Here is a 57,671-nt window from a genome sequence, read left to right as displayed (position 1 = left end):
GCGGCGGGCGCGGAGGCCGAGCGCTTCCGGTCGCTGGAGGGGCAGGTGCGGATGTCCCGCTACGGCGCCGATTGCTACGCCTACTGCATGCTGGCCGCCGGCCAGATCGACCTCGTCGTCGAGGCCGGGCTGAAGCCCTACGACATCGTCGCCCTCATCCCGATCGTCGAGGGGGCCGGGGGGCGTGTCACGGCCTGGGACGGCGGTCCCGCCGCGGGCGGCGGGCGCGTGATCGCGGCGGGCGACCCGCGGCTGCACGAGGCGGCGCTCAAGGTGCTGAACCCGTGAGGCGGCGGCGGCGCACGGCCATGTCTTTGAGCGGGGAAACGGACGGGCGCGCCGCGGTCGGAGGCACGCGCTCTCCCGCGCCCCTGTGCAGGGGGCGGGAGCGCGTGGGGACTCCGATCCGCCGACAGGATCCATCCGCGTGCTGCTGAACGCGCTGATCCTGTTGACGACCCTGGTCCCCCGAGCCGAGGCCGGCGCGGCAGGCCTCGCGCACGCCCTGCCGCCCCTCGCCGCGGCCTCCGCCCCGGCTGAAAGCCCGCCCCCGCGCTTCGATCCCGCCACCCGCTCGGTCTCAAACTGGCACGCCCAGACCGGCGCGCAGCTGATGCCGCGGGCGCTGGCGGTCACGGCCTCGCTGGCGGAGGATCCGCCCTACGTCGCCCGCTGCGTGCGGCTCAACAACGGCTGGTGCATCAAGTCCGCCCGCTGGTCCGGCGAGATCGGCGCCGACGGGGAGGGCCACACCGCCTTCGCCACCCTCGAGGACGGCGCCGATGCCGCCGCGAGCCTGCTGCGGCGCTACTACCGCGATTACGGCCGGCGTACGGCGCTGGCCATCGTGCGCCGCTGGGCGCCGGCGGAGTGCCGCGTCGCGTCCGCACCCGCGCGGCCGGGGCGCTCGGCCGTGACCCCCGCTGTCTCGGCGGCCCTCGCGCCGCGGGGCCTCGGGCGGACCCTCCGGGCCCGCTATCTCGCCGCGCACCGCCCCGGCGGGGCGCCACGGGGCCGAGCGGCCCTGCGGGTGCAGCCCTGGTCACCCCTCGCCCGGATGGCCGGCCGTCCCGCCCGCCGCCCAGCTGCCGTGCCGCGCGTGGCGATGCTTCAGCCGGTGCCCGACATCGCGGCCGGGATCGCCTCGTCGGCCGAGCCGGCGCGGCCGGCCCGGAGCGTCGCCGATCCGACGGCGCTCCTCGAGCGGAAGACGGCGAGCCGGGTTCCGAGTGCCGAGCGGATGGTGGCCGAATCCGCGCTGCTGCCGGCGATCGCCGCCGGCCTGCCAGTCCTCGACCTGCGCCTGCCGGCCCCGCTCTGCACCGGCGACGAGGTCCGGATCCAGGCCTATGCCGGTCGGATCAGCGCCAGCGTCGGCCTGAAGCCCGGCGACGACCTCGACCTGTTCGGGCCGGACGGCACGCCGCGCGCCAATCTGGCCCCGGTGATGCAGGTGATGTCGGCGGTGGAACTCGGCACGCTCCGGGCCGGCCCGGACCTCGTCGCCGGAGCGATCGCACGGCTGAGGCCGCTCACGCCCGCCGCCATCGGTGCAACGCCTTAGCGTCAAGCCTTGCGGTTCGGCCCCCGCCGCGCCACCTCTGCCCGGCCTGTTCCCCTCACGACGAGCCCGCCCGTGCCCCTGATCGACCTTGCCGCGCGCGCCGGCTCGGCCGTCAAAGCCTTCGCCGAAGCCTCGCACGACCTGCTGGTCCAGCCGACCCTGCGGCTGGGCGTGACCGGGCTCGCGCGCTCGGGCAAGACCGTCTTCACCACGGCCCTGATCCACCACCTCGTGGAGACGCACGCGCTGCCGGCCTTCGCCCCCGCGCAGGAGGGCCGCCTGCGCCGCGCCAAGCTGGTGCCCCAACCCGACGACGACGTGCCGCGCTTCCCCTTCGAGGAGCATTTCGCCACGCTCACCGAGGCGCGGTGCTGGCCGCGCTCCACCGACCGGATCAGCCAGTTCCGCCTGGAGATCGCCTACGAGCGTGCCGCCGGCTGGCGCACCGGCCCGGCCACCCTGATGCTCGACGTGGTCGATTACCCGGGCGAATGGCTCCTCGACCTCGCCCTGATCGAGACCAGCTACACGGCGTGGTCCCGGGCCACGATCGGCGGCACCCGCCGCCCCGGCCGCGCCGCCGTGGCGGCGCCCTGGCTCGCGGCGCTGAAGGGCTTCGATCCGAACGGCCCCCTCGACGAGGTCGCGGCCGAGCGGGCGAGCGACGCCTTCAAGACCTACCTCGCGGGCCTGCGCGCCGGCCCGGAAGCGGTGGCGACGACGCCGCCCGGCCGCTTCCTGATGCCCGGCGACCTCGCGGGCTCCCCGGCGCTGACCTTCGCGCCCCTCGACCGGCTCCCCGAGGCGATCGCGCCCGACAGCCTCGCGGGGCTGATGGAGCGGCGCTTCGAGGCCTACAAGACCAAGGTCGTGACGCCGTTCTTCCGCGACCATTTCCAGCGGGTCGACCGGCAGATCGTGCTGGTGGACGTGCTCTCGGCGGTCGATGCCGGCCCCACCGCCCTGGCCGAGCTGGAGGAGGCGCTGGACGCGGTGCTGCTCAGCCTCAACATCGGCCGCAACACGGTGCTGTCGCGGCTGTTCGCGCCGCGGGCCGACCGCGTGCTGTTCGCCGCCACCAAGGCCGACCACCTCCACCAGACGAGCCACGACCGGCTCGACGCCCTCCTGCGGCTTCTCGTATCCCGGGCGATGCGGCGGACGGAGGCGGCGGGCGCCCGGGTGGGCACGGTGGCGCTGGCCTCCGTGCGCGCCACCCGCGAGACCACCGTCCATGACGGGTCGGACACGCTGCGGGCGGTGGCCGGCACCCCGGAAGCCGGCGAGGTGGTGGGCGACGAGGTCTTCGACGGCAACAGCGAGGCCGCGATCTTCCCGGGCGAGCTGCCGGCCCGCGCCGAGGCGGTGCTGGAGGGCGCGGTGGAGCCGGGCTCGCTGCGCTTTCCGCGCTTCCGGCCGCCGCTGGTCAGGCCCGACGGGCTCGGCCGCCCCGGCCACCTGCCGCAGATCCGCCTGGACCGGGCGATGCAGTTCCTGATCGGCGACCGTCTGGCGTGACGATGTGTGCGACTCCGCGGAGCCTTCGAGCATGACCTCCGGCCAGAAACCCCGCGCCTTCCGGATCACGCCCGAGCTGGCCGCCGAGCCGAGCGTCATCACGACGCCGCTCGCCGCCCGGCCGCCCCAGGCCCGGATCGTGGACGAGCCCTTCGAGATCGTCGATGCCGCCGACGGCGTCGCCGTGCCGGTGGCGCCGCGGTCGCGCTCGCCCTGGGGCACCCTGTTCCTCTCGGCGGTGGGCGGCCTCGTCTCCCTCGGCGTCGGCCTGTCGGTCGAGCGGATGATCGCCGACCTGTTCCAGGCCGCCCCCTGGCTCGGCTGGGTGGCCCTCGCGCTTCTGGGACTTGCCGCGCTGGCGCTGCTCGCGATCGTGGTCCGGGAACTCGCCGGCCTGCGGCGCGAACGGAAGATCGAGCGCCTGCGCCAGTCGGCGCTGGACGCCCTCGCCACCCGCGACCACACCGGCGCGCAGGCGGTGGTGCAGGCGCTCTCGACCTTCTACGCCGACCGCGACACGCTGTCGGCGGGCCGCGCCCGGATCGACGCCGCCGCCGACGCGATCCTCGACGTGGACGACCGGATCGGGCTCGCCGAGCACGAGCTGCTGGCCGGGCTGGACCGGCAGGCGCGCAACGCCATCGCGACGACGGCCAAGCAGGTCTCGGCGGTGACCGCGCTCAGCCCGCGGGCGATCGTCGACGTGGCCTTCGTGGTGTTCGCGGCGGTGCGGCTGCTGCGCCGGATCGCGGCGATCTACGGCGGCCGGCCGGGCTTCCTGGGCTTCCTGCGGCTGGGGCGCGCGGCGCTCGCGCATCTCACCGTCACCGGCGGGATGGCGGTGGGCGAGAGCGTCATGCAGCAGGTTCTGGGGCTCGGGATCGCCGCCCGGGTCTCGGCCAAGCTGGGCGAGGGCGTGCTCAACGGGCTGATGACCGCCCGGTTCGGGCTCGCGGCCCTGAATGTCTGCCGTCCGCTGCCCTTCGTGCGGGAGGCCCCGCCGCGGCTCGCCGACGTCGCCGGCGAGCTGCTGCGCTCGGCCGAGGCCGAGCCGAAATCGTAGCGGGCTACTTGGCGCCCGCGGCGGCGCGGCGGTTGGCGATGCGGGAGAACATGTTGCCGGTATAGTCGGCGGTCTTCGGCTTCTCGGGCTCGCCGAGCTTGGCCTCGAAGGCCTCGATCCGCTTGAGCAGCGTCACGTCGTTGAACAGCGAGCTGTTGAAGTTGCTCTGGGCCCGGGGGCCGAGGGCGGTCTGCACCGCTTCGAGTCGTTCCAGAAGCTCTTTGCGCGTCACGGTGCTCTCCAGGGGCGGCTTCGGGACGAAGGACCGCCCGTACCGCCACTGAAGGGGGCGGTGGTAAACAGCGCGTTAATGCGGTGGCCGCGTCGGGGATCGGAGCCTGGTCGTCCGCGGGTTCCGTGCAGCCCTGCCATTCAGGTCCGTCACACGGACAGACCCTTCAGGAACCCGGCGAGCCGCATCAGCCCTTCGGGCCACGGCCCGTGCCCGCTCGCCACGTTGATATGGCCGGATTCGCCGGCATCGACCGTCAGCGAGCCCCAGGCATGGGCGAAGTCGTCGGCCCGCTCGTAGCGGCAATAGGGATCCGTCCGGCTGGCGACCAGAAGCGACGGGAAGGGCAGGGGGTCCCGCGGCACCGGCGCGAAGACGCGCGCCGCCGCGGGCACGTCGGGGTTTTCCTCCACGTCCGGGACGGAGACCAGCAGGGCGCCGCGCACCACCCCCGCGGGGAAGTGCGGCACCGCCTCGACGCAGGCCACGACGCCGAGGCTATGGGCGATCAGGATGACCGGCCGGGTCGCCGCTGCGACCGCCTCGGCGATGCGCCCGCACCACGCCTCCGGTGTCGGGGCGTGCCACTGGTCCTGCTCCACCACCCGCGCCGTGGCGAGGCGGCCCGCCCAGCGGGCCTGCCAATGGTCTTCCTCGGAACCTCCAAGCCCCGGGACGATGAGGATGTCGCAATCGGCGGTCTTCATGTCGGATTGCCTAGAGCGGACCGGCGGAGACGTCGAGACCGCCCCGTCATTCGGCCGCGATCGGCGCGGCCTGCTCCAGCGCCTGGATGTGACGGGCGATCTGCATGGAGGCGCGGTTCTTCGCCTTGGCCTCGATCTCGAAATCCGCCCAGGCGAGATGGCGGGCGACGAGATCGTTCACCGCCCGGTTCCACATCATGTCGGAATGGGCCGCGAGATCCCGGACCGCGTGACCGGCCCCGCGCAGGGCGGGGAAGTCGGGCAGGGCGTCCGGATCGCAGTCGGACGAGACCGCCTCGCGCGACACGCTGATATGGGCCACGGGCCGCACGCCGCGCCAGGACTCCGTCACCCGGGCGATCCGGGGATCGTCCGGTTCGAGGTATGCGCCGCCGCTCTCGACCCAGTGGTGGTGCAGGTCGAGCACCACCGGCACGATGTCGGCGAGTTGCAGCACCGCGTCGAGGCCGAAGACGTTCTCGTCGTTCTCCACGGTGACGAGGTCGCGCGCCACCCGGCTCGCCCGGGGCAGGGTCTCGCGGAAGCCCGCGACCCCGGGGTCGCCGGCGCCGACATGGATGTTGATGTGGGCGCCGTGCGGGTGCCAGCCGCCGCCGTAGCCCATCCGGTCGAAGATCTCGGCGTGGTAGTCGAGTTCCGACAGGCCGTTCGCGATGGCGGCCGGGTTGCGGCTCGCCAGCAGGCAGAACGGCCCCGGATGGAAGCTCAGGCGCACGCCGAGCCGGCGTGCGAGGGCTCCGGCCTCCGCGAGGCCGCGCTCGACCAGCGCCGCCATCTCGGGCTCGGCGTAGATCGCCTGCGCGATGGGGTGGGTGTAGCCCGGCAGGACGTTGCTCGCCATGCGCAGGAGGCGCTCCAGGGGCGGCCGGGCCCCGACCCAGGCGATCTGGCGGGCCAGCGCGGCGAGGTTGTGGGCGACGAGGCCGGCGAGCTTGGCCCGCCGGGCGGCGGGCTCCAGCTTGGTGAGATGGGCCATGGTCACGCTGGTGAGGTTCATGTGCAGCGTGGCCTCCCGCTCCGCCTTGAGGGTGGCGTGGGTGCCGGGAGGCTCGTCCAGGACAAACTTGCAGCAGAATCCGAGGCGGGGCTGAGCGTGCATAACGGGCACAACGCGCGGAGGGCCGCAGCGTCCCCGCCAAATGCGCGGAACGGCCACGGCACGACGACGTTGGGAGTCCCGAGCGCGGCAGTTCCGCGCACTGGCCCCGATATATGCCTCCGTCACCGTCGCGTTCGACCGGACCATCCGAGACCGGCTCGATCCTCTGGATCCTGATGCTCGGCTCGGCTTTGGTCGCCCTCGCGGCGGCGCCGGCGCGGCGCGGCGTGTCGGCGGCTCCCCCCGCGAGCGAACCGCCCAGCGACCGCGAGCCGACGGCCGACGATCGGGGTTTGCAGAAGGGTGTGGCCGCGGGCGCGCGCTCGATCTCGGGGCGCGCCGCGCAGCTCACCGCCGCGACGCAGGCCGAGCGGGGCCGCGCCGCCGACAGCCCCACCGAGATGACGCGGTCCGGCTGGAAGGACATCGCCGTCCGGGTCTACCTGGAGTTCAACAAGGACCGGGTGCTGGCGGTCGCCGCCGGGGTGACCTTCTACTCGCTGCTGTCGCTGTTTCCCGCCATCGCCGCGCTGGTCTCCTGCTACGGCCTGTTCGCCGACGTGACCGTCATCAACGATCACCTCGCCCAGCTTCACGCGGTCCTGCCGTCCGGCGCGGTCGAACTCATCGGCGATCAGGTCAAGCGCATCGCCGCCAAGGGCAGCGGATCCCTCAGCATCACGTTCTTCTCCAGCCTGCTGCTGTCGCTCTGGAGCGCCAACGCGGCCATGAAGGCGATGTTCGATGCGTTGAACGTGGTCTACGAGGAGGAGGAGAAGCGCAATTTCTTCTGGCTGAACCTCCGGTCCCTCACCTTCACGGTGGGGGCTCTGCTGTTCATCATCATCGCGCTCAACGTGATCGTGGTCGTGCCGGTGGTGCTGAACTTCCTGGGCCTCGGCTCGACCGCGTGGCTGCTCGCGGCCCTGCGCTGGCCGGCGATCCTGATCGTCCTGCTCGGCGGCCTGTCGGTGCTCTACCGCTTCGGGCCGAGCCGGGAACATGCCCGCTGGCGCTGGGTCGGGGTCGGCAGCGTGGTCGCGGGCCTGCTCTGGCTCATCGCCTCGCTCCTGTTCTCCTGGTACGTCGCCAGCTTCGGCACCTACAACGAGACCTACGGCTCGCTGGGCGCGGTGATCGGCTTCATGACCTGGATCTGGATCTCCTCGACGATCGTGCTGCTCGGCGGCGAGATCAACGCCGAGCTGGAGCACCAGACCGCCCGCGACACCACCACGGGCGCGCCGCTGCCGATGGGCTTGCGCCGGGCGCGGATGGCCGACACCGTCGGCGCGGCCGCCTGACCGCGGCCTCGCCGGTGCCGGACGCGGCATTGCGATACGCTCCGGGACTGCCGAAAACCGTGCGCAATCCCTATATAGCCTTGCGAAAAGGGAGATCGCCATGGCCGACACGCCGACCACCAGCCCGGACACCCGCAGCGACGCGGAATGGCGCTCGACGCTGACGCCGGAGCAGTACCGGGTCCTGCGCGAGCACGGCACCGAGCGGGCCGGCACGAGCTGCCTGCTCGCCGAGAAGCGCGCCGGCACCTTCACCTGCGCCGGCTGCGGGCAGCCGCTGTTCGAGCAGGGCACCAAGTTCGAATCCGGGACCGGCTGGCCGAGCTTCTTCGAGCCCCTGCCGGGCGCCGTCGAGACCACGGTGGACCGCAGCCACTGGATGGTCCGCACCGAGGTCCACTGCGCCCGCTGCCAGGGCCATCTCGGCCACGTCTTCGACGACGGCCCGGCTCCGACCGGCCTGCGCTACTGCATGAACGGCGCGGCGATGAATTTCGAGCCCGCGGAATGAGGCGCGTTCCGGCCTAACCTGGGTTCGGAATTCGGGCTCAAAAGCCGGGATATCGGGGATAGAAGGCGCCGCGGCCGGAGCCTCGACCCGATCCGGTCTTGATTTCGTCGCGTTTTTGCTTAGCGCTCTATAGTCTCAGGTTGTCGCTGTCCGGTGATTGGCGACGGAAGCGGTCAGGCTCTGACGAATACGGTGTGGCAGTCCAGCTTATACGCCGTGCGGGTCGGTTCCACTTGCACCCTTCCGTGCGGCCCGGCGGCGCTGAGGGCTGTCCGCCGGATCGGCGCACTGCCGACCAAGCGGGAGGGGTTTTGAGTTCATGAGCACCGTTCGCCGATTTCTGGTCGCACCGTCCCTGGTCCGCCTGATCCGCAAGGAGCGGGGCGGCGCCCGGATCACCGAGGGGCACTTCGCCCCGCAGGGTGGCCGCGCGTCCTATGTGCGTGTCGACGGCCAAGTCTGCCAGCTGGTCCTGGTGAACAAGGGGGCGGACGGCATCCCGGTCGAGGAGCGCACCGACGTGCCGCGCGCCCACGGCGACGCCCTGCTGGACGTCTGCCCCGGGAAGGCCGCCTACGACCGCACCACCCTGAATGCCGGCGGCCGCGAGATCGCCATCGACCGCTACGTCACACCCGGCAGCCTGGACCTGATCAGCATCACCTTCGACAATGACGGCGATGCCGCGGCCTTCCATGCCCCGAGCTGGTTCGGCCGGGAGGTCAGCAACGAGCCGGCCTTCGAGCGGCAGGCCCTCGCGATCCAGGGCGTGCCGGCCGCCGAGGAGGTGGCGCTGAGCAACGCCGCGCTCGACGCGGTGCTGGACCTGATCGAGCCCCGGTTCGGCTTCGGCCGCTACGGCAGCAGCAGCCGGAACGCCGAGTCCGACGAGGGTGCGACGAGCGCCATGCGCCGGGCCGTGACGCCGGCCGCCGCGGCTGCCCCGGCCGCCGCGCCGGTCGTTCCGGCGCCTCCGGCCCCGGAGCCGGCTGCGGCCGCGCGCCCGCCCGAACCGGCCCCCGAGCATCACCCCGAGCCGGAGCCTCAGCCGGAGCCCGCGCCGGAGGCGGCCGCGCCCGCCGAGACGCCCGCCGCCCCGACCGGCCCGGGGGACCCCTTGCACGGGGATGCCCGCATCGACGACGTCATCGAGAGCCTGTCCCAGGCGCTCGGTGCTGCGATCCACCAGCAGCCCGATCACGCGGCGGAGAACAAGGACGCGAAGAGCGAGGATCCCGCCTCGATGTTCGAGCGCTGGACCGTCCGGCCCCGCCGGACCCAGCAGCAGACCTGAGCCCACGATAAGGCGTCAAGCAAACGGGCCGCAGCGCAGATCGCGCTGCGGCCCGTCCGCGTTTCGGGACCCGGCCCTCCTCGGGCGGTCCCGGGGGATCCGGGCCTCTGTGCCGGGTGCCGACGGCTTGCGACGCAAGCCGCATCTCCGCTCAGGCCTGGGGCAGGGGTGAGGCGGCCCGGTCGCTCAATCGCGGATCACCACCGTCGCTCCGCCGCGGCTGCGGGCGAGGCCGAACAGGGCGGCGGCATGGCCGGGCGACAGGCGGATGCAGCCGTGGCTCGCCCGGCGTCCGAGGGCTCCGGTGGCATAGGTGCCGTGGATCGCGTAGCCGCCGCGGAAGAACATCGCGTGCGGCATCGGAGAGCCGTGATACTTGCGGGAGCGCCACATCGGCGCCATCAGCCCGACGCGGAACCGTCCGCTGGGCGTGACGTAGCCGCGACGGGCCGTGGACACGGGCCATTCATAGGCCGGATAACCGTCGACATAGACGCGCATGCGCTGCCGCGACTGGTCGATCCGCGCGACGACGCCGGCCGAGGCGGGCTCGATCAGGATGCCGGTGAGCAGCACGCCCAGGAACGCCGTTCGGGCCCGGTGGAATCCAGCCACGGACACTCTCCAGAGATCACCGGATGCCGTCGATTGGCCGGCTCAGTCCGCCGGAGACCAGAAACAGCCACGCTTCTCAGCCTGCGCGCACTTGTCAGACGAGAGAAGTGACTTCGGCCGGGATCGACAGATTTTTGTCACGGATGGTTCCCGGCCCATAACCGTGCAGGCGTTGAGGCGCCGGATGATAATCGCTAGCGTGCCGGCACAATGGGAGGGTGCGCGGTCGTCGCACGGGATGGACATGGCACAGGCAATCCACGCGCCGGCTCCCGCCGCAGCGCCCCGCGAGCCTTGGTACAAGGTGCTCTATATCCAGGTCCTGATCGCCATCGCGCTCGGCGTGCTGCTCGGCTGGTACGACCCGGCCACCGGCAAATCGATGAAGTGGCTCGGCGACGCCTTCATCGGCCTGATCAAGATGATGATCGCGCCGATCATCTTCTGCACCATCGTGCACGGCATCGCGTCGATCGGCGACCTGAAGAAGGTCGGCCGGGTCGGGCTGAAGGCGCTGGTCTATTTCGAGGTGGTCTCCACCATCGCGCTCCTGATCGGCGTCATCGTCGGCGAGGTGATCAGGCCCGGCGCCGGGTTCAACGCCGACCCGTCGAAGCTCGACGCCAGCAAGGTCGCGACCTACGCCAGCAAGGCGGCCGCCGATTCCACCGTCGCCCACATCCTGGCGATCATCCCCAAGAGCTTCCTCGATCCCTTCGCCACCGGCGACCTGCTTCAGGTGCTGCTGATCTCGATCCTCACCGGCGTCGTGGTGACGAACCTCGGAGAGCGGGCGGCCGGCGTAAACCGGGCGATCGACACCGCCGGCCAGATCTTCTTCCGGATCATCGGCATCATCGTGAAGCTCGCCCCCGTCGGCGCCTTCGGCGCCATGGCCTTCACGATCGGCGAGTACGGCATCCAGAAGGTCTACGATCTCGCGTGGCTGGTCGGCACCTTCTACATCACGGCGCTGCTGTTCGTGCTCGTGGTGCTCGGGACGATCGCCCGGATCGCGGGCTTCTCGATCCTGCGCTTCCTCGCCTACATCAAGGACGAGTTGCTGATCGTGGTCGGCACCTCGTCCTCCGAGACGGTGCTGCCGCAGCTCATGACCAAGATGCGCCGGCTCGGCGCCTCGGACTCGGTGGTCGGCCTCGTCGTTCCGACCGGCTACTCGTTCAACCTCGACGGCACCAACATCTACATGACGCTGGCCACGCTGTTCCTGGCGCAGGCCGTGGGTGTGGACCTGTCGATCAGCCAGTACGCGACCATCATCCTGGTGGCGATGCTGACCTCGAAGGGCGCGTCGGGCGTCACCGGCGCGGGCTTCATCACCCTGGCGGCGACCCTCTCGGCGATCCCCAACAGCCCGGTCCCGGTGGCCGCCATGACCCTCGTGCTCGGGATCGACAAGTTCATGTCCGAGTGCCGCGCGCTCACCAACCTCGTGGGCAACGGCGTCGCCTGCGTGGTGGTCAGCCGCTGGGAAGGCGAGCTCGACGTGGCCAAGCTCAACGAGGTGATGGCCCATCCGCTCGCCATCGGCACCCACATCGCCGACGAGGCGCCGCAGCCGATGGGAACCGACAGCAAGGTCGCTGCCGCCGAGTGATGGGGTCGCCCGCGGCAGGATCCGGAGGGCGCCCGCGCCTCGGCATCGATCTCGGCGGCACGAAGATCGCCGGGATCGTCCTGGGCCGGGATGGCTCGACCCTGGCCGAGGCCCGGGTGGCCGCCCCGCGCGGCGCCTATGGGGAAACCGTCGAGGCCGTGGCCGATCTGGTCCTGCGTCTCGAAGCCGAAGCCGGCATGCCCTGCAGCGTCGGCATCGGCATGCCGGGGAGCCTGTCTCCGGCGACGGGCCTCGTGCGCAACGCCAACTCGCACTGGCTCAACGGACACCCGTTCGCGGCCGATCTCGAGCAGCGGCTGGAGCGGCCTCTGCGGATCGAGAACGACGCCAATTGCCTGGCTGTGTCGGAGGCGATCGACGGCGCCGGCGCCGGGGCCCGTGTGGTCTGGGCCGTGATCCTGGGCACCGGCGTCGGCTCCGGCATCGCCCTCGACGGGCGGGTGCTCACGGGCCGCAACGGCATCGCGGGCGAATGGGGCCACGGTCCCCTGCCGGCCCCCCGCGACGACGAGCGACCGGGTCCCGCCTGCTATTGCGGCCGCCGGGGCTGCGTCGAGACCTGGCTGTCCGGGCCAGGGCTGGCGGCGGACCACGCCCGGCGGCACGGCGGGAACCTCACCGCGGAGGCCGTCGTCGCCGAGGGCCGGACCGGCAGTCCGGCGGCGCAGGAGACGCTGGCCGCGCATCTCGAGCGGCTCGGGCGCGCGGCCGCCCAGGTGGTGAACCTGTTGGACCCGGATGTGATCGTGATCGGCGGCGGCCTGTCGCGGATCCCGGAGCTGATCGCCGGCCTGCCGGCTGCGATCGCCCCCCATGTCTTCTCGGACACCTTCGACACCCCCGTGCGGGCGAGCCTGCACGGCGACGCATCGGGCGTGCGCGGCGCGGCATGGCTGTGGGAGGCAGAGGGCGCCTGATCCGGGCCAGGCCCCCCTTGCATGATCGGCCGCCCCTTGCACGATCGGCCGCCCGCGGCCCGCGCGACGGGTCCCCGATGCGCCGTCAGCCGGGCCAGCTCGCACGGTCCGCCCCGCCGGGCTGGGCGGCCGGCGCCCCTTTTCACCAACACGTTCCTTGCCGGCGCGCGGGGGGCAGGGCAGGGCTAAGAAGCCCCCCAGACCCGAAGCCCCGATGATCGTCCGCACCCGGCCCAACCTGCTGACCCTGCTGTTCACCCTGCGCGGCTCGATCCTGCCGCGGGTGGCGCCGAAGCTCGCAGGGATCGTCGCGGTGTCCTGCGCGGTGGTCTGGGCGGAATCGCGATGGCCCGAACTGTTCCCGGTCACCGCGGGGGTCACCCCGTTCACGGTGGTCGGCCTCGCCCTCTCGATCTTCCTGAGCTTCCGCAACAACGCCTGCTACGAGCGTTGGTGGGAAGCCCGGAAGCACTGGGGCAACCTGATCGGCGAGGTGCGCAACCTCGCCCGCATCCTCCCGGCCCTGCTGCCGGAGCGGGAGGCGGCGCGCCAGCTCCGACGCCTCTCGGCCTTCGCCCACGGGCTTCATGCCCGCCTGCGGGCCCTCGACGAGGCCGCCGCGGTGGGCCGGATGAGCCCCGGATCGGACCTGTCGGGCCCGAATCCCACCGACTCGATTCTGGGCGCCATCACCCGGGACCTGGCCGCGCTGATGCGCGCGGGCGGGCTCAGCGACATCCAGTTCGGCATCCTCGAAGCCCGGATCGAGGCGCTGTCGGGCGTGCACACCGCCTGCGAGCGCCTCGCCAACACGCCGCTGCCCTTCGCCTACACCCTGTTGGTGTACCGGACCGCGTGGCTCTACTGCCTGCTCCTGCCGGTGGGCCTCACGGGCTCCCTGGGCTGGGCGACGCCCGTCGTGGTGGCGCTCGTGGCCTACACGTTCTTCGGCCTCGACGCCCTCGGGGACGAGCTCGAGGAACCGTTCGGCACCGAGCCGAACGACCTGCCCCTCGACGCCATGGTCCGCGCCGTCGACCGGATCGTGCACCACGCCCTCGGCGAGCCGATGCCGGACGCGCTCGCGCCGGATGGGTATTGGCTGCGCTAGCGTCGGCGCCTAGCCGTTCCAGGCGCGCAGCACCGGCTCGGTGCGGTCGTGTTCGTAGCCGAGCACCGAGACGCTCGCTGTGCCGAGGACGAGAAGCGCCCCTCCCTGCGGCGGCAGCCCGATCCAGCGCGCGGCGAGCACCCGCAGGACATGCGCGCTGGAGAACACGACGAGGTCGGCATCACGGGCGCGGGCCCGGGCGATGATCCGGTCCGCCCGAACGCCGACCGCCTCCGCCGTCTCGCCGCCGGGGCAGCCGTCGCGGAACAGGCGCCAATCCGGCCGCTCGGCCAGGATCGCCTGCGTGGTCCGGCCCTCGTAGGCGCCGTAATCCCACTCCGCGAGATCCGGATCGATCACGCGCCGGTCACCGAAGCCCGCCAGCGCGCAGGTCGTGGCCGCCCGGCTCGACGGGCTCGACCAGACCTCCGCGTAGGAGCGAGCCGCGAGGCGCGGGGCGAGGGCGCGCGCCGCTTCCTCGCCCTCCGGGGTCAGGGGGATGTCGCTGCGCCCGGTATGCTGGCCGGATCGGCTCCAGGCGGTCTCGCCGTGGCGGACCAGCGTGATCTGCGGGAACGGGCTCTCGGACATGCACGCCTCCCCGGGCCCGCACTCGGCGGCCCTGCCATCAACGCGGCCGCCGCGCTTCGGTCTCATCCACCTGGCAAACCCCCGCAAGTTCGTGCTTGCGCCCACCGCGAAACGCACATAAACATATCTTTATGTCTATTGAACGCAGGCAAGAGGCGGGATCGATCCCCTTTCCGGAAGCCCTGGGCGTCCTGCGTGCGGCCGCCGAGGAGACGCGCCTGCGCATCCTGGCGCTGCTCGCCGAGGGGGAATTGTCGGTGTCCGACCTGACCGACATCCTCGGCCAGTCGCAGCCGCGGATCTCGCGGCATCTCAAGCTTCTGGTGGAAGCCGGGCTTGTCGAGCGTCACCGCGAAGGGGCCTGGGCGTTCTTCCGGCTGTCCGACGCCCGCGCCGGCCTGGCGGATCCGCTGCTGTCCGGTCTCGACCGGACCGCACCGCCACTGTCGGAGGACCGCGCCCGTCTCGATGCCGTGCGGGTGCAGCGGGCCGAGGCGGCCGAGACCTTCTTCGCCCGGCTGGCGCCCAAATGGGACGAGCTGCGCTCGCTGCACGTTCCGGAGGCGATCGTGGAGGCGGCGGTGCTGGACGCCCTGGGCGACCGGCCGATCGGCAGCCTGATCGATCTCGGCACCGGGACGGGCCGCATGCTTGGCCTGCTGGCTCCCCGGGCCAGCCGCGCCACCGGGCTCGATTCGAGCCATGCCATGCTGTCCGTCGCCCGGGCCAACCTGGAGCGCCAGGGCCTGTCGCGGGTGGATCTGCGGCAAGGCGACATCCACGCGCCGCCCTTCGCCCGGTCGAGCTTCGACCTCGTGGTGGTCCATCAGGTGCTGCATTATCTCGACGACCCGGCCCGGGCGCTCCGCGGCGCCGCGCGGCTGGTGGCGCCGGGCGGCCGTCTGCTGGTGGTGGATTTCGCGCCGCACGAGCTGGAATTCCTGCGCACGGGCCAAGCCCACCGACGCCTCGGCTTCTCCGCCGAGCAGGTCTCCGGCTGGCTCGCGGAGGCCGGTCTCGCCACGGTCGGCACGCGCGATCTGGCGCCGCGCGAGTCGGGTCAGCTCACCGTCACCCTCTGGCTGGCCCAGGACGGTCTGGCCGACGAGACTGAACAGCCCCGGCGCGCCGTCGCCTGACATCCAGAACCTCCGCAGACTTCGTCTGAACCGATCGACATAGAGGACGAGACCCCGATGCGCCGCTCCACCCACCGCGCCAGCCGCGACGGCTACCACCCGATCCGCGTCTCGATCGAGTTCTTCCCGCCGAAGACCGAGGAGATGGAGAAGATCCTCTGGGGCTCGATCGAGCGTCTGGCGCCGCTTCAGCCGAGCTTCGTCTCGGTGACCTACGGGGCCGGCGGCTCCACCCGGGAGCGCACCCACAACACGGTGGCCCGGATGGTCCGCGAGACCGGCCTGAAGCCGGCCGCGCACCTCACCTGCGTGGACGCCACCCGGGAGGAGATCGACGCGGTGGTCCAGTCCTACTGGGATGCGGGCGTGCGCCACATCGTGGCGCTCCGCGGCGACCCGGCGGAGGGCGTCGGCCACGCCTACCGGCCGCATCCGGGCGGCTACGCGTCGACCGCCGAGCTGGTCGAGGGGATCAAGCGGATCGGCGACTTCAAGGTCTCGGTCTCGGCCTATCCGGAAAAGCACCCGGAGGCGGCCTCGCTCGACGCGGACATCGAGGCCCTGAAGGCCAAGGTCGATGCCGGCGCCGATCAGGCGATCACCCAGTTCTTCTTCGAGAACGAGGTCTTCCTGCGCTACCTGGAGAAGGTCCGGGCCGCGGGGATCACGATCCCGATCATCCCGGGCATCCTGCCGGTGCAGAACTTCAAGCAGGCGGCGAACTTCGCCCGCCGCACCGGCGCCTCGGTGCCCTACTGGCTGGCCGCCCGGTTCGAGGGCCTGGAAGACGACGTGGAGACCCGCCGCCTCGTCGCCGCCGCGGTGGCGGCCGAGCAGGTGCTCGACCTCGTGGACGAGGGCGTCAACGACTTCCACTTCTACTCGATGAACCGCTCGGATCTGGTCTACGCGATCTGCCACCTGCTCGGCCTGCGCGCCCAGGCGCCGAAGCTGGCGGCCGCCAAGGCGGCGGCTTAATTCCCGAGGCCGCGCTCGACACCCACGATCCGTCCTCGCGAGCGCAGCGAAGCGACCCAGGACAGCGCGACATCCGTGAGCGTGGCGCTGCTGGACTGCTTCGCTCCGCTCGCAGAGACGGGGACGCCTCCGCGCCCATGGCACGGAAGCGTCTGGTAGAATGAAGGTTTTCACCCTCCTGAGGTGCCGCGCGAGCGGCCTCGAAGGCGGGCTCCAGGGAACACCGAGATATCTGGAGGCCTCCTGCGAGGCCTCCGCTTCGCTCCGGCACCTCGGGACGAGGTGATCTGACAGGACGCATGATGACCGATTTTGCCCCCGTCGACGGTACCGCGATCGCACAGGCGCTGCGCCAGCGCGCGGCGGAGAAGATCCTCGTCCTCGACGGTGCGATGGGCACCGTGATCCAGCGGCTGAAGTTCTCGGAAGAGGATTTTCGCGGCGACCGGTTCAAGGATCACGGCCACGATCAGAAGGGCAACAACGACCTGCTGATCCTGACTCAGCCCGACGCGATCCGGCAGATCCACCTCGACTACTTCCTGGCCGGCGCCGACGTCTGCGAGACCAACACCTTCTCGGGCACCACCATCGCCCAGGCCGATTACGGCATGGAGTCGATCATCCACGAGCTGAACGCCGAGGGCGCGCGGCTCGCCCGGGAGGCCGCCAAGCTCGCCGAGGAGAAGGACGGCCGCCGCCGCTTCGTGGCCGGCGCCATCGGGCCGACGAACCGCACCCTGTCGATCTCGCCGGACGTGAACAACCCGGGCTTCCGGGCCGTGACCTTCGATCAGGTCAAGCAGGCCTATGTCGAGCAGGTCCGCGGCCTGATCGACGGGGGCGCCGAGCTGATCCTGATCGAGACCATCTTCGACACGCTCAACGCCAAGGCCGCGGTGGCGGCGGCGTGGCAGGTCTTCGACGAGACCGGCATCCGGCTGCCGATCCAGATCTCCGGCACGATCACGGATCTCTCGGGCCGCACCCTGTCGGGCCAGACCCCGGCGGCCTTCTGGCACGCCCTGCGCCACTCCGATCCGCTGACCTTCGGCCTCAACTGCGCGCTGGGCGCCCGCGAGATGCGCGGCCACATCGCCGAGCTGTCGCGGATCTGCGACACGCTGGTCTGCGCCTACCCGAATGCCGGCCTGCCCAACGAGTTCGGCCTCTACGACGAGAGCCCGGAGGCGATGGGCAAGCTCGTCGGCGAGTTCGCAGAATCCGGCCTCGTCAACATGGTCGGCGGCTGCTGCGGCACCACCCCGGACCATATCCGCGCAATCAGCGAGGCCGTCGCCGGCAAGGCGCCGCGGCCGATCCCCGAGATCCCCCGCCTGATGCGGCTGTCGGGCCTCGAGCCCTTCGTCCTCACGAAGGAGATCCCCTTCGTGAACGTCGGCGAGCGCACGAACGTCACCGGCTCGGCCAAGTTCCGCAAGCTCATCACCAACGGCGACTACGCGGCGGCGCTGGACGTCGCCCGCGATCAGGTGGCGGCCGGCGCCCAGGTGATCGACGTCAACATGGACGAGGGCCTGCTCGACTCGCAGAAGGCGATGGTCGAGTTCCTCAACCTCGTCGCCGCCGAGCCCGACATCGCCCGGGTGCCCGTGATGGTCGATTCCTCGAAGTTCGAGGTTATCGAGGCGGGGCTCAAGTGCATCCAGGGCAAGCCGATTGTGAACTCGATCTCCATGAAGGAGGGCGAGGAGAAGTTCATCGAGGCCGCCAAGGTCTGCCGCTCCTACGGCGCCGCCGTGGTGGTGATGGCCTTCGACGAGCAGGGGCAGGCGGATTCCTACGAGCGCAAGGTCGAGATCTGCACCAAGGCCTACCGGATCCTGACCGAGCAGGTCGGCTTCCCGCCCGAAGACATCATCTTCGACCCGAACATCTTCGCGGTCGCCACCGGCATCGAGGAGCATAACGGCTACGGCGTCGCCTTCATCGAGGCGACCCGCACGATCCGCGAGACCCTGCCGCACGCCCACATCTCGGGCGGCGTCTCGAACCTGTCCTTCGCGTTCCGCGGCAACGAGCCGGTGCGCGAGGCGATGCACGCGGTGTTCCTGTTCCACTGCATCCAGGCGGGCATGGACATGGGCATCGTCAATGCCGGCCAGCTCGCCGTCTACGACGAGATCCCGGCGGAGCTCCGCGAGCTCTGCGAGGACGTGGTCCTCAACCGGCGCGACGATTCCACCGAGCGCCTGCTGGAGGCCGCCGAGCGGTTCAAGACCGGCGCCTCGGCCCAGGCCAAGACCGCCGACCTGACCTGGCGCGAGGCGCCGGTCGGGAAGCGCATCGAGCACGCCCTGGTCAACGGCATCACCGAGTACATCCTGGCCGACACCGAGGAGGCCCGCCAGGGCGTGGAGCGGCCGCTCCACGTCATCGAGGGCCCGCTGATGGCCGGCATGAACGTGGTCGGCGACCTGTTCGGCGCGGGCAAGATGTTCCTGCCGCAGGTGGTGAAATCCGCCCGGGTGATGAAGCAGGCGGTGGCCTATCTCGAGCCCTACATGGAGGCCGAGAAGCTCGCCAATGGCGGCGACGGCAAGCGCCAGGCCGCCGGCAAGGTGCTGATGGCCACCGTGAAGGGCGACGTCCACGACATCGGCAAGAACATCGTCGGCGTCGTGCTGGCCTGCAACAACTACGAGATCATCGATCTCGGCGTGATGGTGCCGGCCGCCAAGATCCTGGAGACCGCCAAGCGCGAGCAGGTCGACATCGTCGGCCTGTCCGGCCTGATCACCCCGTCGCTCGACGAGATGGTCCACGTGGCGGGCGAGATGGAGCGCGAGGGCATGGACGTGCCGCTGCTGATCGGCGGCGCCACCACGAGCCGCGTCCACACGGCGGTGAAGATCCACCCGGCCTACGCCAAGGGGCAGGCCGTCTACGTCACCGACGCGAGCCGGGCGGTCGGCGTGGTGTCGAGCCTGATCTCCAAGGAGACCCGTGGGCCCACGATCGAGAAGGTCCGGGCCGAGTACGCCAAGGTCGCCGACGCCCATAAGCGCTCGGAGGTCGACAAGCAGCGGCTGCCGCTGGCCAAGGCGCGGGCCAACGCCTTCAAGGTCGACTGGTCGGGCTACAAGCCGGCCAAGCCGACCTTCACCGGCACCCGGGTCTACGGCTCCTACGAGGTCGCCGACCTCGTGCCCTACATCGACTGGACGCCGTTCCTGCAGACCTACGAGTTCAAGGGCCGCTTTCCGGCGATCCTGGACGATCCCGAGCAGGGACCGGCCGCCCGCGCCCTCTACGAGGACGCGCAGGCGATGCTGAAGCAGATCGTTGAGGAGCGCTGGTTCAACCCGAAGGCGGTGATCGGCTTCTGGCCGGCCAACAGCGTCGGCGACGACATCGCGCTCTACACCGGCGAGAGCCGGTCGGAGCGGCTCGCCACCTTCCACGGCCTGCGCCAGCAGCTCTCGAAGCGCGACGGGCGCGCCAACACCTGCCTGTCGGACTTCGTGGCGCCTTCCGAGACCGGCATCGCCGACTATGTCGGTGGCTTCGTGGTGACGGCCGGCCTGGAGGAAGTGCGGATCGCCGAGCGCTTCGAGCGGGCCAACGACGATTACCGGGCGATCCTGGTCAAGGCGCTCGCCGACCGCATCGCCGAGGCCTTCGCCGAGCGGATGCACGAGCGGGTGCGCAAGGAGTTCTGGGGCTACGCGACGGAGGAGGCCTACGCCCCCGAGGAGCTGGTGCTGGAGAAATACGACGGCATCCGCCCGGCTCCCGGCTACCCGGCCCAGCCCGACCACACCGAGAAGACGACCCTGTTCGACCTGCTGCGGGCCGAGAGCCGGATCGGCGTGAAGCTCACCGAATCCTACGCCATGTGGCCGGGCTCGTCGGTGTCGGGGATCTACATCGCCCACCCGGAGGCGCACTATTTCGGCGTCGCCAAGGTGGAGCGGGATCAGGTCGAGGATTACGCCGTCCGCAAGGGCATGGATGTCCGCGAGGTCGAGCGCTGGCTCGGGCCGATCCTGAACTACGATCCGGCGCGGTACTTGGCGCAGGCGGCGGAGTAGGGGCGGGGGCTCGACGCACCACGAGGCCATACGGTCTTAGGTCGGAGCGCGGGTCCCTCTCCCGAACGGGAGAGGGACCCGCGCTCCCTGATCAGCGGCAATGTCCACCGGAGATGTGTGAACAGCGCATCCTGTCCGGGGAAGCGGCGTTTCGGATGAAACGGAACCCCTGTCCCGGGCGCCTGCGCCGCCAGCCGAATGCGAGCCTGGGATGGAAGAGTCCTCAGGCCGCCTTCCCGATCGTGAAGTCGACGTGCACGGCGTCGTAGGGAAAGACGATGCGCTCGTCGTCCGTACGATCCAGGATGCCGGCATTCAGGAGCGCGTGCACGTCGGCGTGGATGTTCTTCACGTCCCGGTCCAGCAACCGCGCCACGGCGCGCAGCGACATGGGCTCCTGGCCCGCGAGCGCTCGGATCAGCGCCCAGCGACGGGGCGTCAGGACGGTCCACAAGCCCTCGACGCTGGGGAAAGAGATGAACGCGCCGCGCTTCTCGCCCCGGAAGGCCGCCAGTACGCGGGCACTAGCCTCCTCGACCGAAGAGACGCCGATGGTCACGGTTCTCATGACTCCCTCCAGGATTCGACATCGGCCCAGAAATCGGCCAGCAGGGCCTCGGGGGTGGTAAAGCGATAGGCGATCTCCGCCTCGCCGACGTGCCTGTGGTCGCCCTTGCCGGCTTCGTTGTCATAGCGAAGCACGCATGCACCATCGACGACGAGGGCGAGCCGGTACTTGAAGGCGTGGCTGCTCTCGCGGACAGGCGTCGGCACGCGCCAGACCACCAGCTCTGCGAACGACCGCCCAGGGATGATTGCGATTCGCTCCTTGAGCAGGAGTTCGGCCTTCACGTCAGCGAAAATGCCGGTGGCGACGGCTGTTGGCAAGAGAACCAACACACGTCGGGGAGTCGAGTCGAGAGCGTGCCTGCCGCCTCTGGGTCCCGCCTGAGATTCCGCTGGCCCTCACCGGGCCGCGTGCAACGAAAACGGAAATGGAACCCGGGATCCGCCCCGCAAGTCATCGCGGAGCGGTTCGCCGTATGATGCGGCCTCAGCAGGTCCCAGCGCCCCGGGTATTCACGTAGAGCGCGTAGACCGAGTGCGTCGCCGTCATCAGCAGCAGGTTGCGGTTCAGGCCGCCGAAGCACAGGTTGGCGCAGCGCTCGGGCAGGCGAATCCGGCCGATCAGCTTGCCCTGCGGTGAGAGCACGATGACCCCGTCCTCGGCCTCGCTCATCCCCCAGCCGCACCAGAGATTGCCGTCGACATCGGCGCGGAAGCCGTCCGGCGTGCCGGTGCCGGCGTCGTAGAACACGCGGCCGTTGGCGGTCTTCGTGCCGTTCTCGACCACGTCGTAGACGCGGATCAGGCGGTTGGGCTTGGCCCGGGCCTCGATCAGGTACAGCTTCGTTCCGTCCGGCGCGAAGCACAGGCCGTTCGGCCCGGCCACACCCTCGACCACGACGCTGGCCTGCCCGGTCGCCGGATCGATCCGGTAGACGTTGCCCGGCAATTCCGGGGCCGCCATCGCCTCGTGGGGGTTCGGCCCGAAGGCGGGATCGGTGAACCAGACCGCGCCGTCGGCATGGCAGACCACGTCGTTGGGCGAATTCAGCGGCTTGCCGTCGAACCGGTCCATCAGCGTGGTGATGGTCCCGTCATGCTCGGTCCGGGTGACGCTGCGGGTCCTGTGCTGGCAGGTGATCAGCCGCCCCTGCCGGTCGCGGGTGTTGCCGTTGGCGTAGTTCGACGGCCTGCGGAATTCCGAGAGCGAACCCGACGCCTCCTCCCACTTCATGATCCGGTCGTTGACCACGTCGCTGAACAGCAGCGCGCCCCGGTCGCCGAACCAGACCGGCCCCTCGGCCCAGCGGAAGCCCGTGGCGACCCGCTCCACCGTCGCCGAGGCGAGGCGGTACTTGGCGAAGGCCGGATCGAGGATCTCGACGGCCGGGTCCGGCACCCGCTGCGACGGCTCCCAGCCGGCCCCGGCCGCCCGCGCGGTGCCGAGCAGGGCCGCTCCGGCGAGCAGGCCCCTGCGTGCGATCATCACCATGTGTCCTCCCTGTGATCGGGCCCGCCGCCTGTTGCCGACGGCTCGGGCCGGTCAGTGAATCTCGGGTTCCGGGATCCCCCCGGCGCCCTCCAGAAAGTCGAAGTCGCAGCCCTCGTGGGCCTGCCGCACGTGCTGGGCGAACAGGCGGTTGTAGCCCCGGGGATAGGCCCGGTCGGGCGGCACGAAGGCCTTCACCCGCGCGGCAATCTCGGCATCGTCCAGGTGCAGGTGGATCCGGCGGGCGGCCACGTCCACGCTGATCAGGTCGCCGTCGCGCACGGCGGCGAGCGGGCCGCCCGCGGCCGATTCCGGCGCCACGTGCAGGATGCAGGCGCCGTAGCTCGTCCCGCTCATCCGCGCGTCCGAGATGCGGACCATGTCGCGCACGCCCTGGCGGAGCAGGACCTTGGGGATCGGCAGCATGCCCCATTCCGGCATGCCGGGCCCGCCGATCGGGCCGGCATTGCGCAGGATCATGACGTGGTCGGGGGTGACGTCGAGGTCGAGGTCGTTCACCGCCGCGCTCATCGCGTCGTAGCTGTCGAAGACCAGCGCGGGGCCGGTATGCTGCAGGAGCCGCGGGTCGGCGGCGGGCGGCTTGATCACGCAGCCGTCCGGCGCGAGGTTGCCGTAGAGGATCGCGGTCCCGCCCATCGACACGATGGGCTTGTCGAGGGGGCGGATCACGTCGTCGTTGAAGACCTTCGCGCCGGCGAGCCCGTCGCCGATCGTGCCGCCGGTGACCGAGCGAGCGTCGAGGTGGAGGAGGGGGGAGAGCCGCGCCATCAGCGCCCGGATTCCGCCCGCGATGTGGAAATCCTCCATCAGCCACTGCCCCGAGGGCCGGAGGTTGGCGATCACCGGGACTTTCTGGGCGACCTCGTCGAACGCGGTGAGCTTCACCGGGATGCCGGCCCGGCCCGCCATGGCCACGAGGTGGATCATCGCGTTGGTGGAGCCGGCCAGCGCGTTGTGGACGACGAGCGCGTTGTCGATGGAGCGCCGGTCGAGGATGTCGGAGGGCTTCAGGTCCTCCCAGATTATCTCCACGATGCGCCGGCCGCAGGCGCTCGCCATACGGGGATGGTCGGCGTCGGCCGCCGGGATCGAGGCCGCGCCCGGCAGGGACAGGCCCAGCGCCTCGGTGATCGCCGTCATGGTCGAGGCCGTGCCCATGGTCATGCAGGTGCCGGCGGAGCGGGCGATGCCCGCCTCCATGTCGTTCCACTCCTGCGTGGTGATGGTGCCGGCCTCCTTCTCGGCCCAGTACTTCCAGACATCCGAGCCGGAGCCGAGGATGTTGCCCCCGAAATGCCCGCGCATCATCGGCCCCGCCGGGAGGAAGATCATCGGCAGGTTCATGGAGATGCCGCCCATCACGGTGCCGGGCGTGGTCTTGTCGCAGCCGCCCATCAGCACCGCCCCGTCCACCGGGTGCTGGCGCAGCAGCTCCTCCACCTCCATGGCCAGGAGGTTGCGGTAGAGCATCGTGGTCGGCTTGACGAAATTCTCGGACAGCGACAGCGCCGACAATTCGATCGGGAAGCCCCCCGCCTGCCAGACGCCGCGCTTCACCTGCTCCACGCGCTCGCGGAAATGCAGGTGGCAGGGATTGATGTCGCTCCAGGTGTTGATGATGCCGACGATGGGCTTGTTGCTGAAATCCGCCCGCTCATAGCCCATCTGTAGCATGCGCGAGCGATGGCCGAAGCTGCGCAGGTCGGTGGCGCCGAACCAGCGCTGGCTGCGCAGGTCGCCCAGGTCCTTCTTGCGCGCGGTCATCGCTCTGTCTCCGGTCTCACGGGCTCGGGCCGGCGGGGCGGAACGCGCCGCCGGTCCCATCGCGCGGGTCCGCCTCCGCCCGGCCTGACCGGACAGAGACGACCGTGATCGCCGCCGAGGCGAGCGCGCAAGCGGCCAGGAAATAAAGTCCCGCCTCGTAGCTGCCGGTGTAATCCTTGAGCCAGCCCAGGACGTAGGGACCGACGAAGCCGCCGAGATTGCCGATCGCGTTGATCAGGGCGATCCCCCCGGCCGCCGCGGGCCCGGACAGGAACTCCCCCGGCATCGCCCAGAAGGCGGGCTTGCTGCCGTAGAGCCCGATCGTCGCCACCGACATCGCCGTCAGCGCCCAGAGGCTGCCGAGCAGGGGGCCGGAGGCGACGAGGCCGAGGGCGGCGACCAGCGCGGCGATCACGAAGTGCCAGCGCCGCTCGTTGCGCCGGTCCGACGACCAGCTCCAGGCGACCATGCCCAGGGTCCCCACGACGTAAGGTACCGCCGTGGCGACGCCCGTCTCCCAGTCGGTGAGATGCAGGCTCTTCAGGATCGGCGGCATGAAGAAGGTGATGCCGTAGGTGGCGGTGCCGATGGTGAAGTAGATCGCCCCGAGGGCGAGCACCCGCCGGTCGGTGAGGGCCTGTTTGAGGGTGAGATGCCCGTGAGCCCTGAGCGTGCCCGCACGCTCCGCCGCGAGTTCGTCCCTCAGCCAGCGCCGCTCCTCGGCCGCGAGCCACGCCGCCTGTTCGGGCCGGTCCGTCATCAGCGCCAGAACCGCGAAGGCCAGCAGGATCGAGGGCGCGGCCTCCAGGAGGAACAGCCACTGCCAGCCGTGCAGGCCCAGCACGCCGTCGAGCTGGAGCAGCGCCCCCGAGATCACCGCCGTGAGAGCATTCGAGCCCGGCACCGCCAGGAACAGGGCGGCGACCACGCGGGCCCGGTACCGCTTGGGGAACCAGAAGGTGAAGTAGAGGATCACGCCGGGGAAGAAGCCGGCCTCGGCCACGCCCAGCAGGAAACGCAGGGCCAGAAAGCTCACCGGGCCGGTGATGAGGACCATGCTGCCCGCCACCAGTCCCCAGGTGACCATGATCCGGGCGATCCAGAGCCGCGCCCCGGCGCGCTCCAGAAGGACGTTGCTCGGAATCTCGAAGAGGACGTATCCGAGGAAGAAGATGCCGGCAGCCCAGCCGTAGAGCGTGGCGGAGAACCCGAAGTCCCGCTTCAGGCCGAACGCGGCGAAGCCCACATTCGTCCGGTCCATGTAGGCGACGAAGTAGATCAGGACGATCAGCGGCAGGAGTCGCCACGACACCTTGGCGACCGTCCGCCGCTCGATCTCCGGCGCCGCAGCGCCCCCGCGCAACCCCGCCGCCATGGCGTCCCCCCGAGTCGAATCCGACGCGTTCCGGCCCGTTGCCGATCGCGGGCCGGGCTGGAGCGGGCCGGTCCGGCACGCTCAGCGGCCGGTCCGCTTCCGCCAGGCGGCGAAATCGGCGAGGCTCTGTTCGTCGGTGGCAGGGTAGAGGCCGAGGATTGTGCGGCCCTTGCGAACCTCCTCGGTGACGAAGTCCTCGTAGGCGGTCATCTCGACGGCCTCGTCGGCGACGGCGTCGGCGAGATGGGCCGGGATCACCGCCACCCCGTCGCCGTCGCCGACGATCACGTCCCCGGGGAAGACGGGCGCGTCGCCGCAGCCGATCGGCACGTTGATGTCGATCGCCTGATGGAGGGTGAGGTTCGTCGGCGCCGACGGGCGCGCGTGATAGCTCGGCATCTCCAGCCGGGCGATCTCGTCGGCATCGCGAAATCCGCCGTCGGTGACGAGCCCGGCGCAGCCGCGCACCATCAGCCGGGTGGCCAGGATCGAGCCGGCGGAGGCCGCCCGGGCGTCCTTGCGGCTGTCGATCACCATCACGGCGCCGGGCGGGCACTCCTCCACGGCCTTGCGCTGCGGATGCGCGCGATCCCGGAACACCGTGATGGGGTTCAGGTCCTCCCGGGCCGGGATGTAGCGCAGGGTGTAGGCCTCGCCGACCATCGTCGGGCCGCCGGCCTTCAGGGGTAGCACGCCCTGGATCATCTGGTTGCGGAAGCCGCGCTTGTAGAGGGCGGTCATCAGCGTCGCCGTGCTGACGGTCTTCAGCTTGGCGCGCGTCTCAGGGGACATCCCGGACATCCGCTCCTCCTCCCTGGGCCTCGGTCTCGGCACCCGCGAACGGTGACAATCACATGTCGCTTGCGCCGGCCTTGGCTCCCGCCCGCGCTGAACGCGGACTGATATCCCAGATCTTGAGTAGCACGGTGCGCGGCGCCATTGTCAACCGGCACGGGTTGCGACAGACAGGATCCGACATCGACGGGGAAGCCCTTGGCCGGATTGGGATTTGCGGGCGGCGGACAGGTGCCGCCGGAGGATGGGCGCAGGCCGCGCTCCCTCGCCGAGACCGCCTATGACGCCATCGAGCAGATGATCATCAGCCGCCGTCTCGCCCCGGGCGCCATGGTCTCGGAGGGCGAACTCGGCGCGGAGCTGGGCCTCGGCCGGACGCCGGTCCGCGAGGCTCTGGCACGGCTCAAGACGATCGGGTTCGTGGAGGTCCATCCGCGGCGTGGCGTTCTCGTCACCCAGGTGGACGTCATCAAGCATCTCGAATTGCTGGAGGTGCGGCGGCCCCTCGACGAGACCGTGGCCCGCTGCGTCATCGCGCGCGGCACGGCGGAGGACATGGCACACTTGCTGGACCGGGCAGCCGGATTGCGCAGCGCCGCCGAGGCCCGCGATCGGGAGGCCTATTTCCGGACCAAGCGCGGCCTGCACGAGGCCCTCGTCGGCGCGGCCTACAACGCGACGCTCACCGGCACCATGGCGGCGCTCCACGCCCAGTCCCGTCGGTTCTGGTACACCTACGAGCCCACCGCCAGCTTCCTGGATTGCGCCGGGATCCACGGGGCGATCCTGTCCGGCATCGCGGCGCGGGACGAAGCGGCGGCCCTGGCCGGGATCGGAACGCTGTTCGACTTTCTCGACCGGATGACCCGCCGGGCCCTCGACCGGCGGCCCCTGGTCTGACAGGTTGACCGCCCCGAACCCGCCCCTATCCTGAAACTGGGATATCAGCGGCATCCCAGCGGCGGGCGGAACGATGGCCGATCCCGGCGGAACGCCCCGGATGCGGCCCGAGGGCCAGGGAGGAACGGCTTGAGCGGATTGCCCCCACGCACCGGCGCGCAGGTGCTCGTCGACCAGCTCCGCGCCCAGAGCGTCGAGCGCGTGACCTGCGTCCCCGGGGAGAGCTACCTCGCGGTGCTCGACGCCCTGCGCGACAGCGGCATCGACGTGCTGGTCTGCCGGCAGGAGGGCGGCGCGGCGATCATGGCCGAGGCCGCGGGCAAGCTCACCGGCCGCCCCGGCATCTGCTTCGTCACCCGGGGGCCGGGCGCCACCAACGCCTCCGCGGGCGTGCACATCGCCCGCCAGGATTCAACGCCGATGATCCTGTTCGTCGGCCAGATCGCCCGGCGGATGCGGGACCGCGAGGCCTTCCAGGAGGTCGATTACCGGCAGATGTTCGGCGGGCTCGCCAAATGGACGGTGGAGATCGACGACGCGGCGCGCATTCCGGAGATCCTCGCCCGGGCGTTCCGGGTGGCGATGCAGGGCCGTCCCGGTCCCGTCGTGGTGGCCCTGCCGGAAGACATGCTCGACGACGTCGTGGCGGTGTCCGACGCGCCGCGCGTCGTCCCGGCCGCCCCGGCCCCGTCCGGGGACGATGTGGAGCGTCTGCGGGCGATGCTGGCGGAGGCGCAGCGGCCGATGGTGCTGCTCGGCGGCTCCCGCTGGACGCAGGGCGCCGTCGCCACCCTGGCCGCCTGGGCCGCGCGCCACGACCTGCCGGTGGCGGTCTCGTTCCGGCGGGCGCAGCTCTTTCCCGCCGACCATCCGAACTTCGCGGGCGAGCTCGGGATCGGGCCGAACCCGGCGCTGCTGGCCCGGATCCGGGAGGCCGACCTGCTGCTGATGGTGGGCGGACGCCTGTCCGAGATGCCGGCGCAATCCTACGGCCTCCTCGGCATCCCCAATCCCGGGTTGCCCCTGGTCCACGTCCATGCCGACGCGGCGGAGCTCGGGCGGGTCTATCAGCCGGTGCTGGCGATCGAGGCGGCGCCCGAGACCTTCTGCGCCGCCCTGCCGGATTTCACGCCGACCGGGAGCGGTCGCGCCGCCGAGGCCCATGCCGCCTACCGCGCGTGGTCCGAGACGCCGGAGCCGAAGCCCGGCGCGTTCCAGTACGGGGAAGCGATCACGTGGCTGCGGGAGCGGCTGCCGCGGGACGCGGTGATCTGCAACGGCGCCGGCAATTTCGCCACCTGGGTCCACCGCTACTACCGGTTCCGCGCCTTCGGCACGCAGCTCGCGCCGACCTCGGGCTCCATGGGCTACGGCCTGCCCGCCGCCGTGATGGCGAAGCGCAGCCGCCCGGAGCGGATCGTCGTGGCGCTCGCGGGCGACGGCGACGTGATGATGACCGTTCAGGAATTCGCCACCGCCGTGCAGTACGGGATCGCCGTCGTGGTGGTCGTGCTCGACAACGGCATGTACGGCACGATCCGGATGCACCAGGAACGCGAATATCCCGGCCGCGTCTCGGCGACCGAGCTGCGCAACCCCGACTTCGCGGCGCTCGCCCGCGCCTGCGGCGGCCATGGCGAGCGCGTGGAATGCACCGCGGACTTCGCGCCCGCCTTCGAGCGCAGCCTCGCCTCCGGCCTGCCGGCGATGATCCATTGCCGCGTCGATCCCGAGGCGCTCACCCCGACCATGACCCTCGCGGCCATCCGCGAGAAGGCCCTGGCGGCGCAGCGGGGCTGACCGCCCGTCACGCGTCCGTCCCGGTGCGGCCCGCCCGCACCCCTACGAAGAGGAGCAGCTCATGACCCTGCGCGGCGAGAACCTGATCGGCGCCGAGGCACGGCGCGGCACCGAGGCGGCCGTCCGGGCCGTCGCGGCGGCCACCGGCGAATCCCTGGAGCCGGATTTCCCCGGCGCGAGCCTCGGCGATCTCGACCGGGCCTGCGCCCTGGCGGAGGCCGCCTTCGACACCTACCGGGAGACCGATCCGGAGACGCGGGCCGGCTTCCTGGAGGCGATCGCCGCCAACATCCTGGAGACCGGCGACGCCCTCGTCACCCGCTGCATGGAAGAGACGGGGTTGCCCCGGCCGCGGATCGAGGGCGAGCGCGCCCGGACGGTGGGCCAGCTGCGCCTGTTCGCTGACGTGGTCCGCGAGGGCAGTTCCGTCGCAGTGCGGATCGATCCGGCCCTGCCGGACCGCAAGCCGCTGCCCCGGCCGGACCTGCGCCTGCGCCGGATCGCCGTCGGCCCGGTGGCGGTATTCGGCGCCTCGAACTTTCCGCTCGCCTTCTCGGTGGCGGGCGGCGACACCGCCTCGGCCCTGGCGGCGGGCTGCCCGGTGGTGGTCAAGGCGCACCCGGCCCATCCCGGCACCTCGGAACTGGTCGGCCGCGCCATCCAGAAGGCGGTGGCGTCCTGCGGCCTGCCCGAGGGGACCTTCTCGCTGCTGTTCGATGCCGGCCAGTCGATCGGGCAGGGGCTGGTGGCCGATCCCCGGATTGCCGCCGTGGGCTTCACGGGCTCCCGTCGGGGCGGCACGGCCCTGATGGCGATCGCGGCCGCCCGCCCGGTGCCGATCCCGGTCTATGCCGAGATGAGCAGCATCAATCCGGTGCTGCTGTTCCCGGGCGCGCTGGCCGCGCGGGGCGCCGAGATCGGCCAAGCCTTCGCGGCGTCGCTGACGCTGGGTGCCGGACAGTTCTGCACCAATCCGGGCCTGATCCTGGCGCTGCCCGGCCCGGGCCTCGACGCCTTCCTGGAAGCGGCCGGCGCGGCCCTGCGCGACAGCCCCGCCGCGACCATGCTGACGCCCGGCATCCAGCGCGCCTACCGGGAGGCCGTCGCGCGGATGGCCGGGCACGCCGCCGTCACCCGCATCGCCGAGGGTGCGGAGGGCAGGGTGACCCAGGGCCGGGCCAGCCTGTTCGCCACGGACTCGGACGTGTTCCTGGCGGATCCCGCGCTGCAGGAGGAGATGTTCGGGGCCTCGGGCCTCGTGGTGCGCTGCGCGGATCTCGCGGCGATGCGGGCGGTGCTGGAGCATCTGGAAGGCCAGCTCACGGCGGCGCTGCACCTCGCGCCGGAGGATCACGCGGCGGCGCGGGACCTGCTGCCGCTCCTGGAGCGCCGCGTCGGCCGCATCCTGGTCAACGGCTTCGGGACCGGGGTCGAGGTGGCGCACGCGATGGTGCATGGCGGCCCCTATCCGGCGACCTCGGACGGGCGCACGACTTCGGTGGGCAGCCTCGCCATCGACCGGTTCCTGCGGCCGGTGAGCTACCAGGACGTTCCCGACGCGCTGTTGCCGGCAGCGCTTCAGGCCGCCAATCCGCTGGGCCTGCCCCGCCGGATCGACGGCGTCCCCGAGCGCCGGTAAGCCGCTGCGGGCGGGGGGTTAGACGGCCGCGATCCACCGCTTGCCAGGGGCGGGCGCGGCGTCTAGACAGCCTCCGCTCACCTTGGGGCGTCGCCAAGTGGTAAGGCAGCGGTTTTTGGTACCGCCATTCCCAGGTTCGAATCCTGGCGCCCCAGCCAATTTTTCCAAGCAAAACAGCACCTTCGGGACCGGGACATAACCGCCCCCCCGAAACAGAAGGTGTTTTTCCGGCGCACAAGGGTCGGCACAAACCCGAATGGCCGAGCGATTCCCGGCGCCGGTGACCTGTGCCGTAAGTCCGAGGTGACGGACGAGGAGATCAAGCAGGCCACCGAAGCCGACCTTAAGGACGAGACCGCGAAGCCCTCGCCTTCAAGTCGGGTCACACCGTCGATATGGCCAAGGCAATCGAGACTCACCCACAGGCAAAGACACTGCTCGCGGACAAGGCAACCATCCCCGGCTTGCGCCGCACGATGGTGATGACCGCCCTGATCAGGGGCTTCCCGGACTAGGGATGATTCACAACGACGCCCGCCCGATCAGGGAGGCGGTCGATGCGCTCCGGGCCGCCGCGCCGTCCTCGCGCCGATCGGCGAGGAACTGGAACGCCGGCAGATTGGCGACCTCACCTTGTCGGATTCGGAGTTGTGGCGCTCCGCCGCCAGCCGCGGACGGGTCGAGGACAGCACTTCGCTACAGCCAGGCCCATCCAGAAGGCCCCTGCACCTCGAGGCGCCAGGCCACGTCAGAACATCCACCCGCACGTTCTAACAGTCTGGGGACTGACCTGATCGGCTTTTGCGTCGCGTGGCTGCGTTCGACCCAACGCGGCCGTTCACGCGCGGACCCCGGAAGCGGACGTATGGTCCGCCGCGACACTGGCAGTGTTGCGCCCGATCCAGCCAATCAGGCCGCTTTGGCATCTTCTCCAGAACAGACAATCAAGCTGTCCAGCGCCACGACAGGCCCTGGGCCGCCGAGATCTATCCGTGATCGGCCCCCACGAGGTGGTCCAAGGTCAAAGTTAGTGCAGGGTTGGTCGCTGGACCACGGCGAGCTTGGCCGGTGCAGCCGGCCTAGCGGCTATAGCTGGCACGAACACCTCTGGCGCTGGCGGCCGGTAGCCCAATGCGCCATGCGGCCGAACCGTATTGTAGTGCCGTCGCCAGCCCTCGATCATGATCTGCGCCTCCTTGAGCGTGTAAAAAATCTCGCCATTCAGCAGCTCGTTGCGTATCTGTGCGTTGAAGCTCTCGACATATCCGTTCTCCCACGGCGAACCAGGGGTGATGTAGGCCGTCCTTGCGCCAACGGCCGCAATCCAGGACTGCACCGACTTGGCGATGAACTCCGGACCATTGTCTGACCGAATGTGCGCCGGCACGCCGCGCAGGATGAACAGGTCGGACAGCACATCGATCACGTCGGCCGCCTTGAGCTTGCGATCCACTCGGATGGCCAGGCACTCGCGGCTGAACTCGTCGAGGACGTTGAGCATCCGGAACTTGCGCCCGTCGTGGGTGCGCGTCTCGACGAAGTCGTAGGACCAGACGTGATTGCGGTGCTCCGGGCGCAGCCGGATACAGGAACCATCCCCGTCCCACAGCCGTGCGCGCTTGGGCTGGCGGGCCGGGACCTTCAGCCCCTCCTGCCGCCATAGGCGCTCGACCCGCTTGTCGTTGACCAGCCAGCCGTCCGCCCGCAGTAGGGCGGCGACCTTCCGATAGCCGTAGCGCCCGTAGCTACGGGCAAATTCGATCAGCTCGGCGACGAGCGCCGCCTCGTCATCTTTGCCCCGCGGCGCCTTGCGCTGTGTCGAGCGATGCTGCCCGAGTGCCTTGCAGGCCCGACGCTCGGAGACCTTCAGCACGGTCCGGACATGCTCGATGCAGGCGCGTCGGCGCGCGGGGCTGGTCAGTTTCCCCGGGCGGCTTCCTGCAGGATCAGCTTGTCCAGGGTGAGATCGGCGATGGCTTTTCTGAGCCGCTGGTTCTCCGTCTCCAGATCCTTCATCCGCCGGACCTGATCCGACTTCAGGCCGCCGTACTCACGCCGCCAGCGGTAGTAGGTCACCTCACTCACGCCGATCGCGCGGATCGCCTCCGCCACGCTCTGGCCTTGCCCGACCAGCACGTCCGCCTGCCGCAGCTTGGCGACGATCTCCTCAGGCTTGGGTCGCTTCCTCGACATCGATCCGTCCTCCAGGCTCAAAGCCATACCAAAGGGCGGACCACTTCATTGGGGGCGGATCAGCTTGCTGACGCCACGTCGAGAGAGGGCAGCCGAGTTCATGAAGAGCGAGACGTCCCAGGGTCCGAACTGACGCGCCGGAGTGTCGGGCCAATTCATCGATCCGGTGTTCCTCTCCAGGCCGGGCCAGTATGCAGGCACAGACGCGCGCTAAGCGGGGGTCTGTGGGCATTGGGAGGGAGATCCCGTCCGGGTCGAGGTCGGCGAGTTCATCGACCAGCACGGCGGTGAGGCGGCCGTGACGCTCTCCATCGCTTGCCGCGCACGGATCCAGCATGCGCAGGATCAGCTCCCGCACCAGCGTCGGGACCGCGAAGCCACGAGGCACATCGCCCAAGAGCTGCTGCGCGCAGGCCGGTGCGATGTCGAGCGTCCTGAGCGACACGCCTCCCCGTGCTCGGAGCGCATGCGTCAGGCGCGGTGGGATCCAGAGGGCGCGTTGCGGCGGAACGAGCCATAGGCGGTGAGCCGCCTGGATCTGCATGACACCGGCCGTAGCATGGATAAGCTGCCCGTCGACATGGCAATGCTCACCGACGACAGAGCCATCCGCGTAGTCGCGCGCGATGGCGTGGAGGCACCCTGGTGCCGGCTCGTCACGCGCGGCCATCGACGAGGTGAGCACGGAACCAGTCACGAGCGGCGGTGCTGGTTTGCGCGAAGTGCCGGACATAGGGATCGAAATGGCCTCCGGCGATCAACATCAACTGTTTGGGGGGCAGTGCCTGCTGGTACGCTTCCAGACAGAGGTCCGTGGCCGTCAACAGGTCGTGGTCGGCCACGATCATGAGGAGCGGGGTCGGACTGATGCGCGCGATATGGATGGCTGGTTCGTTCTCGCGCGCCAGCTCGGCACTCCGGAGAGTGAGCGCATTGCGCCAAGCCGGGGCGAAATCCTGGGTCTGGGTGAAGAAGGCGAAGGCGTCGCTGCCGCCCATTGCACAGCTCTCACGCGGATCATCGGAGACAGCCGGGAAGGTCACCGGCTCCTCACCTCTGAAGCGTGCGGCACGATCGGCGTCCAGACGAGACAGCAACGCTGGCACCAAATCGGCGCGTATGCGCCGTAGTGCCGAGCGGTAGCCACTGATGGTCGGCACTTGGCTGACGATACAGCGGACACGCCGATCTAGGGCAGCAACCTCCAGCACATGGCCGCCGCTGTAACTCGTTCCCCAAAGGCCGATGCGGGCAGGATCGATCCAGGACACGGTCTGAGCGAAGCTGATCGCATCGCGATAGCCACGTCTTTGCAGGACGGGATCCGCTTCCTGCCTGGGCCAGCCATCACTGGCACCGAAATTGGCGTGATCGTAGACCAGCACACCGAGGCCGGCCGCGGCGAGAACCTCCGCGTAGCGGTCAAGGTATTGCTCCTTCACCGCGGACAGGCCGTGCGCCATGACAATGCAGGGACGGCTCCGTGCTTCGCCCTCTGGCGCGTAGAGCCAGCCGCGTAAGACACGGCCTTCGGACTGGAAGTCGACATCGCGACGCATGTGGGATCTCCGCCTGAGCGAGGATCATCTATGCCAACTTGTCGGATGGTCGGCGTCGTCGGATCGGTCAAAGAAAGTGCCGTATCGGCCAATTTCAAGCTGGACCTGTCGTAGCAACGAATGTCCGCTATCAGGCTCGACAAAAATTGTCCTGAGCGTCTCAGTTGGGTTGGAAGCAGGATGACCGCTCCGGGTGGAATTGCGAAAGTCCGCTTTCAAATGGCAAATCTGTCAAAACAGACACGCCTGGCGCCGTGCGCCCTTGTGAGCACGATCCCGTGAAACAGATTGTCAGGACTTTAATGATCTCGATTTCATGCGGCCTTCTGGTGGTAGCCGCAGTCCTGGCATTTTTCATTTATCTATTCCCGATGTATCTTCCGTCTGGAAGAATAAATTCTTGCAGTCCGGGCGTTTTTACTATTCATCCTTGCGGACCGGATGATCAATGATGACTCGGCTGAAGTGAGGCCTCTCGCGAAATGTCTGGGCCAGGTGTTTTTCTGCCCGTCCGCTTCCGCTCGAAGATGAGACGGAAGCGGACGTTCAAGGATTCGGTCGGCCTCTTACGTGCTCGCGACGAGAGGCTCGTCTCAGGCGGCACGCACGGTTGCGAGGAAGCGGCTGACCTCGGCGCCAAGATACTCGGATTGCCGCGACAGCTCCGAGGCCGCCGACAGGACCTGCGAGGCCGCCGCCCCCGTCTCCTCCGACGCCTGCGCTACGCCGGCGATGTTGCCCGTCACCTCGTTGGTGCCGGTCGAGGCCTGCGCGACGTTGCGCACGATCTCCTGGGTCGCCGCACCCTGCTCCTCGACGGCGGCGGCGATCGAGGTGGCGACGCCGCTGATCTCGCGGATCCGCCCGGTGATGCCCGCGATCGACGTGACCGCCTGGCCGGTCGAAGCCTGGATCTGGGCGATATGCCCCGAGATCTCGTGCGTGGCCCTGGCGGTCTGCTCGGCCAGCGCCTTCACCTCGGAGGCGACCACCGCGAAGCCCTTACCCGCAGCCCCGGCCCGCGCCGCCTCGATGGTGGCGTTGAGGGCGAGAAGATTGGTCTGGCCGGCGATGTTCGAGATCAGGCCGACGACGTCGCCGATGCGGGAGACGGCGGCGCTGAGTTCCTGGACGCGCAGGCCGGTCTGATCGGCCTCGCTCACCGCGAGATGGGCGAGGCTGGCCGACCCCTGCACCTGGCGGGCGATCTCCTGCACCGACGATCCGAGTTCCTCGGCCGCCGCCGCCACCGTGCTGACGTTGGAGGCGGCCTCCTCGGCCGCCGCCGCCACGGTCGTCGACTGGCTGGCGGTCTCGGTGGCCGTGGCGGTCATCGCCTGCGCGGTCGCCTGCAGCTCGGTCGCGGAGGACGACACCGTGCCGATGATCCCGCCCACCGCGGCCTCGAAGCCGTCGGCCATCTGCCGCATGCCGGCCTTGCGCTGCTCTTCGGCGGCCAGGCGCGCCTGCGCGGTCTCCTCTTCGAGCCGGCGCGTGTGGATCAGGTTGTCCTTGAACACCTGAACGGCCGCCGCCATCGCGCCGATCTCGTCGCGGCGCGCGCGGTGGGGAACCGCGCCGCTCGTATCGCCCGCGGCGAGGATCGTCATCGTGCCGGTCATCGCCTGGATCGGGCGGGACACGCGCAGCAGCACGAAGGCGGTCGCGCCGCAGGCCGCCAGCACGCTCAGCACAATCGAGAGATAAGCCGTCACGGTCGCGGAATCCGTCGCCGCCATGGCGCTGTCCGCATCCGCGCGCGCGCCGCGCTCGTTCAGGGCGACATCCTTGACCAGGGTGTCGCGCGCGGCGTTGTAGAGGTCGATGTTGGCCGGGTCGGCCATGAGCCGGGCACCGTCGGCGCTCTGGCCCGCCTCCGCCAGGCGCGCCGCCTCGCGGCCGACGGTCTGGTAGCGCTCCCAGGTGGCGCCGAACGCGTCGTAGAGAGCCCGCTCCTCGGCGGACGAGATCAGGGGCTCGTAGGTCGTCCGGGCGGCCGCGAGCGCCACGACGGCCTCATCGATCTGCCGCGCGTTCTCGGCCCGCTGCTCGGGGCTGCCGGACAGGGTCAGAGTCCGCAACTGCTTGATGCGCACGTCCGCGGCCGCGGCGCGGATGTTGGTGATCGCCACGACGGAGGGGAGCCAATTCGTGGCGACGCCCGTGACGTTGGCCCGGATGCCCGAGAGCGTCAGAGTCGTGAGGACGGCTTGGCCGGCGCACAGGAGCGCGAGGAGGCCGAAGGCGGCGAGGAGTGACGCTTTGACTGTCAGGTGAAGGCGCATGATCCGGTCCTGGACGGGGCACCCCGCACGGCCGCCCAGCGCCTGCCGGAGTGGAGGCGGTGACGCGGCCACACGGGCAAGATGGGGGAGCCTGGATCGGCTTCCCGCCCTCACAGGCAGCCCACCAAGCAACCTGCTCTTCGCCGGGAGAGCCTTAATATTTATATTCGAACCGGCTATAGGTTGCTTCTTCGGCGATCAACCAATGGTGATTGACCCCGTCAATGTCCTGCACTCAGATCTTATTAGATCTATCAGAAGTTGTTACCCTTGGAGGCGCGAATCGACGCGCAACCGTCATCCGATCAGCGCTCGTGCGCGTTCAGGGGATGAAGCTGCACCTTAGCGTCGAAGCAGTCGGTCATGTGCCGGCATCAAGCGTCCGCTTGAGGAGTGCCTGACCGGCAGCTTGAATGCCTCCACTGGGCCGGAAGCGGGAAGGCCTCTCAGGATGGGTTCGGGACGATCCGCTCCCCGTTCTGTCTGGGGCGTAAGCGGACGCCCTTCAGACGTGCGCGGTTTATCGCGTCGGCCGAACGGCAGCGCGGGCGGTTGCACGGAAGCGTGCAACCGCGTCACCGACAGACTTGGACCGGCGCGACAGCACCGAGTCTGCCGACAGGATGGCCTGCCGCCGGCCTCGTTTCTTCCGACGCCTGCGCGCCGTCAGCGATGGTGTGGAGCGCAGCATCCCTGCCGGGTGAGGCCTGCGCGACGCAAGGCATCAACGGGCAGTCAATGCGGCCGGCATGTCTTCCCTGATCCTCAGCCCGAACCGATTGGCAAAGATGTCAGCCGGCATCGGCTTGCCGAACAGGTAACCCTGTCCCTCTTGGCAGCCCTTCGTCCGCAGGCGCGTGTACTCCGCCTCGGTCTCGATTCCTTCGGCGATCACGTCCAGCTTGAAGCCGTGGCCAAGCTGCAGGATCGCCCGCACGATCGTCATGTCCTGATGCGATGCCAGCTTTCCCGTGACGAATGAGCGGTCGATTTTTAAGCGTGTCAGCGGGAAGCGCTTCAGCAGGCTGAGGGAGGCGTAGCCGGTGCCGTAATCGTCAAAGGCGATGCCGACCCCGACCTTGCGGAGGTTGCGCAGCGCGACGACCAGTTGCGCGTCGTGGCGCAGCACGATGTTCTCTGTAATTTCCAGTTCGAGACCGTCTGCCTGCAGTCCGCTTTCGGCCAGAGCAACTTGAACCGTCTCGGCGAGGTCCCCGCGCTGCACCTGGGCACTGCATAGGTTCACGCCGATCCGGAAGCGTGCGGCGCCCGCTGCGCGCCACGCCACGGCCTGTCGGCAAGCGGTGCGCAGCACCCAGTCACCGACTTGTGCGGCGTAGCGACTCTTGTCCAACACGTCCAGAAACGCCCCGGGCGCGAGGAGGCCGCGCTCGGGATGCTGCCAGCGGATCAGCGCCTCGGCGCCGGTCAGTGCTCCGTCCCGCATGCGTACCTGCGGCTGATAGAACAGCACGAACTCGTCATTCTCCACGGCACGGCCGAGCTCGTCCCGCAGCGTACGCGTGCGCTGGGCCCGCTCTCGGAGCATGGGGGCGAACAACCTGTAGCAATGTCGCCCCTCGCTCTTGGCTTGGTACAAAGCAAGATCCGCACAGGAGAGAAGGTCGTCGGCATTCTCGCCATGGGCGGGCGCGAGGGCGATGCCGACGCTCGTACCGACCCGGAGGGTCTGCCCCGCGTGCTCGAACGGCTCCGCGACCGCCGTGATGATCGCTTCGGCGACCGCGGCCGCACGCAGAGGATCCCCGATGTCAGGCATGATGAGCACGAACTCGTCACCGCCCAGCCGGGAGACCGTGTCGATGGGGCGCACGCAGGCCAGCAAGCGTGCAGCCATCGCCTTGAGGGCGGCGTCGCCCGTGGCATGCCCGTGGCTGTCGTTGATCTCCTTGAAGCCGTCGAGGTCGAACATCAGCACGGAGACGGCCCGCATGGCCGTGACGATCTCGGTCAACCGCTCGCGCAGCACGGCCCGGTTGGGCAGTTCGGTCAGGGGATCCAGATGGGCGAGGCGGAACAGGCGCTCCTCGTTGGCGCGCCGCTCGCGAATGTCGCGGATGATCGCGCCGAAAGCGGGTTGTCCCTGCTCCTCCCAGCGCGACAGCGACAGCTCGATCGGGAATTCCGTCCCGTCGCGGTGCCGCGCGGGCAACTCGACGGTCTTGCCGAGGAGACGGGGTTCACCGCCGGCGGCGATCCGGTGCAGACCGCCGTCATGGCCCCTGCGCATGCGCTCGGGCACGACCAGATCGATCGATTGCCCGACCGCCTCGGTGGCACAGTAGCCGAACAAGCCTTCGGCGGCATCGTTCCAGAAGGTGATATGGCCCGCAGCGTCCGCGCAGACGATGCCGCTCGGCGAGGTGGATGCAATCTGGAGGAAGCGCGCGTGACTTGCCCGCTCGGCAACCTGCAGCCGTCGCAGTTCCATGCGGTCGAGGGCGAGGTCCGCCAGATTCCGCAGGATCGTCTGATCCGCGGCGGAGAAGCCGTGATGTGGCCGCGTATCGACGAGACACAATGTGCCGACGGCGTGGCCCGACGGTGCGACGAGCGGGATCCCGGCGTAGAAGCGAATATATGGCGGTCCAACAACCAGAGGATTGTCGCAAAAGCGTGGGTCGAGGGTGGCATCGAGGACAACGAGAGTGTCGCGCTGCGCGATGGTATGGGAGCAGAACGCGACCTCCCGGTCCGTCTCACACAGGTCAAGGCCGACCTTGGCGTGAAAGATCTGCCGGCTGCGGTCGACCAGTGAAACAAAGGCGGTAGGGACGTCGAACAGGCGGGTGGCCAAGCTGACGATCTGCGTGAAGGCAGGTGCCGGCACCGTATCGACGAGATCATACGCGGCGAGTGCTGCCACGCGGTCGTCTTCTTCGATGAGGACAGGTGGCCTCATAATGGTTTCCGAGTGTGTGTTCGTCTGTTTCTAATTTAAAATTGTTAAAAAAATACCTAAGGTAGGCAGCGCCGCGAGTGTCGCGGACGCTGTAGCGGTCGCAGAATTGCCTCCAGGACTTTTGCATCAATCGGTATAAAGCTTGAATTTTTCAGAAATAGGTCAATTTTGATTCAACAAGCTGGCGAATGATCTAATGCATGTTAGGTCATGACCCCTTCAGTGAATCATTTCGACGATGGCAATCGGCGCTTGCGAGCCGCCGAAACCTCGCTCCACGGTGCATCGGATACCTCCCGAGAGGATAGAATCCGCACGCCGTTTCGTAGCCCTTCCTCCATCAGTCTGCCGGAGTTGTCGGTGGTCTAGCGGGGCGTCTGCTTGCGGAAACGACAGGGAGCCGTCGGGGCGGCCGGGTTGGGTCGGACACGGGAGGGCCGCTCAGGGTGATTTCTGCCGGTCCGGTTCTGAGCGCGAAGGCATCGAAGCGGATGTTGCCGCTCGCCCACTAAAAGCCTGCCCCGATGATCAGAAGATCAGATTACGGACAGCCCGATCCCGACTGTGCTCGATCGAGACTGAGGCTGACTTCCGAAATACCAGAGAAGCAACGGAGAGAGTTGACAGGCCTGTTTGACCCAACCCGATCACGGAAATTTGAACCACACTACTTGTAGTAGACTTGGTAAACACCCAAGAGGTCCAAGAATATAGTTTTATAAAGGCTTTATATAAGATTTTGGGGCGATAGGGGCGAAAGAATCTCTACGACCCATACATGAAAGAGAATGACGCAGGCTCGGCCGATTTTTGACCCGCCCGGACGACTCATTCGATCGAGAGGCGCAAACAGCATCCTCGTCGGCGGCTTCATCCTTCTCTGTGGGCTCGGCCCTGCCACCCTGTCGCTCAGCCCGCGGCACGATGAGCCTGTCGCGGTCTTACGCCTCAGCCCTGATGAACTGACGCCTGCGGCGATCGCTGGTGTCGACGTTCGGATTCTGTGGATGTCGCCGCGCGGGCACATCCTGATCCTCAGCTCTGCCCCACCGAATCTTGTGTGGGCGCTCTACCGAGAGGGCGCGACCCTTGTTGTTGCAGCTACCGCGGTGAGCGGCTGCTTGCCCAGGGCCTCTGCGTCATCATCCACGATTGGAACTCACCAGCTATGACGCCTGTCAGTAACCTCGCGGCGCTGCGCCACGCCTTCATGCCTGTGATGCTTGGGGGGCTGGGCCTGCTCTATATCGTGGCCGTCCTCACGGCCTGGGCCACGGACGCCAATCTTGCTGCTGCGGCTGCTTTTGGAGGCGCACTGATCGTCGTTGTCGGACTGGTCGCACGCGTCAATGGCCCAGCGGCGATCACACGCCAGCTCTCTTCCGCTGCAGCCATGTCGCTCGTTGGCTTGGTGGTGTTCGGCACGGCAGGAACGCATCTGCAAATCGACATGCACATGCTGTTCTTCGCCGCTCTCGCCGTCGTGGCCGGCTGGTGTTGCTGGAGCGCCATCCTTGCAGCCACGGGTGTGGTCGCTATCCATCATCTCGCTCTGAACGTGCTCTATCCGGCAGCCGTATTTCCGGACGGCGCTGATTACACCCGCGTCGTCATCCACGCCGTGATCCTTCTTGTCGAGGCCGGCGCGCTCATGCTGGCGGTCAATCAATTGGCGAAGGCGATGACGGCATCCGAGCATGCCACGGCGGAAGCCACGCGCAACGCTGAACTCACCCGGAAACTTGCTGAGGCGCAGGCTGTCGAGAACGAACTCAAGTTGCGCCGGGTGAGCGTGCTGGCCGTGATGATGACGGAGTTCGAGCACAACGTCTCCGCCCTTGTTCAGGGGCTGGCAGGCGCGGCCACCGAAATGGAGGCCACCGCGAACGCTATGGCGGTTACGGCTGCCGAAACCACAGAGCAGACTGTGGCCGCCGCCGGCTCGGCGCTCCAGACGTCGGTCAACGTCCAAACAGTCGCCGCAGCCAGCGAGGAGATGTCCGCGTCCGTGCAGGAGATCGTCCAGCAGGTCGGCCATTCAGCCGGTGTCGCCTATCAGGGCGTCGACAAGGCGAAGCAAACGGACCTTACAGTTCAGAAGCTTACCGTCAGCGCCGAGCGCATCAGCTCAGTCGTGTCGGTAATCTCCAACATCGCGTCGCAGACCAATCTGCTGGCGCTCAACGCCACGATCGAGGCGGCGCGCGCTGGCGAGGCTGGGAAAGGCTTCGCCGTCGTCGCCGCCGAGGTAAAGCACTTGGCTGGTCAGACCACGAAAGCAACGGGTGAGATCGGTGAGCAGGTCGCCGAGATCCAAGCCGTGACGCATCAAGCGGTCTTGGACATCCAGGACCTGGAACGCGTCATCGGCGAGATCTCAGACACATCCATTGGGATCGCAGCAGCAATGGAGCAGCAGGGCGCCACGACGCAGGAGATCGCGCGGAATGTGGCTCATGCCGCGCAGGGGACGAGCCTCGTGACGGCGGCCATGACCAACGTGCGCGAGGGTGCAGGCCAGACGAGCGCCGCGGCAACTCAGGTGCTCGGTGCGGCCCGGGAGCTTGCACATCATGCGGAGAACCTGACGCAGGAAGTCTCGCGCTTCCTGGCAGGCGTGAAGGCCGCCTGATCTGCGCTCACTGATGGTGTCCGATGTCTCGCGCTGTTTGTTTCGAGACGACAAGTTGAAGTCGGCTCCCACCCCGAGCCGAAATTGCCGGACGGCCGACGAAGGGCTGCTTACGGGAAGGGCGCATGGCGCTCGATCGGCGACGGGTTTTCGCTCTTGGAGGAACGTGAGCGGGACTTCGGCGCCTTCGCACGCCTGCAGGCACTGGCGGCCACGAAGGATTTCGCGGCGGGGCACGACAGCGAACGCGATGCACGCCTGAAACGCGAAGGCTTCAGCCTGACGGAGCGCGGAACCATCCGGCGGTGCGTCGAGAACGGTTCTCTGCGTGATCTCGGGCGCTCGGACGAGACCGGTCGGCAGCGCATCCACGCCGTGGCTCTGCGGTATGGCGACCAACGCGGGGGAGGGCGCGAACGGCTTCGAGCTCCGGCACACCCCCTGCTCGGCCGACCAGATCTCCGTCGTCCTCCGTCAGGTCGTCCGGAGCCGCCGGAGGATCAGGTCGGGCGGCCGGCCCATGTCGGCAGGCCAGGCCGGTCGCGTCACGAAGACCTGACGCGGCGAACGCCCAGGACAGGAGCAACCCTCTCTTCCATCGACGGCTCGCCTCCGTTCAAGCAATGTTCATTTTCGTCATCGCGGAGCATCGACGCGAACGGATCGTCATTCTGTAGTATGCCTCGGAAATTCAAGTGGTGAAATTCATGGAAATTTGCACCACGGCATCTTCATGACGCGCTCTGAATACCTAAATCGTCGCTGCGGCCACGGAGATGCCGCGGAGGGAAGATTATCATGATGAAGCGTGTCGCTGTGGCCGCTGTGGCGGCGAGTGCCCTTCTGGCCGCCGGTCAGGCGGCCGAGGCGAAGGGCTGCATCAAGGGTGCCATCGTCGGCGGCATCGCCGGCCACTATGCCGGGCACGGCGTCCTCGGCGCCGTCGGTGGCTGCGCCGCCGGCCGCGCCTTGGCCAACCGTCGGGCCGAGCGCCAGCGGGCAGCCCCGTCCGTGAATACCGGCGGCCCGGTGCGCCCTTCTCAGGGCGCCGGCGGCTACGTCAGCTACTGAACCGCAAGCGGCGCCGCGCCAGCGCGCGGCGCCGCAGAGGCGCGGCCCTGCTCTGCGACACGCAGGCGGCTGGGGCATCGCCAAGACGCGTCCTTCGCACGCGCCCGGACCGTCGAACCCGACAGCGAGGCGCCTGGAGCCGGCACGGAGTGCTCGGCAGCGCCTGTCGATGCCATCCGGCCCTGTCACGTCGCACAGGTCTGGTTGGTCGCTGTATCGGACCGGCCTGGCGGCGTCATAGCCGTCCCGAACCGAGGTTGACCCGCCGCCCAGACGAACCCGGACAACCCCGCCCACGCGGCGAAACCAGTCTTCGCAGCGTGGGAGATGACCCAGTCAGTCGCGCTTGCCGGTCTGGCCGGCGTCGACGACGTCCTTGTCCGGGAGCACGAGGACCTGTCCGGGATAGATGAGGTCCGGATCGCGGACTTGGTCCTGGTTGGCGTCGAAGATCAGCGTGTAGCGTTCGCCCTCGCCGTAGGTCCGGCGGCTGATCGTCCAAAGATTGTCGCCGCGCACGATGCGGGCTGTCTCGATCCGGGGGACGTAGACTTCGGCCGAGTCCGCCATGGCCCCGGACGGAACGTCAGCCGCCAAGCTGCCGGTGCCGGTGGGTCGCGCCGGGTCCGCGCGCAGCGCCGCGGCATCTCCGGGGGGCCCTCGCTCCGACGGGTTTGGCACGGTGGTCTGCGGAACTCCGCCCTGTTGGGTCGCCGCGTATTCCACCCCCTCGTCGTGGCCGGCACCGGGCGCCGTGAACGGCACCTCTGCCCGATCCCGGACCTTGCCCGTCACGGGATCGACCAGATCGAGCCGGACCCTGTATTTGCCGGGCTTCACGCCCTGGCCGATGGTGAATGTCACGGTGCCGTCGCGGCCCACCGTTGCCGGGGCGACCGGCGAATCGTTCAGGTAGAGCCGCAGGCTGGCCCCGGGGGCTGCCCGTCCGGTGACGAAGAGCTTGCCTCCGTCCTGGGCATCGATGCTGACGACCTTGGGCGATGCCGTCGTCGCGTCGGCGACGGGCTTCTCGGCCGGGCGAGCCCCTCGGGGTGTGGGATCGGTCGGCGACGTCGCCCCGCCTGCTCGGCGCGCGCCGGTCCCGATACCCGTCGTCGGGATGCCGGCATCGGCGCCCGGCTCGTCTCGCCCGGCGTTCGGCGCATCCCGACCCGGCACCGTCGTGGGAGCCGGGTTACCCGGGGCCGGGCCATCCGGCCGGGACAGGACCTGGGTCGGCGCGTCGGGCGACGACAGGGCGACGAGGGGTCTGGCATCCCGGGCCGGCGCGACCACCACCGCGACGCGGGTCGACGACCGTTGCGTGTCGCCCTTCGCATCCGTCGCACGCAGCCCGATCTCGCTGCTCCCGGCCGGGAGGGGCGGTGGCGTGAGGGTGAAGTGCCCTCCGGCATCGGCCTGCGCGCGCGCCACGGGTTGGCCATCGACGAGCACCTCGACGGACGCGTTCGGCGCCGCCCGTCCGGCGATCACGGCGTCGCCGTTCGGCTCGACGCGCACGACGTCGAACCCCGGCGCGGCCGATGCCGACGGGCGCGAAGGCGGACGGTTGGCCGGTGGGCCGGGCTCTTCGCGCGTCCGCGCCGACTGGGTCGTCCTCTCGTCCGCTTGGCTCGGCGTGCGGGCGGTCCCGGTGTCGGACGGCGGCAGGGCGGCGAGCGGCTGACCCGCGCCGTCCGGCGCGCGAGACACGACCCCGAAGGTCGCGTCATGGCGCTCGTAGACGAGCCCGGCCAGCCCCGTCAGGATCAACAGGCACACGAGCCCGATAGCCAGCCCCCGCCTGCCGCCGGTCGTGCGGGGGGCCGGCACGGGAGCCGCAACCGGGACCGGGACCGCGGTCCGTTGCATGAGGCGTGTCCGCGGGCGCCGGCCGAGCAGGGCCACGACCACCCCGAGGCCGGCAAGCGCGGCGATGAGCGCCGTGATGAGGATGCGACGCAGGGCGGTGATCATGGCGTGACGGTTCCCCCGCATCGTGCAAGCTGCCGCCTGATGCCGGCCCTGGTCGGCTGCCCGACCGCCCCATGGGACGACCGGGACGTTCGGGTCCCGCTGTCAGGCGAAGCGGCGGCCGTCCGTCGCGTAGCGGTCGATGGCCGACGGCAGTTCGCGCGACAGGCGCGATAGGATCTCCGAGCGGCTCAGGCCGGTCTGCTGGGTGAGGTGCTCCAGGGTCAGCGGGCCGATGGCGCGCTCCAGGTCCGGCTCGGCGATGTCGCGGTTGGCGCCCTGATTGACCCAGGACTTCGCGGTCTCGCCGTGGCCACCCTTGGTGAAGTGCTCGACGAGCTCGGCCAACCCGCTGGCCAGCAGGCCGCCGACCCCGGCCGAGCCGACCCCGCCGAGCACGCGCTCGAGGTTGGAGGGAGCCGCGGACCCGGTCGCCGGGGAGGTCCGCGCCACCGGCGGCACGACCGACCCGTGGGCGTCCCGGGCGGGAGTGCCGAGCCACTCCGCGATCTTGTCCCTGTTCTGGTAGCCCGCCACCGCGAGCAGGCCCAGCAGGGCGGTCATCGAGGGGTATCCCTTGCTCATGTCGCGTCCTTTCCGTGATGGATCGGCAGAAATCGCCGGGCTTGGCGGTCAGTAGCCGCGACGTGGCGGCGTGGTCGCCCGGCCGGTGACGCGGCGCGTGACGAAGGCGATCACGCGGGGCAGCAGGAAGGCAGTCAGAAGCTTGCGGATCATCGGGATCTCCAGGTTGGCGCGGTGTCAGCGCGAGGAACGAGCGAGCCAGCCGAGCGCGAAGGCCACGCCGACGAAGGCGAGCAGCGTCGTGGTGCGGTTAGCATCGGCATAGCGGATCGCGCGGCGGCCGTGGGTCTGCACCCGGCGGCGGGCCTCCTGGGCGACATGGCGGCCGTCCTCGACGAGGTCGTCGGCGCGCTCCCAGACCTCGTGAGCGAGGTGACGGCCGTCCTCGGCGAGGTCCTCGGCCCGGTCGCGGGCGCGGCCGTAGGCGTATTGTGCGCCGCCGGCCACTTGATTGGCGGCGCCGCGCACTTGGCGGATCGGATCACCGGTCAGGCCGCCGACGGCGGTCTGGGCGCGACCCTGGAGGTGACGGGACGCGCCACGAATCTGGTCGCGGTTCATGGTTCACTCCTCTGCTCATCGGACACGGCTCTCTCGGGCGGCGCCGGCCGTACCGGCGCCGCTGGAGTCGCGATCAGTGCTTGCCGGTGACCTTGTCGGCGAGGTTCTTGGCGCCGTCCTTGACGTCGCCCACGGTCTTCTGCGCCTCGCCCTTCAGCTCCTGCGCCTTGCCCTCGGCCACGAGCTTGTCGTTGCCGGTCACGTTGCCGACGCCCTGCTTGACGTTGCCGACGGCCTCGTTGGCCAGACCCTTGAGCTTGTCGGTGGTGCTGCTCATCGTGCGCTCCTGCTTCGCGAGTGAGGCCGGATGCTCCGGCCGGTGAAGACCCCCGCCCGTGGGCGGGGGCCGGTGAAGGGGTTCAGACGCGGCGGGCGTCGTAGGAGGAGAGGAGCGTCGCCGGCTTCGGGGCGCCGAGGCGACCGCCGAAGAAGGCCGCCAGCGCGCCAAGGATCAGGGCGATGGCGGCGTAGAACGCGCCCTGGGTGGCGGCGGACTTCGCCGTGACGGCAGCGGCCTCAGCCTTCTGCTTGGCGGTGGTGACGGCCTGCTCGTACTGCTTCTGGTAGTCGTCGATCTGCGCCTTGGCCTGGTCGGGCGAGATACCCTGGGCCTTGGCCAGCGCGTCGGCGGCGCGGTTCTTGGCCTGCTCCTTCTGGGCGGGGTCACCGGTCAGCACGGCGCGCACCGCCGCCACCGCGGCATCACGAGCCGCCTGCGGGTCCTGGCCGGCGGCCTGCTGGCGGACCTTGTCCTCGATGCCGTCCAGCGGGTTCGAGATCTTCGACAGCGACGGCGCCGCCGCCTGGGCCGCCGTCTGCACGGTGCCGCCCACGAGGTTGCCCGCGCCGCCGAGCGCGCCCGAGACGGTGCTCAGCGTGCCGCCGACCAAGCCGCTGGCGGCCGAGGTCAGCAGGTAGAGCACGACCAGCGTCGTCACCGCCCAGGAGACGAGACCGTGCAGGGCGGCGGCGCCCGGCAGGGGCTTGCCCGAGAGCCGGCCCGCGATCAGGCCGCCGGCCAGCGAGGCGACGATGCCCGAGGCCACGAACCAGATGCCAGCGCCCATCGAGACGGTGGAGGCCGACGGGTTGTCGGCGGCGGTGGTGCCGACGGAGGCCAGGCCCACCCCGACGCCGACGAGGTTCACGATGACCTGGGTCACCAAAGCGGTGACGGCGCCGGCGAAGATGGCCCCCCAGGACACTTGGTTGAGCAGCACGGCACGCGTGTCGGCCTGCGTGGCTGTCGTGGCGAGGGGGGAAGCGGTCGTCTGGATGGTCACTCTTTCACTCCGGGTCTTGGGTCGTTCGAAGTCGTGGGTCGGCGGCTCAGTCGCGGGTGCCCGAGACGAGCAGGCCGAGGCCGAAGCCGACGGCGCCGGCGATCAGCAGGGAGGCGAGGGGGTACTCGGCGACCTGGCCGCTCACACCGCCCTGGCCATGGCGCAGGGCGCGAGCGCCGCGCTCGTAAGCGTCTTCCGCGTAATCGGAGGCGTCGTCGGCGGCGCGGCGCACGGAGCGACGGGCCCGGTCGAAGTGGTCCTCGGCGGCGCCCTGCGCGCGGCGCGCCCGATCCTCGACGTCGTCGGAGCCGACGAGGCCGCCCACGGTCTCGCGAATTCGGCCGCCGATATCGCGGGCGGTGTCGGCGACGTGCTCGGCCGCGTCACGCACGGTGTCCTTGGCCTGGCCGTAGAGGTTCTCGGCCTGGCCGGCCGCCTCGCGGGCGCGCCCCTCGACCGAGTCCCGCCGCGAGCCGGTCAGATCGCCCACCGCGCCCTGCACCTTGCCGCCGATTTCCTTGGCGGCGCCCGTGATCCGATCCGTGTCAACCATGTCGTTCTCCTTGCGTGATGGTGGTGTGGGTCGGCGCCTCCGCGTCGGGGCGCCGGTCGAATTCGCGTCAGTCCCTACCCGGCTTGGCGGGCTGGATCCCGACGGACTTGGCGGCGCGGGCCTCGCGCTTCTGCCGTCGCCCCTCGGCCTCGACCCGGATGTCGCCGGTGAGCTTGCCGAGGGCTTCTTTGACCGAGCCCTTGAGGTGCTCGGCGGAAGTGGAACTCCTGTCTTCGGCCATGGGTGCTCCGTCGTGTTCGAGAAAACCCTGCACCGACGATGAGATGATCGTCCCGTCTCCGTGTTCAATGAGCAAATTATACCGGTACGGTAATCATTTTGCTCCAGAGACTTGCATCGGAAATCCGTTCCCTCGACCCCAGACGACCGCCCCCGACCCTTTGCGGACGCCGATCTTGCGGTGGATCGCGGCGTCGTGATTGCGTGAGAGGTTGAGCGTGCGGGCGTTAGCCGCGTTATTCCGGCCCGCGCAGACGAGGTTCAGGATCTGGCGCTCGCGCACCGTCAGGTTGACGGCGGATATCTTCGCCCGACCGACCTCCCGCCTTCGCAGGTTGGCGAGATTCTCGATGGCGCCACGGTCGCTGCGGTCGCGCAGGCAGAACCGGTCCCGGTACGCGTCCATGGTCGGCCCGAGCTCGTTCAGCCTCTCGGCACCCTGCATCGCCGGGGCGGCCGCGTTGGCACACCACGCGCTGGCCCAGTCGGGCTCGACCAGGATCTCGCCCTCACTCAGGCCGGCGATGATGGGCCGGAGTTCATGCCTGTCGACGTCCGCCGTCACCGCTTCCCAACCCCGTCCCGCGCTCACTGCCCCTTCGGCAGCCGGGCACAAACGGGTTGCGCACAAGCAGGTTCCAAAATTTATGTTATTATCCCGGTACGCACGTATCATTGACGCGGGGATTTGCGACCCAAGATTGATGCTCATCGCGCCTGCGGGACCGCCGGATGGTCCTGGGCGCCGCCCTCAAGACGACGGCGAGCCCACTCGCGTGCCCCATGTCGCCGAACAGTTTCGCTCGCCTGCCGTACACGGTGCCGTGATCTCGCCTGCGCGCGACGAAATCCGGCGAGGTCTGCGGAATTACTACTTAGACGTCGCGCTGCCCGATGAGAAATTCCCGTTGGCGGCCTCTTTCCGGCGCCCCTTGGAGGCGCTGGACACGGCCGAGACGCCGTCGGGCCACGGCTTCGCGGCCGAACTTGTCGCGGGGGTGCCGCATCTGCGTCGGTCTGCGCTGTCGCTGAACCGCGACGCCACCGAGAGCGACGACCTCGTGCAGTACACGTTGCTCAAGGCCCGGGAGCATTGAACCAGCTAGCGGCCCGGCGCTGCCTCGAAGGCGTGGCTTTTCACGATTCTGCGCTACAGGCACCGCGACGACCGGATAAAGTAACGGCGGGAGGTGCCCGACCCGGAGGGTTCGCACGCGGCAGGATTGTCGAGCCTCGCCGATTAGCAGCACCGGCTCACCCTGCAGGACGTCCAGGGGTGCGCGACCGGCTCGAACTGGCCGGGGGAGCTGGCCCTCGTTTTCCGTCTCCAGCGGGGCCGGGATACTCAGGATGAAGGCGCTCGCGTCGGACTTGGCCCTCGCGCCTTCCCGGCCCGCAATCCTGCATCAGGGTCCACGACCCCGAAGCGCAGGTTGACGGCGTCCTTCGTGTCCCTCGGATCGAAGGCGCCCGCGTCGCCACGCGCGACCGCGCAAAGCCATCCGATTCCGAACACGCGCAAGCCGTGGCCATTGGTCCGCGCCCGACATCCATGGATGTCCGCGCTCGATCCATGTGGATGCAGCCTCGGTCGAACGCAGCTCTCGGAACATCCGTCGATCAGCCGCGCGCGGCCATCACTTCCTCACCGGCACGCCCTTCGTGGTGAAACGCGGCGCACCCGGATGGCGCATGGGGCGCGGCTGGCCACCCGCCTTGCCCGCACCGGCGCCCGTTCCCGGCGGCTGCGAGAGCGGAACGAGCTGGTCCGGCCTCGGCCCGATGAGATCCGCGCGACCCATCGCCCGCAGCGCCTCGCGCAGCAGGGGCCAGTTCTCGGGATCGTGGTAGCGCAGGAACGCCTTGTGCAGCCGGCGCTGCCGCATCCCCTTGATCGCGTCGACCGGCTCGCTGCCGCCGCGCCGCACGCCCTGCAACGGGTTGATCTCGGTGTGATACATGGTCGTGGCGGTGGCCATCGGCGAGGGCAGGAACGTCTGGACCTGATCGGCGCGATAGTCGTTCTTCTTGAGCCAGAGGGCGAGGTGCATCATGTCCTCGTCGGTCGTGCCCGGATGCGCCGCGATGAAATACGGGATCAGGTAGTATTTCTTGCCGGCCTGCTTGGCGGCGGCGTCGAACATCTCCTTGAAGCGGTCATACGTGCCGATGCCCGGCTTCATCATCAGGTCGAGGGGGCCGCGCTCGGTGTGCTCGGGCGCGATCTTGAGACGGCCGCCGACGTGATGGGTCACGAGCTCCTTGACGTATTCGGGGCTCCGGACGGCGAGGTCGTAGCGCACGCCGGAGGCGACCATGACCTTCTTGACGCCCTTCACCTCCCGGACCTTGCGGTAGAGCCGGATCAGGTCGTCGTGCGAGGTGTTCAGGTTCGGGCAGATATCCGGAAAGACGCAGGACGGCAGCCGGCACGCCGCCTCGATCTTCGGGTCCTTGCACGCCATCCGGTACATGTTCGCCGTCGGCCCGCCGACATCCGAGATCACCCCCGTGAAGCCCGGCGTCTTGTCGCGGATCTTCTCGATCTCGCGCAGGATCGAGCCCTCCGAGCGGTTCTGGATGACGCGGCCCTCGTGCTCGGTGATGGAGCAGAAGGTGCAGCCGCCGAAGCAGCCGCGCATGATCGTCACCGAGAACTTGATCATGTCCCAGGCGGGGATCTTCGCGTCGCCGTAGGACGGATGGGGGGCGCGGGCGTAGGGCAGGTCGTAGACCGCATCCATCTCCTCGCTGGAGAGCGGGATCGGCGGCGGGTTCAGCCACAGGTCGCGGTCGCCGTGGCGCTGGACGAGCGGGCGGGCGTTGCCGGGGTTGGCCTCCCGGTGCAGCACCCGCGAGGCGCGGGCATAGGCCTCCTTGTCGTCCTTGACCTGCTCGTAGGCGGGGAGCCGGATCACGGTCTCGCCGGGGCGGCGGGCGGCGGCCTCGTCGGTCGAATCGAGATCGTCGGCGGGCAGCTCGGTGTAATGCTCGGGCACGCGGCGGAACAGGGCGACGCCCCGGACGGCGTCGAGTTCCTGCGGCGCCTCGCCGGCCGCGAGACGGTTCGCCACCTCGACGACGGCGCGCTCGGCATTGCCGTAGATGAGCAGATCGGCCTTCGCGTCCGCGAGGATCGAGCGGCGCACCTTGTCGGACCAGTAATCGTAATGGGCGATGCGGCGCAGCGACGCCTCGATACCGCCGAGCACGATCGGCACGTCCTTGTAGGCCTCGCGGCAGCGCTGCGTGTAGACGATGGTCGAGCGGTCCGGCCGCCGGCCGCCTTCGCCGCCGGCCGTATAGGCGTCGTCGTGGCGCAGCCGGCGGTCCGCGGTGTAGCGGTTCACCATCGAGTCGAGATTGCCGCCGGTGACGCCGAAGAACAGCTTCGGCTTGCCCAGAACCTTGAACGGCTCAGCCGACTGCCAGTCCGGCTGGGCGATGATGCCGACCTTGAACCCCTGCGCTTCGAGCAGCCGGCCGATGATGGCCATGCCGAAGCTGGGGTGATCCACATAGGCATCGCCCGTCACCAGCACGATGTCGCAGGCGTCCCATCCGAGCGCCGCCATCTCGGCGCGGCTCATCGGCAGGAACGGCGCCGCCTTTCCGGCGGGCGGCGGTTGGCAGACGATGGGTGCCAAGGGTCGGTTGGCGGGCGCGTGGAGTTCCATGGGGTCTATGCATAGGCCGCCGAGGCCGCGAGCTCAACGAACCGCCAGAGGGAAGGCGGCCGTCGCCCCTGCATCAAACGCCAAGAGGCCGCCGGCACCGCCGCGGCCAAGGTCACCCGCCGATCCGGCCATGCGTGGGCGACGACGCCCCTCGCCGAGACCGCGCCTGAAGCGGGACCGGAACCTGGGGCTCTCCCGGGAAAGGACGCGATCCCTCCCGACCGTGATGCCCCCTGCCGTCGGCGCGGCCGCGCCCGACACGGGCCAGGACCGTCGGGGGCGGCGCTCGAACGCCTCCGGCGTGTGGTCATCACCCGGTCGGCTCCGAGGCCCGTCTTGCCCCTCAGGCCCGGCGGGAAGGCCGCTCTCGGGCCGAGCGGATCGCTCAGGGCACGCGCAGGCCGAGCTGCGCCTTGTCCGTGAGCCTTTCGTTGCGGAACGTGAGCGTGAGATTGGCCCCATACGTGCCCCGTCCGGGCCAGGAATAGGTCGCGCGCCGGACCCGGCCGATCGTCAGGTGCGAAATGCGACGGCCATCGCAACCCAGGCGTGCCCGCACCTGCCGATAGGTCATGCCTGTCTTGAGGGCCGCGTACCGCGCATGATCGACACGGCAGCCCGCCGGCGCCGCCGTCGAGGCCGATTGGGCGGCCGATTGCGCGGCCGATGCTTGCAGGAGCGCCAGGATCAGCCCGAGCGAGAAGATGGCTCGCATGGCGCGGTCAGCCCCGATCGTCCGCATCCCGGCCCCCCGTCTTCGTCGCCGGAGGCTTGGACGGGCCGTCGGCCTCCGCGGACCGGATCTCAACCTTGAGGTCCTGCCGCATGTCCTGAAGGTGGTCGGTCACCACCCGCTCGCCGGCCTTGAGCCCGGCCAGGATCGCGGTGTCCTCGCCGAAGCTGTCGCCCGTCGTCACGGGCTTCTGGCGTACGACACCCTGATCGTCGACCATGTAGACGATCTGCTGAGCGAGTCTGGCCGACAACGCGATCGTGGGGACCAGAAGCTTCTCCTCGGTGCCGGTCTTCACCCGGGCACGGATGAACTGACCCGGCAGGAAGCGCTCGTCGGTGTTCGGCAATAGGGCGCGCACGAGGCGACGGGCGGTGCGGGGGTCAAATCGGTTGTCGAGCTGATAGACCTTCGCGTCGCGCATGGCTTTGCCGGCCTCGTCCAGCACCTCCACGGTCACGGGGCCCTTCTGCATCGCCTCGCGCAGCGCCTCGGAATCCTCGGAGGAGAGCGCCATCTGCACGTCGATCGGGTCGAGCTGCACCACCGTGACCAGCTGCGTCTGGTTCTCGATGACGAGGTCGCCGGGGTTGACGATCGACAGGCTCGCCCGCCCGTCGAAGGGGGCGTTCACCACCGCGTAGTCGAGGTTGAGGTTCTGCCGCGCGATCGCGGCCTCGGCCCCCTGGACCTGGGCGGCGGCGGAGGCGGCGTTCGACTGAAGCTGCTGGAGGCGCTGCTCGGAGGCGTAGCCCTTGTCGGCCAGCGTGTCGGTCCGGCTCACCTCGGCCTGCGCGAACTGGAGCTGCGCCTTGGCCTGCGCCTCCTGGGCCTGCGCCTGGGCGAGCGCCACCTGGAACGGACGCGGGTCGATCCGGAAGAGCACCTGCCCCTTCTTCACGTGGCCACCCGGCTCGAAGGGGCGATCGGTGACGTTGCCGGTCACCCGGGCCCGCAGGGCCGCGTCCTGCTGCGCGATGATCGTCCCCGTATAGGTGAAGCTGATCGGCACCGCCTGCGTCCGCGCCGTCGTCACCGTCACGGCGATCGGCGGTTCGGCCTCAGCGGTCTCGGGCGGCCGGTCCGACCAGGGCAGGGCCGCCATCAGCACGGACGGGTCCGGTCGGCCCATCGCGAACCAGCCGCCCGCCGCCAGGACCAGCGCGGCGCCACATCCGAGTAAGCCGTACCGAATCCCCGCCCGCACGCCGCCTGCTCCCCGCTGCGGCGCGCTCGGCGCCGAACCGGACAGGGAACACGCCAAACGCGCTCGCGTTGCACGCCCGGTCCTCGCGGCCACCGACCACCGTCGAGGTCCGATGTTCGCCCGCTTCGTCGATCGGCCGGTCCTCGCGGCCGTCATCTCGGTTCTGATCACCCTGATCGGCGCGGTGGCGGGCCTGACCCTGCCGATCGCGCAGTTTCCCGAGATCGCGCCGCCGATCATCAACATCCAGGCGACCTATCCGGGCGCGAGCGCACAGCAGGCCTACGACGCCGTCACGACGCCCCTGGAGCAGGAGATCAACGGCGCCCAGCACCTCCTGTACATCGCGTCGACCAGCAACACCGACGGCAGCGTCAACCTCGACGCGACCTTCGAGATCGGCTCCGATCTCGACGCCGCCGCCGCAGAGGTCCTGACCCGCGCCAACCGGGCCGAGTCGAAGCTTCCGGCCTCGGTGCGCGCGCAGGGCCTGGAGATCCAGAAGAGCTCCCGCCAGCGGCTCGGCAACATCGTGCTCTACGCCGATCCGGGCTCGCCCTACGACGAGCTGTTCCTGGCCAACTGGGCCGAGACGCAGGTGATCAAACCCCTGCGCCGGGTCGACGGCATGGGCCGGATCCAGAACTTCTCCCAGAAGCGCTACGCCATGCGCATCTGGCTCGATCCGGTGAAGATGGAGGCCCTGGCGATCAGCCCCGATGCGGTGATCCGCGCGGTGAGCCAACAGAATGAGCAGATCACCACCGGATCCCTCGGCAAGCCGCCGACCGATGGGCAGCCCACCGCCTTCGAGCTGCAGGTCGTGACTCAGGGGCGGCTGAGCCAGCCCCAGGAATTCGCCAACATCCTGCTGCGGGCCAACCCCGACGGCTCCGTGGTCCGGGTCCGGGACGTGGCGCGGGTGGAGTTGGGTTCGGAGCAGTACGGCGTGCGCTCCGGCTTCGACGGGCAGCCCTCGGCGACGCTCGGCCTCTACCAGACGCCCGGCGCCAACGCGGTCCATGTGATGGACGGGGTGAAGGCCACCATGGAAGAGCTGGCCCGGCGGTTCCCGCCCGGGCTCAAGTACAAGATCGCCCTCGACCGCACCGAGTTCGTCCGCGAGGCGATCCGCGAGGTGGTCCACACCCTGTTCGAGGCGCTCCTCCTCGTCGTCATCGTCACCTACCTGTTCCTGCAGAACTGGCGGGCGACGCTGATCCCCTCCATCGCCGTGCCGGTGGCGCTGGTCGGGACCTTCGGCCCGATGGCGCTGCTCGGCTTCTCCTTCAACACCCTGAGCCTGCTCGGCATGGTGCTGGCGGTGGGCCTCGTGGTCGACGACGCGATCATCGTGGTCGAGAACACCGAGCGGCTGATGGACGAGGGGATGGAGCCGCGGCCGGCCGCCCGGGAGGCGGTGAACGAGGTCGCCGGCCCGGTGATCGCCACCACCCTGGTCCTGGCCGCCCTGTTCGTGCCGGTGGCCTTCATCCCGGGCCTGACCGGCCAGCTCTACAACCAGTTCGCCCTGACCATCGCGATCTCGGTGATGATCTCGGCCGTCGTCTCGCTGACCCTGACGCCGGCGCTCTGCGGCCTGATCCTGAGGCACCGGCCGGAGGGGGCGCAGGCCCGGCAGAGCCGGTGGAAGGCGCCGCTGCGCTGGTTCAACCGGACGCTGGAGCGGGCCGCGGGCCTCCTCACCGCGATGATCGGGCGGCTCAGCCGCCATCTGGTGCTCGTCGGCCTCGCCTTCGCGGCCTTCGCGGCGCTCACCGTGCTCCTCGTGATGCAGCGCCCGACCGGCTTCGTCCCGAACGAGGATCAGGGCTACTTCTTCGCCGACGTCGCCCTGCCCAAGGGCGCCGCCGTGGCGCGCACCGACCGCATGGTCGAGCGACTCGGCAAGAGCCTGCGGGACATGCCGGAGGTCGATCACACGATCGGCGTCGTCGGGCGCAGCATCCTCGCCGACGCGGTGGCGCCGTTCTACGGGTTCCAGATCCCGGTCCTGAAGCCCTGGGGCGAGCGGACGGCCTCGGCCGACGCCATCATCGCCCGCGTGCAGAAGCAGTTCCGGCACGATCCGGACGGGACGGTGCGGGTGGTCAACCCGTCGCCGCTGCCCGGCCTCGGCACGCGCAGCGGCCTGACCCTGGAGATCCAGGACCGCAGCGGCACCGGGGGCCTCAAGCTCGCCGCGGCGGCGCAGCGCTTCATCGACGAAATGGAGAAGAGCCCCAACATCGCCCAGGCGCTCCCGACGACGAGCTACGGCGTCCCGCAGATCCGCCTGGAGATCGACCGGGCCAAGGCCGAGCAGCTCGGCGTGCCCCTCCAGAACCTGTTCGACGCGCTCGGGACCTATGTCGGATCGAGCTTCGTCAACCTCTTCAACCGCTTCGGCTTCGTCTACCAGGTCTACGTGCAGAGCGAGGCCGCGGGCCGGCGCACGATCCAGGATCTGGAGGCCCTGCCGGTCCTGAACAGCCGGGGCGAGCCGGTGCGGATCGGCTCCCTGGTGCGGGCGGAGTTCACCACCGGCCCCACCGCCGTCCTGTCCTACAACACCTACCCGGCCATCGAGGTGGCGATCGAGGTGGCCTCCACCGCGAGTTCCGGCACGGTGCTCAAGGAAGTCGAGGCGCTCGCCAAGAGCCGCCTGCCGGCCGACTACGCGGTGGAATGGACCGACGTCGCCTATCAGGAGAAGGTCGCGGGCGGCTACGCGCCGCTGATCTTCGGCCTCGGGGTCCTGATGATCTTCCTGCTGCTGGCGGGCCAGTACGAGTCGCTGCGCCTGCCCTTCGTGATCCTGCTCGCGACGCCGATCGCGATCTTCGGCGCCGTCGGCTTCCTGGCGGTGCGGGGGCTCGAACTCGACATCTTCGGCCAGATCGGGCTCCTGCTGCTCGTGGGCCTGGCCGCCAAGAACTCGATCCTGCTCGTGTCCTTCGCGGAGGATCTGCGCCGGCAGGGCGAGGACGTGCTGAAGGCGGCCCAGGACGCGGCGCGCCTGCGCATGCGCCCGATCCTCATGACCTCCTTCGCCTTCATCACCGGCTCGATCCCGCTGGCCATCGCCAGCGGCGCCGGGGCGCATGCGCGCGTCTCCATGGGGACCGTGGTGATCGGCGGCCTCGTCGTGGCGACCTTCATCACCCTGTTCATCACGCCGACCTTCTACGTCGCCTTCGAGCGGCTGTTTGGGCGCCGCGATCCGGCCGCGCCCGAGCCGTCCGGGGCCGGAGACGCGGCACTGCCGGCCGAGTAGCGGCGTTGGTCCGTCGCAGGGTCGGTGGCGCGGACATCGGCGCGGACATCGGGATCGGCGGCGGGAGGGGGCCGAAGCGCGCATGAAGACCGTCATGCCGCGCTGGCGGCTGATCCTGTCCCGAACCCTCCGCCAGGCCTGGGTCCGCGCCGCGCTCTACTGCGTCGGGGGCGTCCTGGCGGCCCTGGTGGCGTGGCGCTTCCAGTTTCA

At 69.8% G+C, this 57,671-nt stretch carries 48 protein-coding genes and 1 tRNA gene (2 of these 49 only partly in view); 22 read left to right on the top strand and 27 right to left on the bottom strand.

Features of this window, described 5'->3' with window-relative positions:
* From hisN to P9K36_RS12495, 4 genes are all read left to right on the top strand, one after another.
* On the top strand, positions 1-288 hold the 3' end of the coding sequence (hisN, locus tag P9K36_RS12510; protein WP_043384389.1) for a histidinol-phosphatase. It extends 501 nt beyond the left edge of the window; 288 of the gene's 789 nt are visible here — the last part of the coding sequence; its start codon lies off the left edge, out of view; the stop codon is at positions 286-288.
* A 139-nt stretch (positions 289-427) separates the two neighbouring features.
* Positions 428-1,564, top strand: coding sequence for a hypothetical protein (locus tag P9K36_RS12505; RefSeq protein WP_111473924.1), 1,137 nt, complete (start codon positions 428-430; stop codon positions 1,562-1,564).
* A gap of 72 nt (positions 1,565-1,636) precedes the next feature.
* Positions 1,637-3,082, top strand: a complete 1,446-nt coding sequence (locus P9K36_RS12500) for a YcjX family protein (RefSeq protein ID WP_043354447.1) — start codon at positions 1,637-1,639, stop codon at positions 3,080-3,082.
* A gap of 31 nt (positions 3,083-3,113) precedes the next feature.
* Entirely contained in the window at positions 3,114-4,145 is a 1,032-nt protein-coding gene (locus P9K36_RS12495; protein WP_043757359.1) for a TIGR01620 family protein, read from the top strand.
* A 4-nt stretch (positions 4,146-4,149) separates the two neighbouring features.
* On the opposite strand, the gene P9K36_RS12490 is transcribed toward P9K36_RS12495, so the two are convergent.
* The 3 genes from P9K36_RS12490 to P9K36_RS12480 all read right to left on the bottom strand — a co-directional run bounded on the left by P9K36_RS12490 (position 4,150) and on the right by P9K36_RS12480 (position 6,204).
* Positions 4,150-4,377: a hypothetical protein gene (locus tag P9K36_RS12490; protein WP_012319110.1), complete on the bottom strand. Its 228-nt coding sequence runs from the start codon at positions 4,375-4,377 to the stop codon at positions 4,150-4,152.
* A gap of 149 nt (positions 4,378-4,526) precedes the next feature.
* Positions 4,527-5,084: an alpha/beta hydrolase gene (locus tag P9K36_RS12485; protein ID WP_043354436.1), complete on the bottom strand. Its 558-nt coding sequence runs from the start codon at positions 5,082-5,084 to the stop codon at positions 4,527-4,529.
* Between the two features lie 46 nt (positions 5,085-5,130).
* Positions 5,131-6,204: a UV damage endonuclease UvsE gene (locus P9K36_RS12480; protein ID WP_043354434.1), complete on the bottom strand. Its 1,074-nt coding sequence runs from the start codon at positions 6,202-6,204 to the stop codon at positions 5,131-5,133.
* 113 nt (positions 6,205-6,317) lie between these two features.
* Here P9K36_RS12480 and P9K36_RS12475 point away from each other — a divergent pair, with 113 nt between their 5' ends.
* From P9K36_RS12475 to P9K36_RS12465, 3 genes are all read left to right on the top strand, one after another.
* Positions 6,318-7,508, top strand: a complete 1,191-nt coding sequence (locus P9K36_RS12475; protein WP_043354433.1) for a YihY/virulence factor BrkB family protein — start codon at positions 6,318-6,320, stop codon at positions 7,506-7,508.
* Positions 7,509-7,608: 100 nt separating this feature from the next.
* Positions 7,609-8,019, top strand: coding sequence for a peptide-methionine (R)-S-oxide reductase MsrB (gene msrB, locus P9K36_RS12470; protein WP_043354431.1), 411 nt, complete (start codon positions 7,609-7,611; stop codon positions 8,017-8,019).
* A gap of 319 nt (positions 8,020-8,338) precedes the next feature.
* On the top strand, positions 8,339-9,313 hold the full coding sequence (locus P9K36_RS12465) for a hypothetical protein (protein WP_075380212.1): 975 nt from the start codon (positions 8,339-8,341) through the stop codon (positions 9,311-9,313).
* A gap of 186 nt (positions 9,314-9,499) precedes the next feature.
* On the opposite strand, the gene P9K36_RS12460 is transcribed toward P9K36_RS12465, so the two are convergent.
* Positions 9,500-9,928, bottom strand: a complete 429-nt coding sequence (locus tag P9K36_RS12460) for a L,D-transpeptidase (RefSeq protein WP_236961407.1) — start codon at positions 9,926-9,928, stop codon at positions 9,500-9,502.
* Positions 9,929-10,172: 244 nt separating this feature from the next.
* Here P9K36_RS12460 and P9K36_RS12455 point away from each other — a divergent pair, with 244 nt between their 5' ends.
* From P9K36_RS12455 to P9K36_RS12445, 3 genes are all read left to right on the top strand, one after another.
* Positions 10,173-11,546: a dicarboxylate/amino acid:cation symporter gene (locus tag P9K36_RS12455; protein WP_043354440.1), complete on the top strand. Its 1,374-nt coding sequence runs from the start codon at positions 10,173-10,175 to the stop codon at positions 11,544-11,546.
* Entirely contained in the window at positions 11,546-12,484 is a 939-nt protein-coding gene (locus P9K36_RS12450) for an ROK family protein (RefSeq protein ID WP_053609806.1), read from the top strand. The genes P9K36_RS12455 and P9K36_RS12450 overlap by 1 nt, the downstream gene beginning before the upstream one ends.
* Positions 12,485-12,698: 214 nt before the next feature.
* The gene (locus tag P9K36_RS12445; protein ID WP_043384367.1) at positions 12,699-13,595 is read left to right on the top strand and encodes a bestrophin family protein; all 897 of its coding nucleotides are present in this window, start codon (positions 12,699-12,701) and stop codon (positions 13,593-13,595) included.
* A 9-nt stretch (positions 13,596-13,604) separates the two neighbouring features.
* Here P9K36_RS12445 and P9K36_RS12440 read toward each other — a convergent pair whose 3' ends face one another.
* Entirely contained in the window at positions 13,605-14,186 is a 582-nt protein-coding gene (locus P9K36_RS12440) for a histidine phosphatase family protein (RefSeq protein WP_278307127.1), read from the bottom strand.
* Positions 14,187-14,317: 131 nt separating this feature from the next.
* On the opposite strand from P9K36_RS12440, the gene P9K36_RS12435 reads away from it, so the two are divergent.
* The 3 genes from P9K36_RS12435 to metH all read left to right on the top strand — a co-directional run bounded on the left by P9K36_RS12435 (position 14,318) and on the right by metH (position 20,358).
* Positions 14,318-15,325 (top strand): metalloregulator ArsR/SmtB family transcription factor, encoded by a 1,008-nt coding sequence (locus P9K36_RS12435; protein ID WP_043384360.1) that lies wholly within the window; start codon positions 14,318-14,320, stop codon positions 15,323-15,325.
* A gap of 57 nt (positions 15,326-15,382) precedes the next feature.
* Positions 15,383-16,303: a methylenetetrahydrofolate reductase [NAD(P)H] gene (metF, locus tag P9K36_RS12430; protein ID WP_043384357.1), complete on the top strand. Its 921-nt coding sequence runs from the start codon at positions 15,383-15,385 to the stop codon at positions 16,301-16,303.
* Positions 16,304-16,605: 302 nt separating this feature from the next.
* Complete coding sequence (gene metH, locus P9K36_RS12425) at positions 16,606-20,358, top strand: methionine synthase (protein ID WP_278307283.1); 3,753 nt, start codon at positions 16,606-16,608, stop codon at positions 20,356-20,358.
* A 223-nt stretch (positions 20,359-20,581) separates the two neighbouring features.
* Here metH and P9K36_RS12420 read toward each other — a convergent pair whose 3' ends face one another.
* From P9K36_RS12420 to P9K36_RS12395, 6 genes are all read right to left on the bottom strand, one after another.
* Positions 20,582-20,926, bottom strand: coding sequence for a transcriptional regulator (locus tag P9K36_RS12420; RefSeq protein WP_043384355.1), 345 nt, complete (start codon positions 20,924-20,926; stop codon positions 20,582-20,584).
* Complete coding sequence (locus P9K36_RS12415) at positions 20,923-21,210, bottom strand: DUF6516 family protein (RefSeq protein WP_043761143.1); 288 nt, start codon at positions 21,208-21,210, stop codon at positions 20,923-20,925. Before P9K36_RS12415 ends, P9K36_RS12420 begins: the two co-directional genes overlap by 4 nt.
* A gap of 202 nt (positions 21,211-21,412) precedes the next feature.
* Positions 21,413-22,417, bottom strand: coding sequence for an SMP-30/gluconolactonase/LRE family protein (locus tag P9K36_RS12410; RefSeq protein WP_236961409.1), 1,005 nt, complete (start codon positions 22,415-22,417; stop codon positions 21,413-21,415).
* Positions 22,418-22,468: 51 nt separating this feature from the next.
* Complete coding sequence (araD, locus tag P9K36_RS12405; protein WP_278307126.1) at positions 22,469-24,199, bottom strand: L-arabinonate dehydratase; 1,731 nt, start codon at positions 24,197-24,199, stop codon at positions 22,469-22,471.
* Positions 24,200-24,215: 16 nt separating this feature from the next.
* Positions 24,216-25,574 (bottom strand): MFS transporter, encoded by a 1,359-nt coding sequence (locus P9K36_RS12400; protein ID WP_278307125.1) that lies wholly within the window; start codon positions 25,572-25,574, stop codon positions 24,216-24,218.
* Positions 25,575-25,655: 81 nt separating this feature from the next.
* Positions 25,656-26,375 carry a ribonuclease activity regulator RraA gene (locus P9K36_RS12395; RefSeq protein ID WP_043384349.1) on the bottom strand — a complete coding sequence of 240 codons (720 nt, stop codon included), beginning with the start codon at positions 26,373-26,375 and terminating at the stop codon, positions 25,656-25,658.
* 192 nt (positions 26,376-26,567) lie between these two features.
* On the opposite strand from P9K36_RS12395, the gene P9K36_RS12390 reads away from it, so the two are divergent.
* From P9K36_RS12390 to P9K36_RS12375, 4 genes are all read left to right on the top strand, one after another.
* Complete coding sequence (locus P9K36_RS12390) at positions 26,568-27,269, top strand: GntR family transcriptional regulator (protein WP_043346233.1); 702 nt, start codon at positions 26,568-26,570, stop codon at positions 27,267-27,269.
* A 129-nt stretch (positions 27,270-27,398) separates the two neighbouring features.
* Complete coding sequence (locus P9K36_RS12385) at positions 27,399-29,069, top strand: thiamine pyrophosphate-binding protein (RefSeq protein WP_043346231.1); 1,671 nt, start codon at positions 27,399-27,401, stop codon at positions 29,067-29,069.
* Positions 29,070-29,130: 61 nt separating this feature from the next.
* The gene (locus P9K36_RS12380; protein WP_111473930.1) at positions 29,131-30,708 is read left to right on the top strand and encodes an aldehyde dehydrogenase (NADP(+)); all 1,578 of its coding nucleotides are present in this window, start codon (positions 29,131-29,133) and stop codon (positions 30,706-30,708) included.
* Positions 30,709-30,791: 83 nt separating this feature from the next.
* Positions 30,792-30,866 (top strand) — tRNA-Gln (locus P9K36_RS12375).
* Positions 30,867-31,735: 869 nt separating this feature from the next.
* Here P9K36_RS12375 and P9K36_RS12370 read toward each other — a convergent pair.
* The 5 genes from P9K36_RS12370 to P9K36_RS12350 all read right to left on the bottom strand — a co-directional run bounded on the left by P9K36_RS12370 (position 31,736) and on the right by P9K36_RS12350 (position 39,632).
* Positions 31,736-32,901 (bottom strand): IS3 family transposase gene (locus P9K36_RS12370; RefSeq protein ID WP_089231777.1). Its coding sequence is split into 2 segments (ribosomal slippage): positions 31,736-32,637 and positions 32,637-32,901, totalling 1,167 coding nucleotides; the frame shifts between segments, so codons are not numbered across the junction.
* Positions 32,876-33,586, bottom strand: a complete 711-nt coding sequence (locus tag P9K36_RS12365) for an AraC family ligand binding domain-containing protein (RefSeq protein WP_278307124.1) — start codon at positions 33,584-33,586, stop codon at positions 32,876-32,878. Before P9K36_RS12365 ends, P9K36_RS12370 begins: the two co-directional genes overlap by 26 nt.
* The gene (locus P9K36_RS12360) at positions 33,558-34,460 is read right to left on the bottom strand and encodes an alpha/beta hydrolase (protein ID WP_043757307.1); all 903 of its coding nucleotides are present in this window, start codon (positions 34,458-34,460) and stop codon (positions 33,558-33,560) included. Before P9K36_RS12360 ends, P9K36_RS12365 begins: the two co-directional genes overlap by 29 nt.
* A 593-nt stretch (positions 34,461-35,053) precedes the next feature.
* Complete coding sequence (locus tag P9K36_RS12355) at positions 35,054-36,745, bottom strand: methyl-accepting chemotaxis protein (protein ID WP_278307123.1); 1,692 nt, start codon at positions 36,743-36,745, stop codon at positions 35,054-35,056.
* A 724-nt stretch (positions 36,746-37,469) separates the two neighbouring features.
* Positions 37,470-39,632 carry an EAL domain-containing protein gene (locus P9K36_RS12350; protein ID WP_278307122.1) on the bottom strand — a complete coding sequence of 721 codons (2,163 nt, stop codon included), beginning with the start codon at positions 39,630-39,632 and terminating at the stop codon, positions 37,470-37,472.
* Between the two features lie 1,204 nt (positions 39,633-40,836).
* Here P9K36_RS12350 and P9K36_RS12345 point away from each other — a divergent pair.
* Positions 40,837-42,300 (top strand): methyl-accepting chemotaxis protein, encoded by a 1,464-nt coding sequence (locus P9K36_RS12345; protein WP_053608518.1) that lies wholly within the window; start codon positions 40,837-40,839, stop codon positions 42,298-42,300.
* An 801-nt stretch (positions 42,301-43,101) separates the two neighbouring features.
* Positions 43,102-43,371, top strand: coding sequence for a hypothetical protein (locus P9K36_RS12340; RefSeq protein ID WP_278307282.1), 270 nt, complete (start codon positions 43,102-43,104; stop codon positions 43,369-43,371).
* Positions 43,372-43,707: 336 nt separating this feature from the next.
* Here P9K36_RS12340 and P9K36_RS12335 read toward each other — a convergent pair whose 3' ends face one another.
* The 8 genes from P9K36_RS12335 to P9K36_RS12300 all read right to left on the bottom strand — a co-directional run bounded on the left by P9K36_RS12335 (position 43,708) and on the right by P9K36_RS12300 (position 49,132).
* Positions 43,708-45,348, bottom strand: a complete 1,641-nt coding sequence (locus tag P9K36_RS12335) for an Ig-like domain-containing protein (RefSeq protein WP_278307121.1) — start codon at positions 45,346-45,348, stop codon at positions 43,708-43,710.
* 102 nt (positions 45,349-45,450) lie between these two features.
* Positions 45,451-45,930, bottom strand: a complete 480-nt coding sequence (locus tag P9K36_RS12330; RefSeq protein ID WP_043346035.1) for a YidB family protein — start codon at positions 45,928-45,930, stop codon at positions 45,451-45,453.
* A 177-nt stretch (positions 45,931-46,107) separates the two neighbouring features.
* Positions 46,108-46,491 (bottom strand): CsbD family protein, encoded by a 384-nt coding sequence (locus P9K36_RS12325; protein WP_053608516.1) that lies wholly within the window; start codon positions 46,489-46,491, stop codon positions 46,108-46,110.
* A 73-nt stretch (positions 46,492-46,564) separates the two neighbouring features.
* Complete coding sequence (locus P9K36_RS12320; protein ID WP_043346039.1) at positions 46,565-46,768, bottom strand: CsbD family protein; 204 nt, start codon at positions 46,766-46,768, stop codon at positions 46,565-46,567.
* A gap of 82 nt (positions 46,769-46,850) precedes the next feature.
* Positions 46,851-47,774 (bottom strand): hypothetical protein, encoded by a 924-nt coding sequence (locus P9K36_RS12315; RefSeq protein ID WP_043346041.1) that lies wholly within the window; start codon positions 47,772-47,774, stop codon positions 46,851-46,853.
* A 46-nt stretch (positions 47,775-47,820) separates the two neighbouring features.
* The gene (locus P9K36_RS12310) at positions 47,821-48,327 is read right to left on the bottom strand and encodes a CsbD family protein (protein WP_043346042.1); all 507 of its coding nucleotides are present in this window, start codon (positions 48,325-48,327) and stop codon (positions 47,821-47,823) included.
* Between the two features lie 67 nt (positions 48,328-48,394).
* On the bottom strand, positions 48,395-48,568 hold the full coding sequence (locus P9K36_RS12305) for a CsbD family protein (RefSeq protein WP_075380195.1): 174 nt from the start codon (positions 48,566-48,568) through the stop codon (positions 48,395-48,397).
* A gap of 93 nt (positions 48,569-48,661) precedes the next feature.
* On the bottom strand, positions 48,662-49,132 hold the full coding sequence (locus P9K36_RS12300; RefSeq protein WP_278307120.1) for a hypothetical protein: 471 nt from the start codon (positions 49,130-49,132) through the stop codon (positions 48,662-48,664).
* A 211-nt stretch (positions 49,133-49,343) separates the two neighbouring features.
* On the opposite strand from P9K36_RS12300, the gene P9K36_RS12295 reads away from it, so the two are divergent.
* A complete protein-coding gene (locus P9K36_RS12295) occupies positions 49,344-49,664 on the top strand; it encodes a hypothetical protein (protein ID WP_139231553.1) in 321 nt (106 codons plus the stop codon).
* Positions 49,665-50,204: 540 nt separating this feature from the next.
* Here P9K36_RS12295 and P9K36_RS12290 read toward each other — a convergent pair.
* The 3 genes from P9K36_RS12290 to P9K36_RS12280 form a co-directional block, all read right to left on the bottom strand.
* Entirely contained in the window at positions 50,205-52,157 is a 1,953-nt protein-coding gene (locus P9K36_RS12290; protein ID WP_043757291.1) for a YgiQ family radical SAM protein, read from the bottom strand.
* A gap of 472 nt (positions 52,158-52,629) precedes the next feature.
* Positions 52,630-52,986: a hypothetical protein gene (locus P9K36_RS12285; RefSeq protein ID WP_236961419.1), complete on the bottom strand. Its 357-nt coding sequence runs from the start codon at positions 52,984-52,986 to the stop codon at positions 52,630-52,632.
* The gene (locus P9K36_RS12280; protein WP_278307119.1) at positions 52,967-54,184 is read right to left on the bottom strand and encodes an efflux RND transporter periplasmic adaptor subunit; all 1,218 of its coding nucleotides are present in this window, start codon (positions 54,182-54,184) and stop codon (positions 52,967-52,969) included. The genes P9K36_RS12285 and P9K36_RS12280 overlap by 20 nt, the downstream gene beginning before the upstream one ends.
* A gap of 112 nt (positions 54,185-54,296) precedes the next feature.
* Here P9K36_RS12280 and P9K36_RS12275 point away from each other — a divergent pair, with 112 nt between their 5' ends.
* Positions 54,297-57,461: an efflux RND transporter permease subunit gene (locus P9K36_RS12275; RefSeq protein WP_043757287.1), complete on the top strand. Its 3,165-nt coding sequence runs from the start codon at positions 54,297-54,299 to the stop codon at positions 57,459-57,461.
* 82 nt (positions 57,462-57,543) lie between these two features.
* Positions 57,544-57,671 carry the beginning of a DUF2254 domain-containing protein gene (locus tag P9K36_RS12270; RefSeq protein WP_278307118.1) on the top strand. Its footprint extends 1,120 nt past the window's final position, so the window shows 128 of its 1,248 coding nt (coding positions 1-128); its start codon is at positions 57,544-57,546; the stop codon falls past the right edge of the window.

It is taken from the genome of Methylobacterium sp. 391_Methyba4 (assembly GCF_029691625.1).
Lineage (GTDB): Bacteria > Pseudomonadota > Alphaproteobacteria > Rhizobiales > Beijerinckiaceae > Methylobacterium > Methylobacterium fujisawaense.
This window is presented reverse-complemented; position numbering and strand designations above follow the sequence as displayed.

Bases quoted from the DNA above. Each gene is read 5' to 3' on its own strand.
- P9K36_RS12305 (WP_075380195.1), bottom strand. From the start codon at position 48,568: ATGGCCGAAGACAGGAGTTCCACTTCCGCCGAGCACCTCAAGGGCTCG.
- P9K36_RS12360 (WP_043757307.1), bottom strand. From the start codon at position 34,460: ATGCGTCGCGATGTCGACTTCCAGTCCGAAGGCCGTGTCTTACGCGGC.
- P9K36_RS12335 (WP_278307121.1), bottom strand. From the start codon at position 45,348: ATGATCACCGCCCTGCGTCGCATCCTCATCACGGCGCTCATCGCCGCG.
- P9K36_RS12325 (WP_053608516.1), bottom strand. From the start codon at position 46,491: ATGAACCGCGACCAGATTCGTGGCGCGTCCCGTCACCTCCAGGGTCGC.
- P9K36_RS12380 (WP_111473930.1), top strand. From the start codon at position 29,131: ATGACCCTGCGCGGCGAGAACCTGATCGGCGCCGAGGCACGGCGCGGC.
- P9K36_RS12465 (WP_075380212.1), top strand. From the start codon at position 8,339: ATGAGCACCGTTCGCCGATTTCTGGTCGCACCGTCCCTGGTCCGCCTG.
- P9K36_RS12485 (WP_043354436.1), bottom strand. From the start codon at position 5,084: ATGAAGACCGCCGATTGCGACATCCTCATCGTCCCGGGGCTTGGAGGT.
- P9K36_RS12480 (WP_043354434.1), bottom strand. From the start codon at position 6,204: ATGCACGCTCAGCCCCGCCTCGGATTCTGCTGCAAGTTTGTCCTGGAC.
- msrB (WP_043354431.1), top strand. From the start codon at position 7,609: ATGGCCGACACGCCGACCACCAGCCCGGACACCCGCAGCGACGCGGAA.
- P9K36_RS12420 (WP_043384355.1), bottom strand. From the start codon at position 20,926: ATGAGAACCGTGACCATCGGCGTCTCTTCGGTCGAGGAGGCTAGTGCC.
- P9K36_RS12450 (WP_053609806.1), top strand. From the start codon at position 11,546: ATGGGGTCGCCCGCGGCAGGATCCGGAGGGCGCCCGCGCCTCGGCATC.
- P9K36_RS12310 (WP_043346042.1), bottom strand. From the start codon at position 48,327: ATGGTTGACACGGATCGGATCACGGGCGCCGCCAAGGAAATCGGCGGC.
- P9K36_RS12400 (WP_278307125.1), bottom strand. From the start codon at position 25,574: ATGGCGGCGGGGTTGCGCGGGGGCGCTGCGGCGCCGGAGATCGAGCGG.
- P9K36_RS12285 (WP_236961419.1), bottom strand. From the start codon at position 52,986: ATGCGGACGATCGGGGCTGACCGCGCCATGCGAGCCATCTTCTCGCTC.
- P9K36_RS12275 (WP_043757287.1), top strand. From the start codon at position 54,297: ATGTTCGCCCGCTTCGTCGATCGGCCGGTCCTCGCGGCCGTCATCTCG.
- P9K36_RS12445 (WP_043384367.1), top strand. From the start codon at position 12,699: ATGATCGTCCGCACCCGGCCCAACCTGCTGACCCTGCTGTTCACCCTG.
- P9K36_RS12410 (WP_236961409.1), bottom strand. From the start codon at position 22,417: ATGGTGATGATCGCACGCAGGGGCCTGCTCGCCGGAGCGGCCCTGCTC.
- P9K36_RS12345 (WP_053608518.1), top strand. From the start codon at position 40,837: ATGACGCCTGTCAGTAACCTCGCGGCGCTGCGCCACGCCTTCATGCCT.
- P9K36_RS12440 (WP_278307127.1), bottom strand. From the start codon at position 14,186: ATGTCCGAGAGCCCGTTCCCGCAGATCACGCTGGTCCGCCACGGCGAG.
- P9K36_RS12340 (WP_278307282.1), top strand. From the start codon at position 43,102: ATGAAGCGTGTCGCTGTGGCCGCTGTGGCGGCGAGTGCCCTTCTGGCC.
- metF (WP_043384357.1), top strand. From the start codon at position 15,383: ATGCGCCGCTCCACCCACCGCGCCAGCCGCGACGGCTACCACCCGATC.
- araD (WP_278307126.1), bottom strand. From the start codon at position 24,199: ATGACCGCGCGCAAGAAGGACCTGGGCGACCTGCGCAGCCAGCGCTGG.
- P9K36_RS12355 (WP_278307123.1), bottom strand. From the start codon at position 36,745: ATGCGCCTTCACCTGACAGTCAAAGCGTCACTCCTCGCCGCCTTCGGC.
- P9K36_RS12475 (WP_043354433.1), top strand. From the start codon at position 6,318: ATGCCTCCGTCACCGTCGCGTTCGACCGGACCATCCGAGACCGGCTCG.
- P9K36_RS12395 (WP_043384349.1), bottom strand. From the start codon at position 26,375: ATGTCCGGGATGTCCCCTGAGACGCGCGCCAAGCTGAAGACCGTCAGC.
- P9K36_RS12320 (WP_043346039.1), bottom strand. From the start codon at position 46,768: ATGAGCAGCACCACCGACAAGCTCAAGGGTCTGGCCAACGAGGCCGTC.
- metH (WP_278307283.1), top strand. From the start codon at position 16,606: ATGACCGATTTTGCCCCCGTCGACGGTACCGCGATCGCACAGGCGCTG.
- P9K36_RS12495 (WP_043757359.1), top strand. From the start codon at position 3,114: ATGACCTCCGGCCAGAAACCCCGCGCCTTCCGGATCACGCCCGAGCTG.
- P9K36_RS12330 (WP_043346035.1), bottom strand. From the start codon at position 45,930: ATGAGCAAGGGATACCCCTCGATGACCGCCCTGCTGGGCCTGCTCGCG.
- P9K36_RS12290 (WP_043757291.1), bottom strand. From the start codon at position 52,157: ATGAGCCGCGCCGAGATGGCGGCGCTCGGATGGGACGCCTGCGACATC.
- P9K36_RS12455 (WP_043354440.1), top strand. From the start codon at position 10,173: ATGGCACAGGCAATCCACGCGCCGGCTCCCGCCGCAGCGCCCCGCGAG.
- P9K36_RS12435 (WP_043384360.1), top strand. From the start codon at position 14,318: ATGTCTATTGAACGCAGGCAAGAGGCGGGATCGATCCCCTTTCCGGAA.